The organism is Mesorhizobium sp. M0195, from assembly GCF_040322115.1.
Taxonomy (GTDB): domain Bacteria; phylum Pseudomonadota; class Alphaproteobacteria; order Rhizobiales; family Rhizobiaceae; genus Mesorhizobium.
This window is the reverse complement of the sequence record NZ_JAMYSV010000006.1, coordinates 1-57,671: the sequence shown is the minus strand read 5'-3', so window position 1 is coordinate 57,671 and position 57,671 is coordinate 1. Positions and strand designations below refer to the sequence as shown.

Genomic DNA, 57,671 nt, shown 5'->3' with positions numbered 1-57,671 from the left:
TCGCCAGCCATTTCAACGCGGTAATAATCGGGCCGGCTTCGATGTCGTAGGCAATGAACAGAAGAATGCCCGGTACCAGCAGGCCGCAGAGCACGAGCGTGATCCGGTTGATCTGCCATGACACTTTTGCCGCAAGCGCCTGATCGCCGGGCACGGCGACAAGTGCGGCCCGCATTGCCTTCGGCGCCACCAGCGCGGTCGAAAGACGCAGCGAGATAGGCAGGCCGATGCCGATGATCAGCAAGGCGCATGCCGCCAGGAGCAGCGAAAACTTGAGCGCATTGGTTTCGGCCGGTAGCGGGAACAGCAGCGCCGCCAGCGGCAGGAAGATACAGAATATCCCGAACGCGGCGATGGCGATGAAGATCGCCGCGTTGACCAGCGTGAACAATTGGTACGTGCCGCCGTCGACGGGTTTGGCGAGCGTGGCCATGCGCGCCCACTCCACTTCGGTGTAGGAAAAGCCCGGCCACTCCATATGGCCGTCGCGGGTCGCCGTCATGCCCTTGGCCCAGAACGCCAACCGCGCCAGCGCGCCGCTCGTCACGCCACTCATCGCCACCCCCTGCGAATGATACCCCCCGGGATCATACCATCCCCGGTGCAAAGCGACAGTCGCGTACGGCCTGTTTACTGGAACCCGACGGCATCGACCGCGCCCTTCGGGCAGCCGGCCTTGGCTGTAGGCGCCGAGGCAAGCAGCAGGGCACCGAGCGAAGCGTTGGAAGCGATCGGGCCGGTCAGGCCGAGCGTCAGCTCGCCGATCAGCCGCCTGCCGTTCGAGGGATCGACCACGCAGGAAACGCGGACCCGGTCGCCCGCGCCTTTGCCGAAGGTAACGTCGAAGGTGCTGCGGATCTGATCGGATGTCAGTTGCTTGCCGATGTTCTTGATGAAGAGATCGCGCACCGGCGAAGCGTTCACCGCGCGCATCAGGTTCAAGGCGTCGGAGAAATACTCCTGCTGGCTCTTGCCGTAGCAGGTGCCGTGCTTGATCCACTCGTGCCTTTCGAGTGCGGACGCGGTGCCGGGCATCACCTGGTCGAGTTCCGATCGCGTTTTCGGGTCGAGGGTGACCGGCGGCAAATCCCGCCAGTGTGCCGGATCGTCGTTCGCCTTGTCGCTTGCCGCGCCCTGGCAATAGAAATTTCCGTTCGGCTGCGGCCACAATCCATGCAAGGTGAAGTGGGTCGCATCGAAACCGGCGGCGGTCTGCGCCCGGCATTCGGTCTTGCTGGATTTGGTCTCGCAGAAAGCCGGCTGCCAGCTCAGCGCGAAGACATATTCCGGCTTTCCGGACGCCGATGGCTTGTTCGGCTCGGCAGGCGCCGGTGCAGCCGGCATCGTCGACGCGCTGTCGCCCGAAACATGACCGCAGCTGATCTTGACCCAGCGGCGCTCCGGATCGGCGCCCGGCACGCGAATGAGATAGTGCGTGGGCGCGTCCTTGTTGCCGGCCAGCAGATCATAACTCTGACCAGCCGCGGTCGAGACATTGCCGGGATTCTTGGCGCTCTTGATCGCCTGCGTTGCCGGACAGGCGGCATCGGCGACGAAAGAGCCGGTCATCTTCACATCGGCCCGCGCCGCGCTTGCGCCAGCAAACGCAAGAAACACCGTCCCCCATATCGCCCAAATCCGCATTCCGGCACTCCTCGTGATTCACGCCGCAAGCTAGAAACTTGCGACATGTCAGAATTACGATTTCTTTCGCCGGCCGTAAAAACAATCGCCAGCGCATTGAGAGGCTCCCGCGTGGTCGATCAGGATCCGCCCGCCTCCACCCGTTCCGTCAGGGTGCGCAGCAGATCAAGCGAGGCTTTCAGCGCGTCGGCGTCCATACCCTCCGAAATGCGGTTCGCCCAAACATGCTGGCGTGTGCCGATATTCTTGACCGCTGCCCGGCCGGCATCGGTTATCGACAACAGCTTGGCGCGGCGATGCGCCGGGTTGTCGGCGTAGACGGCAAGCCCCTCCGCAGCCAGTATGTCGGCCAGCCGCTGTACACTCTGACGGGCGAGACCCATGTCGCGGGCGATGTCGGCCACAGATTTCGGCTCCTTCAAAACTGCACCCAAAACCTGCCAGCGCGCTGCCGTCAGCCCGGTTGGAGCGGCCAGCCGGTCGGCCGCATCCAGAAAACTGCCGTTCATCCTGAACACGGCAAGCACCAGTTCGGTGAGCACATTTGCCGCTTCGGTCCTGGTCGTCATTTCTGGCCGGCCTCGATGGTCGCGACGAAATTATTAACGGCTTCGGCTACGGCCTCGGGCTTGTCAAGCATCACCCAATGGCCGCTGCCCGCCACGATCTGGCGCGGAATGTCCGTGCGCAGCCGGTGGAGCGCGGCTGGAGTGTCACTGGCCTCGGTAGCCAAAACGAACATAGGCCCGCGATACGCATCGAGTGCCGGCTCCGGGTTCCATTCGGCCAGCGCCTTGCCGACACCTGCCCTCGCCGCCGGATCGACCACTGCCGCATCGGCCAGAACACGCTGGCGAACAGCCGCGTTAGGGCCGGCAATCGACGTGTAATAGGCGTTCAGGACATCACGGCCTTGCGGACCGGCCAGATCGCGGACAAAGCCGTCACGAATCGCCTGCGGCAGCGCACGAGGATCGGTCGCCGGGTCGACGAGCAAGACACCGGCGACCCGGTCGGCATGGCTGGCGGCATAAGCGAGCGCCACGCCACCGCCGCCGCTGTGCGCGACAATGAGAAACCGCTTCAGGCCAAACGCGTCGGCCACGGCACCGACATCCATTGCACGACCGTCATAACCGTAGTCACCGTCCTGCGCCGGCGCGGAGGCGCCATGACCGCGAAAATCGAAGGCTACCGCCTCGCGGCCTTCGACGGAGAGCTGCATCACGCGGTCCCAGTGGGAAGCGCGGCTGCAATCTCCATGCAGGAACATGATCGGCAGGCCATTGCCGGCCTTGATCCTGTAAGTGGCAAGCTGGCCTTGCGGGCCTGGAACAGTGGACGTCATCATGGTCATCTCCCTGGTTTCCTGACTGAAAGCAGCAATCCCTGACAACAGGGTGGCCGTCGTGAAGGCGAAGCCCGCCAGCAAGATTGCACGCCGCGAAATGGCCCCGGTGGTTTTCACAGTCATACCGCCAATCTGCCGCTGACCATTTGACAGTATGCTGTCATGCAATCACATTGACAGCATGCTGTCAATTACGTCGAATGGGCACCTACGTCCCTTGACGTCGATCGCTGCGTCGCCCAACAGTCGCCGACGGGAGCGAGACATGCCATTTGACAAGCAGAGGATGCTGGCATCGCCGACGGGCGCCGAGCTCAACCTTTATGTGAAACACGCCAGCGGCCAACCGCACGCCATTGTCCAGATCAATCACGGGCTGGCCGAGCACGCGGCGCGCTATGCCCGCTTCGCCGATTTCCTCGGCGAGCGCGGCTACCAGGTCTACGCGCACGACCACCGTGGCCACGGCGCCACCAAGGCGCCCGATGCGCCACCGGGCAGGTTCGCCGATGCGGATGGCGGTGCCAAGGTCATCGCCGATGTCGCCGCCGTCCATGATCTCATCGCCAGGGAACAACCTGGCCTGCCGGTCATCGTCTTCGGTCACTCCTTGGGCGCGTCGGTCGCGCTGAACTTTGTCCTCCGCCACTCGCCACGCATCCATGCCGCCGCGATCTGGAACGGCAATTTCTCGGCCGGACTGCTCGGCCAAATCGCGCTGGGCGTGCTTGCCTGGGAAAGGTTCCGGCTTGGCTCAGACGTCCCGTCGCGCATGCTGCCCCGGCTGACGTTCCGGGCCTGGGGCAAGGCAGTGCCCGATCGCCGGACGCCATTCGACTGGCTGTCGCGCGATGCCGCCGAAGTCGAGAAATACATCGCCGACCCGCTCTGCGGCTGGGACGCATCGGTGTCGATGTGGCAGGACATCGTCAAGATGACGCTGCATTGCGGCAGCGACCGCAATTTTTCCGGCGTGCGGCGCGACCTGTTCGTCAATCTGGTCGGAGGCGAGCAAGATCGGGCCTCGGACAGCGGCAAGGCGGTCAGCCATCTTGCCGGCCGGATGCACATGATGGGTTTTTCGAATCTCGTTTCAAAGGTTTACGCCAAAACTCGCCATGAAAGCCTGAACGAGATCAACCGAGACGTCATCATGGAGGATTTTGCCGCCTGGGCCGACCGCGTGCTGAGGGCACAGTGATACTGGCCCATTGCAAGGGCCGTGACAGCGGCGCGCGGGATTGATAGAGGCTGCGCTTTCGACCAACCATGGTGATCCATGACTGAGCCGCCGCTCAAAGGCATCCGCGTCATCGAACTCGCACGCATCCTTGCCGGGCCATGGGCCGGGCAGCTGCTTGCCGACCTCGGCGCCGACGTGATCAAGGTCGAGAGCCCGGACGGCGGCGACGACACCCGCAAATGGGGACCGCCCTTCGTCATCGGCCATGACGGCGAGAACCTTTCAGCCGCTTATTACCATTCCTGCAACCGCGGCAAGCGCTCCATCGCTATTGACTTCTCGACGCCCGAGGGTGCCGAGACGGTGCGCCGGCTGGTCGCGACATCGGATGTGCTGATCGAAAACTTCAAGGTCGGCGGACTGAAGAAATACGGCCTCGATTATGACAGCCTGAGGAAAATCAACCCACGGCTGATCTATTGCTCGATCACCGGTTTTGGCCAGTCGGGGCCGTACGCGCCGCGCGCCGGCTATGATTTCATCATCCAGGGCATGGCCGGCATGATGTCGATCACCGGCGAAGCCGGGCGCGAACCGCAAAAGGCGGGCGTCGCTATATCGGATGTTTTCACCGGGCTTTATTCGGTCATCGCCATCCAGGCGGCGCTTCGCCATGCCGAGAAGACGGGCGAAGGCCAGCATATCGACATGGCGCTCTACGACACCCAGATCTCGACGCTCGGCAACCAGAACCTCAACTACCTCGTCTCCGGACAGTCGCCGGTGCAGATGGGCAATGCGCATATGAACATCGCGCCCTACGAAGTGGTGCCGGTGAAAAATGGCCACATCATCCTGGCGGTCGGCAATGACGGCCAGTTCGCAAAGTTCTGCGCTGCCGTCGGCCTCGACGAGCTGGCGTCGAATCCTGACTTCGCCACCAATCCCGCCCGCGTCGCCAACCGGGCAAAGCTGCGCGAGCACATGATAGAGGCGCTGAAGGCCTTCGATCGCGATCCGCTGCTGGCCAGGCTCGAAGCCGCTGGGGTTCCTGCCAGCCCGATCAATAACATCGGCCAGATGTTTGCCGACCCGCAGACCATAGCGCGCGGCATGCGGCTCGACCTCGATGACGGCCATGGCAATCTCTTGCCCTCGGTGCGGGCGCCGATGGTCATGTCCGGCACGCCGCTGGTCTATGAACGTCCGTCACCGCGTCTCGGCGAACACACCGAAGAAATCCTTGCCGAACTGGAGAGGTCAGGAAAATGAAGACCGGCGGACAACTCATCGTCGATGCGCTCGAAGCCAACGGAACGGACCGTATCTATTGCGTGCCCGGCGAATCCTATCTGGCGGTGCTCGACGCGCTGCACGACTCGCCGATCCGCACCATCGTCTGCCGCCAGGAGGGCGGTGCCGCGATGATGGCCGACTGCCACGGCCGCCTGACCGGCAAGCCCGGCATCTGCTTCGTCACCCGCGGCCCAGGCGCCACCAATGCCTCGGCCGGCATCCACATCGCGATGCAGGATTCGGTCCCCCTGATCCTGTTCATTGGCCAGGTCGCCAGCCACGCCAAGGGGCGCGAGGCTTTTCAGGAAGTCGACTACGTCAGGTTCTTCGGTGATATCGCCAAATGGGTGGTCGAGATCGACGACGCCGCACGCATCCCCGAATTTGTCACGCGGGCCTTTTCGGTGGCGACCTCCGGCCGGCCCGGCCCGGTCGTCATCTCGCTGCCCGAGGACATGCTGACCAGCCTCGCCGAGGCACCGCAAGCCCGGCATTACACCCCTGTCGAGACGCGGCCCGGCGAAGTCGAGCTCGACGCGCTGGAAGTGTTGCTCAACAAGGCAAAGCAGCCCTTCGTCATCCTTGGCGGTACGCGCTGGGATGCGCAGGCTGTTGCCCAGATGCGGACGATAGCCGAAGCCTGGTCGCTGCCGGTCGGCTGCTCCTTCCGCCGCCAGATGCTGTTCGACCATCTCCACCCGAATTATGCCGGCGATGTCGGCATCGGCATCAACCCCAAGGTAGCAACCGCCATCAAGCAGGCCGACCTCGTGCTGCTCATCGGCGGCCGTATGGGCGAGATGCCGTCATCCGACTACACGCTGCTGAAGAGCCCCTACCCCGACCAGACGCTGGTCCATGTCCATGCCGACGCGGGCGAGCTCGGCCGCGTCTACCGGCCGGCGCTGGCGATCAATGCCTCGCCTGCTGCTTTCGTCGAAGCCTTTGCCCGACGCAAGCCGGCTGCAACGCCGGTGTGGGCGGCTGAGGCAGCGAAGCTGCATTCCGCCTATCTCGACTGGTCGACGCCTCCGGAGAGCGGCCCCGGCGCCGTCCAGATGGGGCCGATCATGAATTATCTCGAAACGATACTGCCGGACGACGCCATCCTCACCAACGGCGCCGGCAACTACGCCACCTGGGTGCATCGTTACCATCGCTTCCGGCGTTTCGGCACGCAGGCAGCACCCACATCCGGCTCGATGGGCTACGGCACGCCGGCGGCGGTCGCCGCCAAGCAGCTCTATCCCGACCGCGACGTGATCGCCTTCGCCGGCGACGGTTGTTTCCTGATGAACGGCCAGGAATTCGCCACCGCCGTGCAATACGCACTGCCGATCATCGTCGTTGTCGTCAACAACGGCATCTACGGCACGATCCGCATGCACCAGGAGCGCGAATATCCCGGCCGTGTCGTCGCCACGGATTTGAAGAATCCCGACTTCGCGGCGCTCGCGCGTGCCTATGGTGGTCATGGCGAAACAGTCGAGAAGACCGCCGACTTCGCGCCGGCCTTCGAACGCGCCCGCGCCAGCGGCAAACCGTCGATCGTCGAGATCAGGCTCGATCCCGAGGCAATCACGCCGACGCGGACCATGACCCAGATACGGGACAGGGCCTGAGCGCCAACGGGAGGTCGAATCCCTTCCCAAGCTTCAACAGGTTGATCGCAGCGCTATGATCGCTGCGCTACATCGTCGACGGCGCCTTTTCTATCTGCCCGCGGATCTCGCCATCCGCGTGGGCCGCGGTGTGGATGTTGACGTAGTACTTGCCCGCCTCCAAATCGGTCGCCTGGGCATCGGTCAACGTCGCCGAGCCCTTGATCGGGCTCCTCAGCTTGCCTTCGAACGGTATCACCGGGTCGGCGTTTTCGCCCTTTGCCGCCGGGCCGTGAATGTGTGCGGCCTTCGCCGGCCCGCTGAGGCCGGAATATCTCACTGTCCAGCTGAGTTTCTTGGTTGTGGTGTTGAACCTGAGCGTGGCGGTGCCCTTGCCCTTCGTTGTGACGGGCGGGCTCTGCTGAGCACCATCGAGCGTCGCAGTCATCTTTATGGTTTCGGCCAGGGCCGGTGAAGCAGAGAAGATGGCTGCAGAAATGGCCAGCGCCGAAAGCATCGGCGTGAAGGACTGGATGCGCATGGAAACCTCCGTTGTGACACCCTTGAGGCGGATGCACCGGCACAACGATTTTGCAAGCGGATGTTTCCGCCGGTAACGTTCATTTTACATCCCACTAAAAAGGGGCGGTCGCCCGCCCCTTTTCCGCTACAAGCCAGTTTGACAGCCCTATTTGATGGCCTTGTCGGTGATCGCCGTCGTGTAGGCGCCGGTAGGCTCCTTGCTGATGATCTTCTGGTCGAGCAGCGCCTTGGCGGTGCGCTCGTAGGTCGCCGGATCGAGCTTGCCATCGGCATTGTCGATCAGCTTGGCGACTTCGCCCATCATGCGTTTCTGGTGATTCTCGTCCTGGCCGCCATTGTCCATGACGATGCCGGCCGCTTCGTCGGAATTGTCGACGGCGTATTTCCAACCCTTCATCGAAGCGCGCACGAAACGCACCATCTTGTCCTCGAAGGCCGGATCCTTGAGCTTGTCCTCCAGGGCATAGAGCCCGTCTTCGAGCAGATCGTTGCCCATGGCGGAATAGTTGAAGACGGTCAGCTCTTCCGGCTTGTAGCCGGCGTCGATGAGCTGCCAGTACTCGTTATAGGTCATCACCGAAATGCAATCCGCCTGCTTCTGGATCAGCGGCTGCACGTCAAAGCTCTGCTTGAGCACGGTGACGCCGTCCGGCCCGCCATCGGTCTTGAGGCCAAGCTTGTTCATCCAAGCATAGAATGGATACTCGTTGCCGAAGAACCAGACGCCGAGCGTGTGGCCCTTGAAGTCGGCTTCTGTCTTGACCGGCCCGTCCTTCGGGCAGACCAGCTCCATACCGGCTTTCTTGAACGGCTGGGCGATGTTGACCAGCGGCACGCCCTTTTCGCGGGCAGCCAGCGCGCCGCCCATCCAGTCGACGATGACGTCGGCGCCGCCGCCGGCGATGACCTGCTCCGGCGCAATATCAGGACCGCCGGGCTTGATCTCGACGTCGAGGCCTTCGGCCTCATAGAAGCCCTTGTCCTTGGCGACATAATAGCCGGCAAACTGGGCCTGCGTGACCCATTTCAGCTGCAGCGTCACCTTGTCCGCGGCCATCGCCTGGAACGCGGCAAGCGACATCGCGCCGGCCAGCATCGAAACAACTAGTCTTTTCATGTTTTTACCCTCTGAAGTTAGCGCCCTAAACCCACCGCCCCTATCCACCACGGACAGAGGGATGCCAAAACGTGATTGCTCTCTCGAAAAAAGCGACCACGCCATAAAAGACCGAACCCGCAAGTGCTGCAACTGCGATTTCGGCCCACACCATGTCGATGTTCATCCGGCCGACTTCCGTCGAAATGCGGAACCCCATGCCGACCACCGGGGTGCCGAAGAACTCGGCGACGATGGCGCCGATCAGCGCCAGCGTCGAATTGATCTTCAACGCATTGAAGATGAAGGGCGCGGCCGCCGGCAGCCGCAGCTTGAACAGCGTCTGCCAATAGCTCGAGGCATAGGTGCGCATCAGGTCGCGCTCCATATGGCCGGAGGCGGCAAGCCCGGCGACGGTGTTCACCAGCATCGGGAAGAAGGTCATGATGATGACCACCGCTGCCTTCGACTGCCAGTCGAAGCCGAACCACATGACCATGATCGGCGCGACGCCGATGATCGGCAGCGCCGATACCATATTGCCGATCGGCAAAAGCCCGCGCCGCAGGAACGGCACGCGGTCGGCGGCGATGGCAACGAGGAAGCCGGCGCTGCTCCCCACCACATAGCCGAAGATGACCGCCTTGAAGATGGTCTGCCTGACATCGGCCCCCAGCACCGGCAGCGAGCCGACGATGCGGGCACCGATGGCGCTTGGCGGCGGCAGCAGGATGAAGGGAATGCCGGCACCACGCGTCACCGCTTCCCAGATGATCAGGATCCAGGCGCCGAAGATGGCCGGAATGATCAAGCGCAGGGCGGTTGACGCCCAGCGCGATATCGGGCGAAACGACGACAAGACCGTGACGCAGCGCCAGGCCAAAAACCACGCGGCGGCGAGCAGCAGATAGAAGGATGCGCGAGCGCTGCCCTCATTGCCGGTTATGCCGGCGAGCAGCATCCACGCCGCGCCATGCGCGCCAAGGAACAGCAACACCACCCCGATCATCGGTGGAAAGTTGTCGGCCTCGATTGCCACGAGCAGCAGAATGAAAATCGAAACCGTAGTCGCCATGCCGTAACCGGGCGTAGCACTGACGAGCGGCAAAACAAGCAGCGCGCCGACAAACAGGACAAGCGCGGCATACCCCTGCCAGGATCGAGGCGTGATTGAGGAAAGGCTCAGGATGGAGCTCATGCCGGCCTCCCGCCCATGGCGCGGTCGACAAGGCGCCCGGCAATGCCGACCAGCATAACCAGCAGCGCCGCCACCACCGACCCGGCAACCAGCGCCGACCAGATGTCGATGGTCTGGCTGTAATAGGCGCCGGCGAGCAGTTTGGCGCCAATGCCGGCGACGGCGCCGGTCGGCAGCTCGCCGACGATGGCGCCGACCAGGCTGGCGGCCACCGCCACCTTCATCGAGGTGAACAGGAACGGCACCGAGGCCGGCACCCGCAATTTCCAGAAGGTCTGCGAAGGACTGGCATTATAGGTGTGCATCAAGTCGAGATGGGTAAGCTCGGGCGAGCGAAGCCCCTTCACCATGCCGACCGCCACCGGGAAGAACGACAGATAGGTCGAGATCAGCGCCTTCGGGATCAGCCCGGTGATGCCGACAGCGGCCAGCACAACGATGATCATCGGTGCCACCGCCAGGATCGGAATGGTCTGCGAGGCGATGATCCACGGCATCAGGCTGCGGTCGAGCGTCGCCACATGCACGATGCCGACGGCGATGACGATGCCGAGCGCCGTGCCGAAGGCAAAGCCGAGCAGCGTCGACGACAGCGTCACCCAGGCATTGTAGACAAGGCTGCGGTTCGAGGTGATGCTGCGCAGAAAGGTGTTTTCGAAAAAATTCACTGCCACCTGATGCGGCGCCGGCAGCGTCGGCTTCGGCTGCGCCAGCGTCTTGCCGATGAATTCCACAATACCCGGTGTCTGATTGGCGCGGCGGTCGAGATCGCGCTGGAACGGCGTGTTGAGGATGACAGCCATGACGTACCAGACGACGACAACGCCCAGAAGGATCGAGGTCACCGGAACGATCTTGTCGCGAAACGAGTCCATTCTAGCAGGCCTCGCCGGGTAAGCGCCCTCCTCTCCCCAACGGGGAGAGGGTGGCTGGAGCGAAGCGGAGGCCGGGTGAGGATGACCTCGCTTTCGTCATCCTAGGGCGCAGCAAGGAGCGAAGCGACGCGGCGCAGACCCTAGGATCCATGCCGTTACCTTCCCGCTCCGAAGCGGTGCTGAAAATAGCTCCCTCTCTGGAAGGAACGGCGCTTGCGGTGGCTTGCCCGGCGCTTATTCTCGACCGCTTGCGCGTTTCGGCCGACGTCACGGCATGGATCCTAGGGTCTGCGCACGCCGCTTCGCGGCGGCTCCGCCCTAGGATGACGAATGCACGGTTAGCGCCTCCCTCGCGAGGGCGATGCACCTCCTGTGTCGAACGCGCAAGCCCGTTCCGCGCCGCCTCAATCATCATAGCTGTGCCCCGCCCTCAGCCCGTCCCGCACCCGCGCGGCGATGGCCAGGAACTCCGGCGTCTCGCGGATATCGAGCGGCCGCTTTTTCGGCAGCGTCGATTCTATGACGTCGCTGACACGCCCCGGGCGCGGCGACATGACGACGATGCGCGTCGACAGATACACCGCCTCGGGGATCGAATGCGTTACGAAGCAGATGGTCTTGTTGGTTCGTTCCCAAAGCTCCAGCAACTGTTCGTTGAGGTGATCGCGCACGATCTCGTCGAGCGCGCCGAACGGCTCGTCCATCAACAAAAGGTCGGCATCGAAGGCGAGCGCCCGCGCGATCGAGGCGCGCTGCTGCATGCCGCCCGAGAGCTGCCAGGGGTATTTCTTCTCGAAGCCGCTGAGGTTGACGAGGTCGAGGGTTCGCTTGATACGCGCCGCCTGCTCCGCCCTAGACAGGCCCATGATCTCGAGCGGCAGCGCCACATTGCGCTCGATCGTGCGCCACGGATAAAGTGCGGCCGCCTGGAAGACATAGCCATAGGCGCGGCTCTGGCGCGCCTGCTCGGGCGTCATGCCGTTGACGGAGATGGCTCCCGATGTCGGCTTCTCCAGATCGGCGATCACGCGCAGCAAGGTCGTCTTGCCGCAACCGGACGGCCCGATGAAGGACACGAATTCGCCCTTGCCGATGGTCAGGTCGACATTCGACAGCGCCTGCACCGGACCATCGTTGGTCTGGAAGGTCAGGCCAAGCTTGCTTGCCGAAACAACGGCTGGCGATACTCCCGTCATCGGCCGTAGCCTGTCGCTTCCGGCCACTGCGGCGCCGGCCGGAATCCCATTGATTTTATCCCGATGTTGCTTTCCACTCGCCCAGTCCTACTCGCCCCAGTTTTACTCGCCTCAGTTCGACGCGCCCTTGTCCCATCACATAGACGCCCGGAGTTGCCCCGATGTCGCCCAAACCGACGTGCCATCTTATCCGCCCTGAAAGCTCTTATGAAGGCAAACAGGGCCTGAGTTATTTCGCCGGCATCGCCGCCGAAACAGTCGGCTCGTCCGGCATCTGCATGCATCTGCTGACCATGCCGCCGGGTGCCCGCGCCAAGGCGCATTTGCACGAAAACCATGAAACCGCGATCTATGTGCTCTCCGGCGAAGTCCATACCTGGTATGGCGACCGGCTTGAACAGCATATCGTGGTCAAGGCCGGCGATCTTTTCTACATTCCGGCCGGCGTGCCGCATCTGCCGGCCAATCTGAGCGACAGCCCCGCCTCGGCGGTCATTGCCCGCACCGATCCCAACGAACAGGAAAGCGTCGTCCTGCTGCCGGAACTGGACGGGTTGGTCGCCTGAAGCCGGCATCGAGGCGGCGGCCGTCATCGGCACCGTCACGAACATGATTTCAGCGGCCCTATCTCCTCAAGGCCGGGAATGGTCACGAAGAAACCGTCCCCTCCTTTGTTGACGACCTTGACGACATCCGTGGTCGTCCCGTCCTCGCCCTCGGCGAAACAGGTGGAGTTCAACAACTGGGTGCCAGGCATCGCCGTCAATCGCTGTGCGAACTCGCAGCCGCTGCCATAGGTTTCGACGCCGTCGGCGGTCAGCACGACATAATCGTCGCTGTCGTGATAACCGAGCCGTACGCCAGTGCAACCGACCTCATTGCCATAGGAACCGGCAAGGACGTCAGCCGCCGCCGGCCCGGCGGCAAGGATCACCGCGGCCAGTGAGATAATCGCACCGTGGCTCGCCAAGCTCAAACGCCCGTCGCCGGGATGCCTGTACGTTCCACCTTGCGCGGCGCGGAAATCTCCTTCCAGGTCGACAGTGCCCGGTTGACCGCCGCGTTGGGCTCGCGAGCGACGAACTCGCCATGGCCGGGCTTTGCCTTGACTTCGTTTTCCTCGATCGACAGTTCGCCGCGCGAAAAGACGAAGCGCGGCAGGCCGGTCACCTCGAAACCTTCGAAGACGTTGTAGTCGATCACCGACTGCTGCTTCTTGGCCGTGATCTTCTTCTTGCGCTTCGGGTCCCAGACGAGGATGTCGGCGTCCGCGCCTTCGACGATGGCGCCCTTCTTCGGGTACATGTTGAGTATCTTGGCGATGTTGGTCGAGGTCACCGCGACGAACTCGTTCATCGTCAGCCGGCCGGTGTTGACGCCGGTCGTCCACAGCACCGGCAAACGATCCTCGAGCCCGCCGGTGCCATTCGGAATCTTGGTGAAGTCGCCGACGCCGTTGCGCTTCTGTTTGGTGGTGAAGGCACAATGGTCGGTCGCCACCACTTGCAGCGACCCGGCCTGCAGGCCGGCCCACAGCGAATCCTGGTGCCATTTGTTGCGGAAGGGCGGGCTCATGACGCGGCGTGCCGCATGGTCCCAGTCCTTGTTGAAATACTCGCTCTCGTCCAGCGTAAGATGCTGGATCAGCGGCTCGCCGAACACTCGCATGCCTTTCTGCCGCGCGCGGCGGATGGCCTCGTGCGCTTGCTCGCAGGAGACATGCACGACATACAGCGGCACGCCAGCCATGTCGGCTATCATGATGGCGCGGTTGGTCGCCTCGCCTTCCACTTCCGGCGGGCGCGAATAGGCGTGCCCCTCCGGGCCGTTGTTGCCCGCCGCCAGCAGCTTCTGCGACAGGGCGGCCACCACGTCGCCATTCTCAGCATGGACCAGCGGCAGCGCGCCAAGATCGGCGCAGCGCTGGAACGACGAATAGAGCTCGTCGTCGTCGACCATCAGCGCGCCCTTGTAGGCCATGAAATGCTTGAACGAGGTAATGCCCCTGTCGACGACGGTGGCCATTTCGTCGAACACCTGCTTGCCCCACCAGGTGATCGCCATGTGGAAGGAATAATCGCAGGACGCCTTCGAGGTCTTGTTGTCCCACATCTGCAGGGCCTCGAGCAGCGATTGCTGCGGCGATGGCAGGCAGAAATCGACGACCATCGTCGTGCCGCCGGCAAGGGCCGCGCGGGTGCCGGATTCGAAGTCATCGGCCGAATAGGTGCCCATGAACGGCATTTCGAGATGGGTATGCGGGTCGATGCCGCCTGGCATCACATAGCAGCCGCTGGCGTCGAACTCATGGTCGCCATGCAGATCCGGTCCGATGCCGATGATCTTGCCGTGCTTGAACAGCACATCGGCCTTCCACGTCCGGTCGGCGGTGACGATGGTGCCATTCTTGATGACTTTGGTCATTTTCTTGTTCCCTTGTTCTCTCGCGCTTCTTGTGAGCGTCTTGTCGGTGTTACAGGTTGGGTCAGGACCAACGGGGCTGTAAATGGCCTCTACATGACTCCAACTTCCCGCAGTATCTCTTCGATACACCCGTCGAAAGATTCCGCCAGATCTCCGGTCGAAAACCGCAGCACACGATAGCCCTGCCGGCCAAACCATGCATCGCGTACTCGATCCTTGTCCATTTGCTCCGGCGTGAAGTGATGCTCTCCGTCTACTTCGATGACGAGGTTCTTCTCATGCAAAACGAAGTCCGCGACGTAAGGTCCGATCGGCGCCTGCTTTCTCGCATGCAGCCCATAGAGGCGACGGAACTCCTTCAACTCAGACCAGAGCTTGCGCTCGCCTTCCGTCATGTTCCGGCGCAGCATCCTTGCACGCTTGATGGCGGCTGGATCGATGGCGCTCGGTGCCAAGACGAGTACCCCCACCCTCAATCTCTTCCCGCAAAGGCAGAGAAATCGCATAAGAATTTTTTGCGAAGAGGGACCCCCACCCTAACCCTCCCCACAAGGGGGAGGGAATGCTGCCGCGCAATCCGACTTACGACCTTGGCGTTGGAAACGTTGGTAATTTGCCGCAGATCAACGCCGACAGGAGTTCCCTCCCCCTTGTGGGGAGGGTTAGGGTGGGGGTCCCTCTTCGCAAGAATCCATCTGGTCCAGCCCAAACCTCTCACGCCACAATCACCGCCGTCTCGACCACCGCATGAAACAGCACGTCGGCGCCGGCCGCTGCCCATTCCTTGGTGATTTCCTCGGCCTCGTTGTGGCTGAGACCGTCGACGCAAGGGCACATCACCATTGCGGTGGGCGCAACGCGGTTGATCCAGCAAGCGTCATGGCCGGCGCCCGAGACGATATTGCGATGCGTATATCCCAAGCGCTCCGCCGCATCCCGCACAGCCTTGACGCAGCCCGCGTCGAAGGTGACCGGGTCGAAATGGCCGACCTGCTCGATTTGATATTTGATGTCGAGCGCATCGCAGATCGTGTCGATGCCTTCGCGGATGCGCCCGTCCATGGCGTCCAGCACCTCCTTTTCCGGCGAGCGGATGTCGATGGTGAAGACGGTGCGCCCAGCAATGATGTTGCGCGAGTTCGGATAGACCTCCATATGGCCCACTGCGCCGACGGCGTCGGGTTGGTAGTCCATGGCGATCTCGTGCACCAATTCGATCACCCGCGCCATGCCGAGCCCGGCATTGCGCCGCTTCGGCATCGGCGTCGAGCCGGTGTGCGCCTCCTTGCCGGTCAGCGTCACCTGCAGCCATTTCAACCCTTGCCCATGGGTGACGACACCGATGTCGATGCCTTCATCCTCGAGGATCGGGCCCTGCTCGATATGCAATTCAAAGAAGGCGTGGATCTTTCGGTCACCGACTTTCTCGGTGCCCTTCCAGCCGATCCGTTCGAGTTCCTCGCCGAATTTCTTGCCGTCCTTGTCGACATGTGAATAGACGTCGGCCTGGTCGAGCACGCCGGCGAATACCCCGGACGCCATCATCGCCGGCGCAAAGCGGGCGCCTTCCTCGTTGGTCCAGTTGGTGACGACGATCGGGTGCTTGGTCTTGATGCCGAGATCGTTGAGCGAGCGCACGACCTCCAGGCCGCCGAGCACGCCGAGCACGCCGTCATACTTGCCGCCGGTCGGTTGGGTGTCGAGATGGCTTCCGACATAGACCGGCGGCAGGCTGGGGTCGGTGCCTTCCCGACGGGCAAACATCGTGCCCATCTCGTCGACGCCCATTTCGAGCCCCGCCTCATCGCACCAGCGCTTGAATAGGTGCCGCCCTTCGCCGTCCTCGTCGGTAACGGTCTGGCGATTATTGCCGCCGGCAATGCCGGGGCCGATCTTCGCCATCTCCATTATCGAATCCCACAAACGGTCTGAATTGATTCGCAGATTCTCGCCGGGGGCGGCCATATTCTAAAACCTCATCGGTTGCGGCACGCCAGCCTCCCCCTCCCCCTCGAGGGGAGGGTGGCCGCGAAGCGGTCGGGTGGGGTCGGCTGACATGCGCGCGACCTTCTCCTTGACCACCTGTGCGACATGCCAAGCGCTGTTTATGACATCGGGCTCATCGACGCGAAAGATATTGAACCCAAGCGATCGCAGATAGGCATCACGGACGGCGTCGTGCCGTTTGCCCTTCTCCTGTTCGTGCAAGTCGCCATCCACTTCCACCACCAGCTTTACAGCGAGGCAAGCGAAGTCGACGATATACGGTCCGATGGGGCACTGGCGCCGGAACTTGATGCCGGCCGATTTCAGCTCGCGCAGTTCATACCAAAGCAGGGATTCGCCCTTGGTCGCGTGAACTCGCAGCGCCCGTGCCTTTTGGCGCATTTCGAAGCTCACACGGGTACGGGGCATCAAAAACGACCTCGCAGCAAAGGATCAGGTCGGCGCACTGCCGCACCGACCCCACCCGGCCGCTTCGCGGCCACCCTCCCCTCAAGGGGGAGGGATATCCGCGCCCGGTTCTTCAATCCACCGCCCTCAGCACTTCGCGCACATGGTCGATCAATTCGTTGATCTGGCCTTTGGTGATGATCAGCGGCGGTGACAGCGCGATGATGTCGCCGGTGGTTCGGATCAATGCACCGCGCTCGAACGCCTTCACAAAAGCCGAGAAGGCGCGTTTCGTCGGCTGGCCGGCGATCGGCGCCAGTTCGACCGCACCGATCAGGCCGATATTGCGGATGTCGATGACGTTCGGCTCGCCCTTCAGCGAATGCAGCGCGTCCTCCCAGTACGACGCCAGTTCCTCGCCGCGCGTCAGCAGCCCCTCTTCCTTGTAGGTGTCGAGCGTGCCCAGCGCCGCGGCGCAGGCGATCGGATTGCCCGAATAGGTGTAGCCGTGGAAGAACTCGATCATGTGCTCGGGCCCGGTCATGAAGGCGTCGTGGATTTCCTTCTTCACGAACACCGCGCCCATCGGGATGACGCCGTTGGAGACGCCTTTGGCGGTGGTCATGATATCGGGCGTGACGCCGAAATAGTCGGCGGCAAACGGCGTGCCGAGACGGCCGAAACCGGTGATGACCTCATCGAAAATCAGCAAGATGCCGTGCTTGGTGCAGATCTCGCGAAGCTTCTGCAAATAGCCCTTCGGCGGCAGGATGACGCCGGTGGAACCGGCAACCGGCTCGACGATGACAGCGGCGATTGTCGAGGCGTCATGCAGGGCAACGATACGCTCTAATTCGTTCGCCAGTTCGGCGCCATGCTCGGGCACGCCCTTGGTGAAGGAGTTCTTTTCCGGCAGATGGGTGTGTGGCATGTGATCGACGCCGCCGAGCAGCGTGCCGAACATCTTGCGGTTTGTAACGATGCCGCCAACCGAAATGCCGCCGAAATTGACGCCGTGATAGCCGCGTTCGCGGCCGATCAGGCGGGTGCGCGAGCCCTCGCCTTTTGCGCGGTGATAGGCGATGGCCATCTTCAGCGCGGTCTCGACCGATTCCGATCCGGAATTGGTGAAGAACACATGGTCCATGCCCTTCGGCGCGATATCGACCAGCCGGTTTGCAAGCTCGAACACGATCGGGTGACCCATCTGGAACGCCGGCGCATAATCGAGCTCTGCCGCCTGGCTCTGGATCGCCTCGGTGATTTTCGGACGGCAATGGCCGGCATTGACGCACCACAGGCCGGCGGTGCCGTCGAGAACCTTGCGCCCGTCGCTGGTCGTGTAATGCATGTCCTTGGCGGACACGAACATGCGCGGCGCCTGCTTGAACTGCCGGTTTGCCGTGAACGGCATCCAGAATGCGCTGAGATCGTTCGGCGTGACTTTCAGCCGGTTGGACATGACCAAGACTTCCCCTTGTAACCCGTTTCGATGCGGCTAACGCCTGGTCTTTCCAACACTTGGTCTTTGCTGCGTTTTCGTGCTACGCAAATTTTTGACCGGTTGGACAAACGTTAGCACCGCCTTATCAGCGGTCAAGGGATTACTAGCGGAAATGCGGCTTTCGAAGTGCGCTCCACAGGGCGGAGAAAAACTGGTCCAGAGAATTGGTCCAGACACCCCTCGCGGCGAAGGTTTTTCGAGGTGACGGGGGCGGTCGAAAGCTCCGCTCCTCGCCGCACCCGCATTCAGCTGGAAAAGCGCGAGCTCATCCTAGAGGCGGCGCTCGAAGTCTTCTCCACCAACGGTTTTCGCGGCTCGACCATCGACCAGATAGCCGAAGCCGCCGGCATGTCGAAGCCGAACCTGCTCTATTATTTCCGCCGCAAGGAGGACATCCACGAGACGCTGATGCAGCGGCTTCTCGACACCTGGCTGGCGCCGCTGCGCGAACTCGACGACATTGGCGATCCCTTGACCGAACTGCGCAGCTATATCAGGCGCAAGCTCGAAATGGCGCGCGATTTCCCGCGCGAGAGCCGGCTGTTCGCCAACGAGATCCTGCAGGGCGCGCCGCGCATCATGCCGATGCTGGAGGGCGAATTGAAGACACTGGTCGACGAGAAGGCCAACGTCATCAAGGGCTGGATGCGCGCCGGCAAGATTGCCCGCACCGACCCCTGGCACCTGATCTTCTCGATCTGGGCGACGACGCAGCACTATGCCGATTTCGACGTCCAGGTCCGCGCCGTGCTCGGCCCCGATCGCGGCGGCGACGGCCGCTTCGAGGATGCCGCAAGGTTTCTCGAGCAACTGTTCATTGACGGGCTGAAGCCGAAGGGCTGAGGCTTCAGCGAAGCGATGGGCATCACGCGCTGCGCCGCTCGGCCGGAAGCGTCTCCAGCAGTTGTTCGAGCTTGGCGATCGAGTTTTGCTCGGCGAGCGGCGTGTAGACGATCAGCTTCATGTCCGAGCCGTCGTCGATCGACAGGCTCATATGCTCGAAAGCCATAGCGCCCGCTATCGGGTGCCGGACATGCTTCACACCCGATAGGTTGCGGGCCACGTCGCGTAGCGGCCACCAGGCGCGAAACTCCGGGCTCGAGCGCGTCATCAGCGCGATCAGCCGCTCGAAATCCGGATCGCCGACATATCTGGCGCTTTCTGCCCGGAATGACGCCAGCACGGCACGCGCCAGTTCCTCCCAGTCGACGAGCAGGCGCCGGTGCTGCGGGCTGGTGAACACCATATGGACAATGTTGCGGGCATCGCCCTCCAGCAGACCATAGTCGCCGAACACGGCTGCCGCGGCAGAGTTCCAGGCCAGCACGTCCCAGCGCCGCCCAAGGACATAGGCCGGCTGCAGGATCAGGCTCTGCAGCATGTGCAGTAACGGGCTATCGACTTTTTCCGGCGCGTCGAAGCGACGCTCCGGCTGCGGTCGGCCGGCAAGGATGAACAGATGCCGTTGCTCGGCCGCGTCCAGGCGCAGCGCCCGGCTGAGCGCCGTCAGCACCTCTGCCGACGGCCGAACGTCGCGGCCCTGCTCCAGCCAGGTATACCAGGTTGTGCCGACGCCGGCGATCATCGCCACTTCCTCACGCCGCAGCCCGGGCGTGCGCCGGCGCAATCCCGTCGATATGCCGGTGGCCGAAGGCGTCAGCCTTTCGCGCCGCGAGCGCAGGAAGGCGCCAAGCTCGCGGCGGCGGCTGTCTTCGGCGGAGTGCGTGGTGGAATCCATCGGCGCTATTATAGCAGTACCGATACCAGGATAAAGTTTGAACTGTTTGGCAAGTGGCTGGTGCCCCATCTTTCCGCTCAGAGCTATGAGATGGAGGCTCCGAACATGGAACTGAAAGACAAGACAATCCTCATCACAGGGTCTACCGACGGTGTCGGCCGCGTCGTCGCGCAAAGGCTCGGCGCCGGCGGCGCGCGCATCCTGGTGCATGGCCGCGACGCGACAAGGGGCAAGGCGATCGTGGCCGAAATCGAAGCCGCCGGCGGCAAGGCCGAGCTGCTGGTCGCCGACCTCTCCTCCCTGGCGGAAGTTCGCCGCCTCGCCGAGGCCGTGCGCGCAAGGACCAAGCGGCTCGATGTCCTCATCAACAATGCCGGCGTCGGCACCGCCGGCCCAAACGCGAAACGGCAGGTCAGCGCCGACGGTTACGAGTTGCGCTTTGCCGTCAACTATCTCGCCGGTTTCCTGCTCACCACGGAGCTGCTGCCGCTGCTCAAGTCCAGCGCGCCGGCGCGCATCGTCAACGTCGCCTCGGCCGGCCAGCAGGCGATCGACTTCGACGACGTCATGCTGACCCGCTCCTATGACGGCGTCCGTGCCTACTGCCAGAGCAAGCTGGCGCAGATCATGTTCACCATCGATCTGGCGGAGCAGCTGAACGGCACCGGCGTCACGGTCAACAGCCTGCATCCGGCAAGCTACATGAACACTACGATGGTGCGGCAGGCGGGCATCACACCCTGGAGCTCCGTCGAAACAGGCGCCGAGGCCATCATCAACCTCGCCACATTGCCGGCGCTAGAGGGGCGAAGCGGCCTCTATTTCGACGGCCAAAGAGAATCCCGTGCTGATGCACAAGCCTATGACGCGAAGGCGAGGCAGCAGTTGCGCGAATTGAGTCTCGGCCTTGTCGGGCTCGCACGCTCCTCCGCAACATCGAAGAAAGAAAATTCATGATCGAGGAAACCAATCACACCGTGGTGGTCGGCGGCTCCTCCGGCATCGGCCTGGCCACCGCGAAAAAGCTGCTCGGCACGGGCATGAAGGTGACGATCACCGGGCGCAACCAGGAAAGGCTCGACAACGCATGGCAAAGCCTTGGCGGCGCGGTCGAAAAAGCTGCCTTCGACGCCGCGAAGCCGGACGAGGTTCGCCAGTTCTTCAGCGATCTCGGCCCTTTCGATCACCTGGTGCTGGCCGCTAGCGGCGGCAAGGGGCTCGGCCCGTTCGAAACACTTGACCTGACCGACATCGGCGGTGGCGTCGACGAGAAGGTCCGGCCACAGCTCTCCTGCCTGCAGGCCGCCTTGCCGACGCTGAACAAGAGCGGCTCGGTGACTTTCATCTCGGCGGTGTCGGCGCAATTGTCGGCGCCCGGCGTCGCCGGCATCGCCGCCGTCAACGGCATGCTGCTGACCGTGGTGCCGATCCTGGCGATGGAGCTGAAGCCGTTACGCGTCAATGTCGTGGCACCGGGTGTCATCGACACGCCATGGTGGGATTTTTTGCCCGACGATCAGCGGCAGGCGGTGTTTGCCGAGTATGCCGGCAAGACGCCGGTCGGCCGCATCGGCCGGGCCGAGGACGTCGCCGAGGCAATTGCGTTCCTGGTTTCGAACAGCTTCATCACCGGCCAGGTCCTGACCTGCGACGGAGGTTTGCGGTATGCGGCGTAAAGCGGCTGCCCCAGGCGACGGTCGTTGTCAAAGCGGTTGCGCGATCAGCGCCAGAAATCCTCCGGTCAACGCCACGTTGCCGACAAAGCCATTGATGCGGGACGCGCGCTCCGGGCCCTGATGATCCCAGAAGTTATGGAACATCGGCGTAGCGACAATCAGGAACAGGATCAGGCATGCCGCCGCCAGAGCGGTCCAGATGCCTGCGATCACCAGCGCTCCGGCGATGATCTGCAGGACGATCCCCAGCCACAGCACCAGCCGCGCCTGCGGCACGCCGCGCGTCGTCATCAATTGGCTCACCAACGCCGCGTTCTGAATGTTGCGTAGGCCGGCAAAGACAAAGGCGCCGCCAAGCAGCAGGCGGGCGGCGAATAGGATCTCATTATTAAAGCTTGAAAACATGCTGTCGGTCCTTGGAAAAGAGGCGCGCGGCGCAAGGCCGCGCGCCTGTTCTCAAGCGGCCATGACCGCCGGCATCGGATGGATTGCATGGAACGGAACGCAAAGCCGGTTCCAGGTGTTGATCATGCCGAGCGCAACCGACAGCTTGACCAGCTCCTCTTCCGAGAAATGCTCGAGCGTCCTTGCATAGAGTTCGTCCGAAATATCGTTATCGGCGATCCTGGTCAGCGCGTCGGTCCAGGCGAATGCTGCGCGTTCACGCTCGGAAAACAGCGGCGATTCCTTCCAGGCGGAGACCAGATAGAGCCGCTGCTCGCTTTCGCCGTCGCGGCGCGCTTCGCGGCTATGCATCTCAACGCAATACGAGCAGCCATTGATCTGCGACGCCCTGAGCTTGATCAGATGCAACAGGCTTTTTTCGAGCCCGCATTCGTCGACTGCCTTGTTGAGCGCCGACACCGCCTTCATGATCTCCGGCGCCGCGCCGAAAAATTGCAGCCTCTGTTTCATCGTATGTAGCCTTTCATGCTTGCTTGGTTGAACTTGATTTCTGCGGCCGCTGATGGCGTTCGACGAACGCGCAGTTCGCGGCGATCGAACGGGGATCGGCGTCCGCCGTGTATTCTGCAACGATGTCGGACAGCCGGGCGTCGGCGAGCGCGGCGCGATAGGCACGCTCGGCCTTCAGCATGGCTACGTTGATGCCGCAAGGTTTGACATAGACCGAGGCATCGAGCTTCGCTGGGCCGCGCTGGCGGATTTCGGCGCAGCGGAAGGCCGGTTCGCGCCCCTCGACGGCCAGCACGATATCGAGCAGCGTTATGCGTTCCGCCGGCCGCGCCAGCCGGTAGCCGCCGTACGGCCCCGGCACCGATTCCAGAATGCCCGACGTTGTCAGCATGTTGAGATGCTTAAGCAGATAGCTCGGCGACAGGCCGAACGCTTCGGCCATGGCAGCACCCGGCATAGTCGCCGCGCCTTCCATGCCGGCTAGCATGGCGGCGCAGTGGATGGCCGCTTCGACGCCCTCGCCCAGCTTCATTTCGCTCTCCTATTCATGGATACATGTTATCCTGGATAAGAAGCATCCGCAATATCTATTTGAAAAAAGCGGCGCCCGCAGGTGCCGCTTTCCCACAACGCGCTGTTCGCTACTCCGCCGCCACTTTGGCCATCGGATTGTTCGGATGCGTCGTCCAGTTGGCATAGATCGGCGATACCGGCCTGCCGGTGCGCTGGTCGATCACGCCGGCCGCCAGCGGCTCCATGGTGATGCAATTCTCGACCGGACAGACATTGACACACAGATTGCAGCCGACGCATTCGGCCTCGATCACCTCGAAATGCCTGACGCCGTCGACCATGCTGGTGATCGCCTGGTGCGAGGTGTCCTCGCAGGCGATGTGGCAGCGGCCGCATTTGATGCAGGCGTCCTGGTCGATATGCGCCTTGGCGACGTAATTGAGGTTGAGATACTGCCAGTCGGTGACGTTGGGCGTGGCGCGGCCGATGATGTCGTCCAGCGAGGCATGGCCCTTCTCGTCCATCCAGTTTTCCAGGCCGGCGATCATCTCCTGCACGATCTTGAAGCCATAGGTCATCGCCGCCGTGCACACCTGCACATTGCCGGCGCCGAGCGCCATGAATTCGGCGGCGTCACGCCAGGTGGTGATGCCGCCGATGCCGGAGATCGGCAGGCCCTTCGTTTCCGGATCGCGCGCGATCTCGGCCACCATGTTCATGGCGATCGGCTTCACCGCCGGGCCGCAATAGCCGCCATGCGAACCCTTGCCGTCGATCGTCGGCTCCGGCGCGAAACTATCGAGATTGACGCCGGTGATCGAGTTGATGGTGTTGATCAGCGACACCGCGTCGGTGCCGCCGGCAAGGGCAGCGCGTGCCGGCTTGCGTATGTCGGTGATGTTGGGCGTCAGCTTGGTGATGACAGGCATGCGGGTGTTGGCCTTGCACCAGCGCACCACCATTTCGATGTATTCCGGCACCTGGCCGACCGCCGCACCCATGCCGCGTTCCGACATGCCATGCGGGCAGCCGAAATTGAGTTCGATGCCGTCGGCGCCGGTCTCCTCGACCACCGGCAGGATCGCCTTCCAGGCATGCTCCTCGCACGGCACCATCAGCGAGACGACGATTGCCCTGTCGGGCCAGTCCATCTTGACCTGCTTGATCTCGCGGAGATTGACCTGCAGGTCGCGGTCGGTGATCAGCTCGATGTTGTTGAGGCCGAGCAGACGACGGTCGGCGCCCCAGATCGCGCCATAGCGTGGCCCGTTGACGTTGACCACCGGTGGGCCCTCTTCCCCGAGCGTCTTCCACACCACGCCTCCCCAGCCCGCCTTGAAGGCGCGGATGACGTTGTAAGCCTTGTCGGTCGGCGGCGCCGAGGCCAGCCAGAACGGGTTCGGCGACTTGATGCCGACGAAATTGTTGCGGATGTCTGCCATGCTCATGCCCTCCCGTTCGAGGTCAGTGCCCGATGAATGCTCTCCGCCGCATCGCGGCCTTGCGCGACGGCCGAGACAGTCAGGTCGTCGCCGCCGAAAATGCAGTCGCCGCCAGCCCAGACATTGGCCAGCGAGGTGCGCCCTTCCGCGTCGACCTTGATGCGGCCGGCTTCCAGGGCAAGCAAGGCTCCGCTGCCGTTGAGCGCAGCCGGGACAAAGCTCTGGCCGATCGCCTTGAACACCTGGTCGGCGGTCAACGTCAGCCGCTCGCCGGTGCCGACGAGCCGGTCGCCGTCCATCGCGGTGTATTCGAGCTCGATCGCCGACACCTTGCCGGCGTCGGCAATGACCCGCTTCGGCTGCAACCAGTGCCGGATGATGACGCCGTTGGCGGCAGCCAGATCCTGCTCGAATTCGGAGGCATTCATGTGCTCCGGGCCGCGCCGATAGCAGATCGTCACCTCTTCGGCTCCGAGCAGCTTCGACTGCACCGCCGCGTCGATCGCCGTCATGCCGCCGCCGATGACGACAACACGCCGGCCGACCGGCAGGCTGGCCAGATCACTGGCCTGACGAAGCTCGGCAATGAACTCGACGGCGTTGGTGACGCCTTGCGCCTCCTCGCCGTCCGCTCGCAAGGCATTGACGCCTGCAAGCCCCATGCCGAGGAACACCGCATCGTAATTCCTGGTCAGGTCCGACAGCTGGTAATCACGGCCGAGCGCCTTGCCGTTCTGGATGTCGATGCCGCCGATCGACGTGACATAGTCGACTTCGTCCTGGGCAAAATTGTCGACGCTTTTATAGGCGGCGATACCGTACTCATTGAGGCCGCCGGGCTTCGGGCGGGCTTCCAGGATGGTCACGTCGTGGCCGCGGCGGGCAAGCCGATGCGCGGCCGCAAGCCCGGCCGGTCCGGCGCCGACCACGGCGACCGTCTTGCCGGTCGGTTCGGCGCGCTCGTAGAACTGCTTGTTTTCGGCCATGGCGACATCGGTGGCGTAGCGCTGAAGGCGACCGATCTGCACCGGCTTGCCTTCTGCCACCTCGCGCACGCAGACCTCTTCGCACAGCGTCTCGGTCGGGCAGACGCGGGCGCACATGCCGCCCAAAATGTTCTGGTCGAAGATCGTCTTGGCTGAGCCGATCGGATTGCCGGTCGCGATCTGGCGGATGAACAGCGGGATGTCGATCGAGGTCGGGCACGCATTCATGCACGGCGCGTCGTAGCAGAAATAGCAGCGGTCGGATTCGACCAGCGCCTCGTGATGATCGAGCGGCGGATGCAGATCGGAAAAATTGTCGGCATATTGTTCCGGCGAAAGTCGCCCGCCGGCAATGCCTTGCTTGAACTGGCCTTCTGGCATCGTCAGTTCCCCATGTTCTTGTTTTGGGGAAGGCTAGCACGTTTTATTTTTTTATCAATTGGTCAATTTTCGGCGCAAGCCGCTGGAACGGTTCAACAAACATGATAATCAAACTCATATTTTGACCTGCCTGATGGCTCTGTCGAAAGGCCGAAATGCCGCTTCGTCGGCGCTAGGCGCTTGCATAAGCTTGAGCACTTGATGCCATCCCCCGCGAACGAGGAAGAAACGCATAACAACCATGCGGATGCACGTCTCGCCGGCTAAGCCGCCACGAGCGATATAGGCCGCCGGCGTTCCAGCCGGGTGGTATAGACCGAAGATCCTCCGCTGTAGGAAAATCCAAACACAAAGCGCGCAGGCCACGGGCTGTGCGCCATAACTTTTTTGGCCGCTGTCTGATTTTCGTCGCGAAGATCGTCCTAGAATGGATCGCGCATGATCGATGTACAAACCGCAAGGAGCACGACAATGCCACAGTCCCCGATGCCCTTCTTCTGGTACGAGTTGATGACCACCGATCTCGACGCCGCCGAGGCGTTTTACACCTCGGTGGTGGGCTGGAGGGGGCAGCCTTTCGAAGGCGCCCCGGGCATGCCGCGCTATATCGTCATGAATGTCGGCGAGCGCGGCGTCGGCGGGCTGATGACGCTGCCCGAGGACGCGCGCAAGATGGGCATGCCGCCGGCCTGGATCGGTTATATCCTCACCAGGGACGTCGATGCCGCAACGGCGTCCCTCAAGAAGGCTGGTGGCGCGGTTCACCGCGAGCCCGACGACATTCCTGGCGTCGGCCGCTTCGCCGTCGTTGCCGACCCGCAAGGCGCGATATTCAACTTCCTGCAGCCCAGCGGCCCCGACCAGCCGCCGCTACCGTTGACGACACCCGGCAACATCGGCTGGCATGAGCTCTACACGTCAGACTGGAAGGCGGCGTTCGATTTCTATTCCAGCCAGTTCGGCTGGGAGAAGGGCGACGCCATGGATATGGGTCCGATGGGCGTCTACCAGCTTTTCGTCTTCGGCGGCGAGCCCGTTGGCGGCATAATGAACAAGCCCGAGCAGATCCCGGCGTCGGTCTGGCAGTTCTATTTCAACGTGCCCGGCATCGACGCGGCAGCCAAGCGTGTCACCGACAATGGCGGCAAGATCCTCATGGGTCCGATGGAGGTTCCCGGCGGCAGTTGGATCGTGCAGTGCACGGACCCGCAAGGCGCCCATTTCGCGCTAATGGCACCGACGCGGTAACAGGCCGCGCCAATTGCGGGGCCGCCTTCGTGCGGCCCCAAGACTGCAGCACTTCTCACGACTCACTCACCGACAGTTGATGGCAGGCCGGATCATGTGAATGGTCCGGCCTTTGGCGATGACCTATGGCCGGGCGAGGTGAAAATGGAGTCGTAGATGAAGCTTTTCGAAGGCCTGGCCGGATATCAACCGTTCGCTCTTGCCGCGTTGCGCATCATGACGGCGCTGCAGTTCATCGAGCACGGCACTCAGAAACTTTTCAATTTCCCTGTCGGCGACCATGCCGGCACCCTGAGCGGGCTGTCGCTGACTGCGGCCATCCTGGAATTCGCCGGCGGCATCCTGCTGGTATTGGGGCTTTTCACCAGGCCGGTGGCATTCCTTCTCAGCGGCGAGATGGCGATCGCCTATTTCATGGCGCACATGCCGCGCGACTTCTTCCCGGTCAACAACGGCGGCGATGCGGCAATATCGTTCTGCTTCATCTTCCTCTATCTGGTGTTCGCCGGCGCCGGCGCCCTGGCGCTGGATAACCGCCGGGTTTCGTAATTGACCGTCTCCCGGCCGTGGGCCCGCTGCCTCCGGCAGCTCCCCGGCGTTCGGAACCTTTCGCCGTGCCACCGGCACGGCGAATTCGCTGTGCGAACCGGTTCCTCACCCTCTCATCCGTTCGAAATTCGCGTCGAACAGCGGGGTCGGCTGCATGCGCGCGGCGTGGCGTTTGCCCAGAAGCTCAATCTCGAAACCGTAGGCCTCGTCGGCGATCTCTTTCGGCACATAACCGATGGCGACAGATTTTTTGGAATGATGTGCGTAGCCGCCGGACGTGACCCAGCCGCGCACGGCGCCGCCATACCAGATTGGCTCGTCGCCGATGACGTCGGCATCGGCAGCATCGACGACAAAGGCCCGCAGCCGCAGTCTGCCGCCTTGCTTGCGCTCGGCCAGCGCCGCCTGCTTGCCGATGAAATCGGCCTGCTTGCCGTAGGCGACGAAGCGGTCGAGGCCGGCCTCCAGCGGCCCATAGATCGGCCGGTATTCGCGCGCCCATGAGCCGTAATTCTTCTCGAGCCGCAGCGCATTGAGCGCGCGCGAGCCGAACAGGCCGATGCCGAATTCCTCGCCCGCCGCCATCAGCGCCTGATAGGCGGCACGCTGATATTCCGGCGCCACCCAGATTTCGTAGCCGAGGTCGCCGGTGTAGCTGACGCGCCCGACCAGGCACGGCGCCATGCCGATATCCATCCTGCTGATGGCCATGAATGGAAAGGCCGTATTCGACACGTCAGATCGTGTGACCTTTTCAAGAAGCTTCCGCGCGCTCGGCCCGGCGATCGATAAGCCGGTGAGTTTTGCTCCCAGCGCCTCGATGCTGACAGAGCCGTCCTCCGGCAGATGCGCTTCGAACCAGCGCATATGGTACTGCTCGGCGACGCCGGAGCCTGCCAGGAACCAATCGTCACTTTTAGAATTGCCGAGATTGGCCAGCGTGAAATCGCCGATCAGCCTGCCGTCTTCCTTCAGCATCGGCGCCAGCGTCATGCGGCCGGATTTCGGCAGCTTGCAGGCAAGCAAGCGGTCGAGCCAGGCCGCAGCGCCCTCGCCGGTTACCCTGTATTTGGCGAATGACGAGATTTCCGACAGACCAACGCCTTGCCGAACCGTCTCCACTTCTTTCGCGACATGCTCGAAATCACTCGAGCGGCGCCAGGAGAATTCGTCCTTGACCCCTTCGGGCGCGTACCACAGCGGCACCTCCAGCCCATAGGCGACCCCCCATTGCGAGCCCTTCGCCGACAACAGATCGTAGACCGGTGTCGTCTTGAGCGGCCGGCCGGCCGGTAATTCCTCGTTTGGGAAGCGGATCGAAAACCGCCGCGAATAGTTTTCGCGCACCTTGGCGTTGGTGTAGGCCATTGTGGCCCAGTCGCCGTAGCGCGAAACGTCCATCGCCCAGATATCCGCGCCGGGATCGCCTTCGATCATCCAGTTCGACAGCGCCAGCCCGACGCCGCCGCCCTGCGAGAACCCCGCCATGACACCACAGGCCACCCAGAACCCCGGCAGGCCGCGCACCGGCCCGACCAGCGGATTGCCGTCCGGCGCAAAGGTGAAGGGTCCGTTGATGATCTGCTTGATGCCGGTGTTCTGGAACGCCGGGAAATGCCGGAACCCGACCTCCAGCGACGGTGCGATGCGGTCGATGTCGGGTTCGAGCAGTTCGTGGCCGAAACTCCATGGCGTCTGGAACTCGGACCATGGCTTGTTGGCCTTTTCGTAAGTGCCCATCAGCATGCCGCCGCGCTCCTGGCGCAGATACAGCTCGCCGTCGAAATCGACTGCATGGATGATCTCCGTACCAGTCTTCTGGTTCCAGGCGGCGACTTCCGGCATGTCCTCGGTGATCAGGTACATGTGCTCCATCGCCAGCACCGGCAGCTCCAGCCCGACCATGCGGCCGACCTCACGCGCCCACAGGCCGCCGGCGTTGACGACATGCTCGGCCACCACCTCACCCTTGTTGGTGATGACACGCCACAACCCGTCGGCGCGCCGCACGATGTCCTCGACCTTGGTGAAACGCTCGACCTCGGCACCAAGCTTCCTCGCGGCCTTGGCGTAGGCGTGGGTGACGCCGGAGGGGTCGAGATGACCGTCCTCCTTGTTGCGAACGGCGCCGACGAACTGCTTGGGGTCGAGCAACGGCATCAGCTCGGCCGCCTCATCAGGCGATATCTCCTCGAGCTCGATGCCGAGATAGCGGCCCTTGGCGACGACGCCGCGCAGCCAGTCGAGGCGCGCCTCGGTCGCCGCCAGCAAGACGCCGCCAGTCAGATGCACGCCGGTCGCCTGGCCGGACAGTTCCTCGATCTCCTTGTAGAGCGAGATTGTGTATTTCTGCAGCTTGGCGACATTGGGATCGCCATTGATGGTGTGCATGCCGCCGGCGGCGTGCCAGGTCGAGCCGGAGGTCAATTCATTGCGCTCCAGGAGCACGATGTCGGTCCAGCCGTGACGGGCCAGATGGAACAGCACGGAGCACCCGACAACGCCACCGCCGATAACCACGACCTTTGCATGCGATTTCATGGGATTCTCTCTGACGTCAACGAGTTGGATGGGAACGATCAATTCGGGGAGGAGCCCCACGAGCGCGAGCCTTCGATCATCACGGCTCGCTTTGCCCGATCGCTTCCTTGCGCTTGGCCACGTATGCCTCCAGCGCTTCGCGCCTGGAGATTTCCATCACCGGCTCGACATAGTCCTCCAGCGCCTTCTTCCACAGCCGCGTCGCCCGCGCCGTGGCATCGAGCCCGCCAGCCTCCTGCCAGGCCTCGAAATTTTGCCAGTTGGACAGCATCGGCTGGTAGAAGGCTGTGGCGTAGCGCTCCAGCGTGTGCGGCTCGCCGAAGAAGTGGCCGCCGGTCGGAACCGCACCCAGAGCCTCGACAGCAAGCTCGGCCTCGTTGACCTCGATCGGGCGCAAAAACTCCATCATGTGCTGGATCATCTCGACATCGATGATGAACTTTTCGAACGACGCTGTCAGTCCGCCCTCTTGCCAGCCGGCGGCATGGTAGACGAGGTTGCCATGGCCGAGCACCGCGCCCCACAGCGCCATCAGCGTCTCATAGGCGCCTTGCGCGTCGGCGGCATTGGAAGCCGAGCCCGGCGTTGTGCGATAAGGCAGGTTGTAACGCCGCGCCAACTGTCCGGACGCGATATTCGCCTTGGTGTTTTCAGGCGTGCCGAACGCCGGCGCTCCCGATTTCATATCGACATTGGAGGTGAAGGCGCCATACATCACCGGCGCGCCGGGGCGGACGAGCTGCGTCAGCACCACGCCGAACAGCGCCTCGGCATTCTGCTGGGCGAGCGCGCCGGCAAGCGTCACCGGGCTCATCGCCCCCATCAGTGTGAACGGTGTTACCGCGACCGACTGGCCGAACTCGGCCATGGTCATCAGCCCCTCGGCCATCATCTCGTCGAAGCGGCGCGGCGAATTGACCGAGATGATGGTGGTGACGCCGGGATCGTCGCGCATCTCGTCAAGCGTCAGTCCGCGCGCGATTGCCATCATCTCGATGCCGTCGAGCGCCCTGCCGCGGCCGATGGCCGAGACGTGAAAGCTTTTGTCGGTCAGTGTCAGATTGGCGAAATAGGTGTCGAGATGACGGGAATTCGCCGGCAGTTCTACCGGCGCGCAGACCTGGTTGCCTAGCATGTGGATGCAGTTGAAATGCTGCGCCAGCCGGACGAGGTCGGAATAATCGCGCAAATTGCCGGCACGGCGGCCGCGCTCCATGTCGTGCACATTCGGCGGCCCGGCGACGAGGGTGAAGTTGATGGTGTTGCCGCCGAGGTGGACGGCATGGGCGGGATTGCGCGGCGTAAGCATATAGCTGGACTGTGTCGTCTTCAGCGCTTCCTCGACCATGCCGCGATCGATGCGGACGTTCATCGTGGCATGATCGACCTTGGCCCCGGCCTTCTCGAACAGCGACAGCGCCCGCGGGCTCATCACCTCGATGCCGAAATTCTCCAAGATATGCATCGACGCCTGGTGGATCGCCTCGATCTGGTCGGCCGAGAGCATCGCCATCGGCGGATAAGGGTTTGTCACCCGCCTGAGCGGCAGTTGCGGGATGGCGGTCGGTCCCCTGTTGCTGGTTCGCTCGGCGCCGCGCTTGCGTCTTGGTTCGATCATGCGGCGCATCAAAGCGCCGGCACGAGGATCGAGCTGTCAGAAATCCGCCATTTGCGGGCGTGATTTTAGCCAAGGCGGCATTCTTGGCAGTCATCCACTATGAAAGCGACGAAACAGGTCGAAATATCGACAATTGATCCGCTGGCCGGCAGAGATGGCGAGCGTTAAGAAACGCCGCAAGATTCCTTTTATGTTTTCGGCCTAATGCTCTTCCGATGCGTAGGTCGAGTTTTAGTAAAATTGTAGCGATTGCCGTGCCGCTGACGCTTTCGGCCTGCGCGACGCCGCCGAACCACATCAACGATGTCTGCGCCGTTTTCGACCAGAATGACGGCTGGTTCGACAATTGGCAGGCGGCGGCACAACGCGCCGAGCAGAAATACGGTGTGCCGGTTCCCGTGCTGATGGCGACGGTGCGCAAGGAGTCCGGCTTCAAGAGCAACGCCAGGCCGCCGCGCACCAAGCTGCTGGGCTTCATTCCCTGGAAACATATCTCCAGCGCCACCGGCTTCTCGCAGGCGCTCGACGGCACCTGGGCGCAATACCAGAACGAGACCGGCAGCTGGGCGGCGCGCCGCACCCGCTTTGCCGATGCCGTCGATTTCGTCGGCTGGTACCATTCCAAGACCGCCGAGACCCTCGGCGTCGCCCGCAACGACACCTACAATCTGTATCTCGCCTACTATCTCGGCTGGAATGCCTACAAGCGCGGCAGTCGCGGCGACGCCGACGTGCAGCGCTATGCGCACGCCACGGAGCAGATGGCGCAGGACTACGCCGCTCAGCTACGGCAATGCGCGCCCTAGCCTACTAACGGCTCTCAGCCGCCCTTGGGTTTGCGTGGCTTGCGCGTGGCGTCGTCCGCCTGGCGGCCGTCGCCGACTGTCGGCGGCATGATTGGTGCCGACGCGCTATCGGCAGAGCTTGAGGTGCCGCCGGTCTCTGAAACCTCGTCGCGAACCTCATGACGGCGGGCTTTGGCGACCGCTTCTCCATTCTCCGCTGCCTCGCCCTCGGCATCGGCTTCCGCGCTGCCGGTCTTGCCGTGTGGACGCTTGGGCGGATCACCGGCAAAGCCCGGACCAGTACCGTGCGGCGCATCGTCCGGCACGCCCTCATTCGCGGCGTGCTCCTTGTCGAATTTGATCACCGGCTCCATTTTCGCCAGCACGTCGTCGGCCAGCCAGCACAGGCTCATATGGCCGTCGCCGAGATGCTTGACCGGCGGCACCTTGGTTTCGCAAAGATTGTCCGGCACCAGCTTCTTATAGCCGCAGCGCGTCTGGAACGGACAGCCCGAGGGCGGGTTCATTGCCGACGGAATGTCGCCTTCAAGCACGATGTGCCTTTTCACCACGCTGGTGTCGGCGATCGGGATCGCCGACAGCAGCGCCTCGGTGTAGGGGTGATAGGGCGGCGAAAAGATCTGGTCGGTCGTGCCTTGCTCGACGATATAGCCGAGATACATGACGACGACGCGGTCGGCGATGTAGCGCACCACCGACAGATCGTGGCTGATGAACAGCATCGTCGTCTTGTTCTTGCGCTGGATATCCATCAGCAGCTCGGTCACCGCCGCTTGCACTGACACATCCAATGCCGAGACCGGCTCGTCGGCCACCACCACCTTGGCGTCGCCTGCAAAAGCCCGCGCCACGCCGATGCGCTGTTTCTGGCCACCTGAAAGCTGGCGCGGCTTGCGCGACTCGAACGCCCTCGGCAGCTTCACCAGGTCGAGCAACTCCAGCATCCGCTTGCGGCGGTCGGCCACCGTGTTGCCGACATTGAACTTTTCCAGCGTACGGATGATCTGCGAACCGACCGAATGGCTCGGATTGAGCGTGTCGAACGGATTTTGGAACACCATCTGGATCGATGACACCGTGTCGACGCTGCGCTTCTCGATCCCGGTCGACTGGATCTCCTTGTTGCCGAGCTTAACGCGGCCGGAGCTCGCCGTTTCGAGGCCGAGCAGCACCTTGGCCAGGGTCGATTTTCCGCAGCCGGATTCGCCGACGATAGCGACGGTCTCGGATTCGCGGGCCATGAACGAGATCGTCTCATTGGCCTTGACGACGCGGCCCTCGCTCGAGCCGAACACTTCGCTGCCGCCGACCTTGTAATACTTCCTGAGGTCTTCGATCTGGAGCACCGGCGCACCGGGCACCACCCGCTCGTTGACCTTCTTGGCGCCGGGCGGCAGCGCCTCCCAGTCGATCTCGTTGAAGCGCACGCAGCGCGAGAAATGCCCGTCATGGCCTTCGACCGCGATCATCGGAATTTCGGCGGCGTTGCAGACGCCCTCGACGAAATGGTGGCAGCGCGGGCCGAAATTGCAGCCCTTCGGCCGCTCGTGCGGCAGCGGCAACTGCCCCGGGATCGAGATCAGCGGCCGCGAATTCTTGTCGGCGCCGGGCAGCGGGATCGAGCGGAACAGGCCTTGCGTGTAGGGATGGCGCATCCGGTCGAAGACGTCCTTGATCTTGCCGGTCTCCACCGCTTCGCCCGAATACATCACCGTAATGCGGTCGCAGGTCTCCAGGATCAGCCCGAGATTGTGCGACACGAAGATCATCGAGGTGCCGAACTTCTCGCCCAGCCCCTTGACCAGGTCGACGATGCCGGCTTCCACCGTCACGTCGAGCGCTGTCGTCGGCTCGTCGAGCAGGAGCAGCGCCGGCTTCGACAGCAGCGCCATGGCAATGACGATGCGCTGCTGCTGGCCGCCCGAAAGCTGGTGCGGATAGGAACGCATCATGCGTTCGGGATCCGGCAGCTTCACCGCGCGCACCATTTCCAAGGCGCGTTTATAAGCTTCGTCCTTCGACACCTTGTCGTGGATAAGTGGCACTTCCATCAGCTGCTGGCCGACCTTCATTGCCGGGTTCAGACTGGCCATCGGCTCCTGGTAGATCATCGCGATCTTGTTGCCGCGGATGGCGCGCAGTTCCTCGTCGGACAGTTCTCCCATGTCCTTGCCCTGGAACTTGATCTTTCCGCCGACGATCTTTCCGATGTTGGAGAGATCGCGCATGATGCCGAGCGACACGGTCGACTTGCCGCAACCGGATTCGCCGACGATGCCCATTGCCTCGCCGGGCATGACGGTGCAGGAAAAATCCATGACCGCCGGGATCTCGCCCTTACGGGTGAAGAAGGAGATCGACAGGTTCTCGATCTCGATGATCGGCCCGTTGGTCGGCCCATTGGTCGGCTTGGCGGGATTTCGAACTGCCTCATTCATGGGTCGCTCCAATCCTTGTTCTTCAGGCACGTCGGGCCGAACCCTGCATCGGTCTTCCCGGCATCAATCTTTCCCGGCATCAATCTTTCATAGACTGTTCGCGCAGCGAATCCGCCAGGAGGTTGAGGCCGAGCACGAACGACATCAACGCGATCGTCGGCGGCAGCGCCGGGTGGATGAAGGAGCGCAGCAGCCGGCTTGCATCCTTGATCGCCGTGCCCCAGTCCGGGCTTTCCGGCGCCAGTCCCAGCCCGAAATAGCCGAGCGTGCCGAGCAGGATCGTAGTGTAGCCGATGCGCAGGCAGGCGTCGACGATCAGCGGCCCGCGCGCATTGGGCAATATCTCCCACAGCATGATGTACCAGGGCGATTCACCGCGCGTCTGCGCCGCCGCAACATAGTCACGCGTTTTGATGTCCATGACCAGGCCGCGCACGATGCGGAACACGCCCGGGCTGGAGGCGAACACCACCGCCACGAAGATGTTGAGCTGGTTGGGATCGATATGGATGATCTTGAACGGATCGGCATCGAAGACCAGGCCGGCATAGATCCAGCCGCCAACGACCAACGTCAGGCCAAGCAGGATATAGAGGCGGTCGGGACGGTTCTTGTAGCGCGTCCAGAACAGCACACTGAAGAAGATGATCGGAAACAGGAAGAACAGCCCTGCCATCGCGTAGGGGATCGGCGTGTCCATGATGCCCGGCGTCACCAGCAGGTAGAACAGCAAGATCACCGGGAAGGCCAGCACAAGGTTTGCGAGGAAGGACAGCACCGTATCGATCCTGCCGCCATAATAGCCGGCCGGCAGGCCGAGCGTAATACCGACCATCAGCGCAAAACCGGTCGCCGCCGGCGCGATGATCAGCACGATCTGGCTGCCATAGACCATGCGGGAGAACACGTCGCGGGCGAGCTTGTCGCCGCCGAAATAGTATATAAGTTTCGACGCCGGCTCGATCGCGCCCGGCAGCGCGTCCTTCATGATCGGCACCTGGGCAAGCGGATCGAAGGGCGAGATGGTCGACGCGAAGATCGCCGTAAACAGCCAGAACAGGCAGATGCCGACGCCGACGATCCCGACGCCGCTGTCGAAAAGCTGGCCGTAAAGGCCTAGTTTCTTCTTGTAGCCGAAGCTCGCTCCCATCACCAGGGCAAGAGCGATCCAGACCGGCCAGAAGCGGGCAAGCACGCCGAGTACGACGTTAAGGGCGCTGAGATATTCGACCTGCATCCGCCCGGTCTCCTATTGAACTCTGATGCGCGGATTGAGAAACGCGTAGCCGACATCGGAGATGAGCTGTGTGATCAGGACGATAAACACCGAGACCAGCGAGCAGCCGAGCAGAAGATCGATGTCGTTGTTGCCGGCAGCCTCGACCAGCGTGTAGCCGAAACCCTGGTAGCGGAACATCACCTCGACGATAACGACACCGGTGAGCAGCCAGGGAAACTGCAGCATGATGACCGTGAACGGTGCGATCAGCGCGTTGCGCAGAGCGTGCTTTATCACCACGCTGCCGAAGGAGAGGCCCTTCAGCCGGGCGGTTCGGATATATTGCTGTGTCATCACCTCCACCATCGAGGCGCGGGTCATACGGGCGATGTAGCCGATGCCGTAGATCGCCAGCGTCATTACCGGCAAGGTGAAATTGTAGAAGGTGATGCCCTGACTGGCCGAGGCCGCCGAACCGTTCAGCACGCCGAGCCAGGAGGCGAAGATCACGGTGAAGATGACGCCCGAAACGTATTCGGGCGTCGCCGTCGAGGCGATCGAAGCCACCGACAATGTACGGTCGGTGCGTGAGCCCTCGCGCATGCCGGCGAGAATGCCGATCAAAAGCGAGACCGGCACCATCACGGCCAGCACGCAGAGCATCAGGATGCCGGTGGCGCTGAGCGCCGGGAAGAGTTTCGAAGCGACCGTCGTCTTGAACTTCGTCGAGCATCCGAAATCGCCTTGCAGGATGCCGGAGAATGTCGGCACGACCGGATCGTTGCAGAAGGAGAAACGCTGTGCGGGCTTGCCGGTCGCCGGGTCGGTCACCGGCTGCTTTGGCATGATGCCCAGCCATTGGCCGTAGCGGACAAAGAAATTCTGCCGATAGCCATGGTTGACCAGCCAGGCCTCAAGCTGCTCGGCGGATGTGTGCATTTCGGTCTGGCTGATCGCCAGCTTCTTCAGATTGGGCCCGAGATTGACCAGGAAGAAGACGATCATCGTCAGGCACAGCATCGTCAATGCCATGGTGCCGAGACGCCTGATAACGAAAGAAAGCATGGCGGTCCCCTGCCGGTCGGGTTGGGGGTTGGAACCGGTTTGCAAGCCGCCCTGCCGCCAGCGGCAGAACAAGCCTTCAGACCAGTCCCAGATGCAATACCCTTTTATTGCAGACCCCGGCCGAAGAGTCCGCAACTTTTTGCTGCGCCGACTTCCGGTCCATGGATCATGCAAAGAGCGACGGAAAGGGGCGAGACGCCCCTTTCCGGATCGTCCGGTCAGGCCTGCTCGAGCCAGACCTTGCCATAGTCGCGCTCGAAGGTCGGGTGCATCTTGTAGTTCTGCACCGCCTTGACCGAATGGCTGTAGAGCTTGCGCCAATAAGGCTGGATGATAATGCCGGAATCCTGCAGGATCTGCTCGATATCCTTCATCATTTCCTTGCGCTTGGCGGCGTCGGCGACTGCGAGCGCAGCGTTGAGCTTGGCATCCCACTCCGGATTCGACCAGGCCGTCTCGTTCCAGGCTTCACCTGTGCGGTAGCCGATCGCCAGAACCTGGACGCCGAGCGGCCGCATGTTCCAGTTGGTCATCGACAGCGGATACTTCGTCCAGTCGTTCCAGAAGGTCGAACCCGGCAGCACCGTACGCTTCACCTTGATGCCGGCGTCCCGCATCTGCGCGGCGATCGCATCGCCTGTATTCTTGTGCCAGTCCTCGTCGACCGTGATCAGCTCGTGCTCGAAATCGGCCTGGCCGGCTTCCGCCATCAGCGCCTTCGCCTTGGCCGGGTCGCGAGCAATCTTCGGCAGTTCGTAGTATTCCGGATGGATCGGGGCGACATGGTGGTTTTCGGCAACCGTGCCGGCATTGCCGTAGCCGAGCTGGAGGACGACATTGTTGTCGACCGCGAGCTGCAGGGCGTTGCGAACCTTCTGGTCGCCATAAGGCTTGTTGGTCACATTGGTGCGGCAGACGATCGTCGAGGCGGTGACGATCTCCGACTTCACCAGGTCCATGCCGTCGAGGATCGACACATAGTCGGCCGACGTCTCGAAATTGGTGTGTACCTCGCCTGCTTCGAAGGCGCTGACCATGGCCGCCGGATCGGTGCCGTAGTCGACGAACTCGATGCCGTCGAGGAAGACCTCACCATCCCACCATTTGTTATCTTCGCGGCGCTTGTAGACCACTTTCTGGCCGACATCGTAGGAGACCAGCTCGAACGGCCCAGTGCCGATCGGGCAGGACTTGAAGTCGCCGCCTTTTTCATCGAACGTCTTGTGGACGATGAGGCCGGGATAGTCGCACACGTTGGGAATGAGGGCGATATCCGGCTTGCTGAGCGTCAGCTTGATCGTGTGGTCGTCGACCTTGGTCACCGCGCTCTCATCCAGTTTGTCGTCCTTGACCAGCGAACCGAGGCGACCCGGCATGGAATTGCCTTCGGCCTTCTTGTCGGCCCAACGCTTGAGGTTGAAGATGACGTCGTCTGCGGTGAACGGATCGCCGTTGTTCCAGGTGACGCCTTTGCGCACATGCAGCGTGTATTCGGTAGCGTCGTCATTCACGTCCCAGCTCTCCAGCAGATAGGGGCGGAATGTGTATTCGGTGGTATATTTGACCAGCGGCTCGAGCGCCTGGCGCTCGGCATTGGCGATTTCCGACCAGTCGGCCTTGCGCGGATCCTTCGGATCCTTGATCCATTGCGCGACCTTCAACACGCCGCCTTTCTTGCCCTGGACCTCTTCCGCTTTGGCCGGCGTCGGGTCTGCAAGGCCAAGCATGCCATAGGCCATCGCCGTCGAGGCTCCGAAGACGCTGGCGAGAGCCAGAAATTCGCGACGATCCATCTTGCCTGCCTTGGCGTCTTCGGCCATGGCCAGGATGTGATCGGGAACGCGGTCGCCGTTACTCTTGTAGATCGTCATGACTAACTCCCATTGTTGGCTTTCTGCCTTTTAACATTCCGCATCCGCGCCATGATGTCAAAGACGGCACGGATTGGGAACATGCCAAGGAATGTGCAACTTTGGAAGCAGGCCGGTTCGCGCGTTAACGACAGTCTTGGCGCAAATTTGCTAGTGCGCCAGGGATTTCGCCCGAAATCTCCACGGGCAATTAAACCGGGACATTTGCTGCTGCGCCGCTCGTTCATCGGGCAACCAGCTGTTCTGCGCGAACGGCCGGTTTCAATATTCCCGTTCGTAGAAAACACCGCCTTTGGCTTCGCCGGCGTCGGTTGCCTCACCACGCAGCTTGACGCCGCGCCCAACGTCGAGATCGACGGTTGCCTTGCCCGAGCCCGGCCTGTCGCCCTTCTGGATCGTCACGTAGGTGCGGTCGTTGAGATACTTGCCCGCCGAGACGGCGGTGCCGCCCTCTTCGTCGGTGATCACGTCGAGGTCGTCGACGCCGATCGCGCTGCGCAGGTTCTGCAGCAGGGAGGTCGAGCCGCCGATGCCGGCCAGTTGTCCGGCAGCCTCGGCAAGCTGAGCGATCTGCAGCGGCGACAGGTTCGACATCGAACGGCCGAAGATCAGCTGCGCCAGCACCTCGTCCTCCGGCAGCGCCGGTACCGAGGAGAAGGTGAATTTCGGGTTGGTCGCCTCGCCCGACACCACGATGGTCACGGTGGCGCTGGTCGTCTTCGATTGCGCCGTGAGATTGAGGTAGGGCACCAGAGAGCCGGAAAAGCCGACCGTGCCTTCGGTGAAGGTCAGCCGCTTGGCAAGGATCGTCAGCCGACCGCGCCGCAAGGTGAAGGTGCCGACCGCCTGGGGTGACGATGCCGGGCCGGTCAGCCGCAACGACCCGCCGAGTTCGGCGTCGACGCCCCTGCCCTGGATGAAGATCTGGCTCGGCGCATTGACCGTGACGTCGAGAATGAGGCCGCTGCCGCCGCCACCGCTGCTTGCAGCGGCCGGGTGCAACGCCTTGTCCTGCGCACGCACGGCGGCCGGCGCATTCTTGTGCTTGACGTTGAGCTCGGCCAGCGAGCCGGGCAGTTTTTCGGGTACGGTGATGACGGTCTTGGCCAGGTTGACGGTACCGGAAATCATCGGCGCGGAGGTGAGCGGCCCCTTAACGGTCAGGTCGCCGCCAAGATTGGCGGTGACTACCTTGCCGTCGGTATAGCGGCCGTCGACAAGCTTGATCGACAGATCGGCCGGAAAACCCTTAGCCGGATCGATGCCGACGGTGCCGCTGGCCGAAAGGCTGCCGCGCGTCGACAGCGTGCCGGTCAGTCGATTGATCCTTGCCACGCCGCCACCGACGGCGACATCGGCAGTGATGTCGTTGATCGCAAGCCCCGAACGCGCGTCGAGCAGGCGGGCGCCTGACGTGCGGACCGTGCCTGAGATCACCGGCGACGTCGCCGGGCCGCGTACCTGTATATCGACGTCGGCCGTGCCGCTCAGGGACAAGCCTTGCGCGGCGAGTGTCCTGGTGAGGAATGCGAACGGCACCTTGCCGGAAAAGTTGAGATCAAGGGTGGGCGCGCCTGATGTCGTCATCGTGCCGCCGCCCTTGAGACCGAGGCCGGCGGCATCGCTCATGTTGGCGTCGAAGGTCAGTCTGTTGCCCGAATACGTACCTGAGGATAAAACGCCCATGGCGCCGAAGCCTGCACCACGGGTCTGCGACGTCTGAACGCCTGCTGCATCGATCTTGAAAGCAACGGCCGGATTGGCCGGCGCACCCGTCACCTTCACCGTGCCCGAGATGGAACCGGCGGCATCGAGGCCCGGCGAAAAACTGTTGGCTATCGAGATCGGGACGCGGGCCAGCGTCGCGTTGAGGTCGAGCGCCTGCCCAGCTTTGCCCGTGACCGTCGCCGTGCCGCCGCCGAGGTTGAGCACCAGCCTGTCGAGGCTGGGCACTCCATTGGCGATGTTGATGGTCGAGGCCTGGGCGATAGCCGCCTTGATGCCGCGGATGGTCGCCTCGCCGGAGGCAAGTTCGACCGTCGTCGTGCCGTTGACCGCCTTGACCCGCCCACCGGCTTTCAGCGGAATATCCTTGACGGTGGCGCCACCGGAAAAACCGGTCCATTCGCCGTCGCGCTTGAGATCGACGTCGACGCCACGGATAACCGTGCCGCCGGAGGTCACGCTGTCGGCACGGATTTTGCCCGAGATCACCGGTGCCGCCAGATAGTTGGCGATCAGCGCATCGATGCTCACGGCCTTGGCCGAGACATCGCCGCGCGAGATCGAGCCCGTCATCGCCTTGACGGCGACCTGCGGCACGGCGCCCGCCTTGGAGAAGGCGATCGTGCCGCGCACATCGCCGTCGGCCTTTTCCAGTGCCAGGGCAGCAAGCGGACCGATATCGGGCAGGTCGAGCGCTACCGTGCCGACCGGGACGAAGGCATCGTCGAGCGCCAGGTCGCCGGAAATACGGTTCTTGCCCAGCGACAGCAAAAGCCCATTGATGGCGCGTTTGCCGTCCGATGTCGCCAGCACGGCGCTGCCCTGCAGCGGTTGACCCGCGACGTTTCCGGTGAGTTGCACATTCGCAGCCGGGTTGGCGGCATCAGCCTTGCCGGTGGCAGTGAGCTTCAGGCCAGTGATCTCGCGCGCCGCGACCGAAAGCCTGTCGCTGTTGACAGTCAGGGACAGATCCGGCGCAGTGCTGGCGCCTTGCGCATTCAGCGCGAAAGAGATGGCGCCTTTGGCGTCCTTGGATACCAGCGAGACGTCGCCCAGCGCGCCTTTGACGTCGGCGCTGAGCTTGTTGGCGGCAAGGCTCGCCTGCCCGTCTGCCGTTAGCGAACCGGACGACAGCCTGACGGCGTTGGCGGTGACATTGCCGTTGGCGTCTCGCTTCAGCGCGGCACTGAGTTGTGTTCGCGCGGCGAGCACGCCACGTACCGCCGCCGGCAGCGCCGCCGACGCGGCATCCGCCTTGAGATTTAGATCGATGGCGCCGTCGGCCAGCGAGACCCGCCCGTTGAAGCCGCTGTTCAACGCGTCGCTGGTCACTGTGCCGCTATCGATGATGACAGCGTCGGCGGCAAGGCTGCCGGCGAGTTTGGCAGTGACCTTGCCGGCGATCAGCGGTGCGACTGTCGGATTGTCGATGCCGATTTTTTCAGCGGTCACGGTGCCGGAGATCGGCCCGCTCCGGGCTTTCACGTCGAAGCGATCGGAGTGCAGCGCCAGCGTGATGCCCTCGACCTTAGCCAGATTGGTGGCGGCCGATGGCAGCGTCGCGGAGATGTCGAGCTTCGGCTGCGTGCCCTGCCCGGCCGCCTTTAGCGATATCGCCTGCAGCTCGAGCTTGATCGGACTTGCCTTGCTGCCGAACGACAGCGGCAGGCTCGGACCGGTCGAGGCGAGGTCGAGCGAGAAATCGCTGGCGCCGTTCGGATTGATGGTGCCGGCTGCCTTGCCGGAGATTTTCTCGCCGGCAAGCGTCGCCTGCTCGATGGCCAGGCCGCTGACCGAGGAGAAGCGGCCTGCCGCATCGAGATCGAGCGGCCCGAGCCCGGCCCGCCGGGTCTGGTTGGTTTCGGCGCCGCTGAGCCGGGCGTTGAAACGGACGTCGGGGGCAGCCGACGATCCCGTGACCTGCGCGGTGCCGCTGAGCGCGCCCACGGCATCGAGACCCGGTGAAAAATCATTGGCAAGCGCTGCCGGCACCGCCGACAAGGTGGCAGCGAGATCGAGCGTCTGGCCAGCCGTACCCGACACGGCAACCGAACCGCCGCCGACACCGAGCGCCAGGTTCTCAATGCTCACCATGCCATTGGCGATTGTCAGCGCCGACGGCTGTGCGATCGCTGCCTTGATGCCGCGGATGATTGCCTCGCCCGAGGCAAGCTCGATGCTGGTGATGCCGTTCGCGATCCTGACCCGCCCGGCCGCGCTGGCCGGAATGCCGGCGACCGTGGCGCCGCCGCTAAAGCCGGTCCAGTCGCCGTTGCGCTTCAGGTCGACATCGATGCCGCTGATCACCGTGGTTCCGGAAGTGATCATGTCGGCCTTGACTTTGCCGGCGATCGCCGGGGCTTTGAGATAATTGGCGACCAGCGCGTTGACGGCGATTGTCTTGGCCGCCAGTTCGCCGCGCGAAATCGCGGTGCTCGTCGCATCGATCGCGACCGTCGGTGCTCCATTGTCGTTGGCGAAGCGGATCGTGCCACGCACGTCGCCGGCTAGCGTTTGGCCGGCAAGTCTGGCCAGCGGGGCAATATCGGCGGCATCGAGGGCCAACGTGCCGAGCGGCAGCAGGTTGTCGTCGAGCCCGAGGTCGCCGGAGACCTTGTTGTCGGCCAGCGAGACGGCAAGTCCATTGATGGAGCGCTTTCCGTCGGTCGTGACCAGCGATGCCTTGAGGTCGAGCGGCTGGTCGTCGACCGAGCCGGTCAGCGAGACATCGGCGGCGGGACTGGCGATATCGGCCTTGCCGCGCGCGCTCAGCTTGATCTGCTTCACCGCATGGCCGGACGCCGTCAGGCTGTCGCTGCTGGCCGAAACCGAGAAGTCCGGCGCGGTGCGCGCACCGCTTGCGGTCAGCGCGAAATCGACTGCGCCGCCGACCTTCGCGCCAACCAGCGGCGACAGCACCGACACGTCGCCGAGCGTTCCTTTGATATCGGCTCGGATATCGGTGCCCTGCGCGCTGGCGGTGCCGCTGGCGTTGAGCGTGCCGGAGGTGAGCTGCAGTGCATTGGCGGCAAACGCACCGTCCGGGTCGCGGGTCGCGGTTGCGGAAAACTGCACGCGCTGGCCGAGAACCGAACTGATCTGCGGCGGCAGCGCCGTCGAAGCCGCGTCGGCATTCATCTTGAGCGTCATCGACAGATCGGCCAGCACCACGGTGGCCGTTACGGACGCATTGAGCGCGTCGCTGCGCAGCGTGCCTTGGTCGACGACGACCTGGTCCTTGCTGACGGAGCCGGCGAGACCGGCGCTGACCCTGCCCGTTATCAGCGGCGCCAACGTCGCAACGTCGGTGTTCAGGCCGGCCGCCGTCAGCTTGATGGTGACAGGCCCGCTACGGTTCTGGATGTCGAAACCATCCGAATGCACTTGCCCGATCAGGTCGTCCACCCGCGTGCCGCCCGCCACCACCGAGACCAGCGACGCGCCGATATCGACCATCGGCGCCTTGCCATCGCCGAAAGCGCGGGCCGTGGCGTCCTTGATCGCCACGGTTATCGGCTGCGCCTCGCTGCCGAGACTAAGCACGATCGGCGGCCCCTTTGCGGCGAGCTTAACGGAAAGATCGCTGGCACCGTTCGGATCGACAGTGCCGGCGGCCGTCGCGTGCACGGCATCGCTGTCGATATTGGCGCGCTCCACGTCGACGCCGCCGGCCGCGGTCGCTGTGCCGGCGAGGTCGAAGCTGGTCTTGCCGGCAAACAGCGGCTTCAGATTTTCGGGCAGGAAGCGCTCGAACTCGCCGTCACCCTTGGCCTCGACATAATGACCCTTGTTCGTGAGCTGATGACGACCGGTAAGCTGGGTGACGATCCGGCGATCGACGACAAAGGTCCCGATGCCATTCCAGTTGGCGAGCGGTCCGGTGCCGGAAACGACAATCTCGACCGGCGGCGCGCCCGGCAGCTTGAGCAGGTTGGCGATGATGCCGCCGGCCGGCTCGGATGCCCTCAAGTCGAGGTCGAGCTTGTTGTCGGCCGGCGCGAATTGGGCTTTGGCGTCGACCGTGCCTTGCTTGCCGTCATGGCGAACGATGTTGAGATTGGTCTCGATAGCCAACGGCGAGGCATCCGCCTTGAGCGCTCCCTTGGCTGCGAGCTCGGCAACACCGCTGCCGGCCAGAGCCTGCCCGAGTGCGATTTCGGGAAGGTCGAGCTGCTTGACATCGATGGAAACCGGCAGCGTGGTCGCCCCGCTTTGGCGCGGCTGTGTATTGGCCATCGGCAGCCTTGCCAACTCGATACGCTCGGCCCCAATGCGATCGGCGCTGAAGCTCTTCGACAGGAGTGCCAGCGGCGACCAGTCGACGGCCACCTTGCGCGCCACCATCCAGGCGCCTTCGCGATCCTCCAGAACGACATGATCGACCCTCAGCGCGCCCGACCAGATACCGTCGATGCCGACGACAGTGACCTTGCGATCACTGGTCGAGGCCATGGTCGAGATGATGCCGGCAAGGTTTTCGCGGCCGCGCTCGGTCTTGGTCAGCACGACGAGCGCCCCCACCGCCGCTGCCACGACGATGAGCAGCGTGTAGAAAAGGATACGAAGGATGCGCCTGAATATTGCCATCAGAATGCCTGGCCGATGCCGGCATAAATGCCGAAATGAGGATCGTCGGGGCCGCGGTTGAGCGGCACTGCCGCGTCGATGCGGAGCGGCCCGAACGCCGTCAGATAGCGCAAGCCTACACCCGCGCCGACCTTCATGTCCGAAAAATCGGGAACCTGCCTCGTCGACACCGTGCCGGCATCGACGAACGGCACAACGCCGATCTTGTCGGTGACGGCGATGCGCATCTCGACCGAGGTCTCGAAGAAGGAAAGCCCTCCGATCGGCTCTCCATTGCTGTCCTTCGGGCCGATGCCTTGATAAGCATAGCCGCGCACCGAACCGCCGCCGCCTGAGTAGAAGCGGCGATCTGCCGGAACATCTTGAAGACTGGCGCCGATGATAGAGCCGATGGCGACACGTTCGGCGAAAACGAATTTCGAGGCCGAATCGAGCGACTGGTAGGCCGACCCCTCGCCCTTCAGCTTGACGAAGGCAGCCCCGCTCAAAATGTCGTAGCTCGGCTCGGCATAGGCCAGCACCCTGAAGCCCCGGGTCGGATTGAGCTTGCTGTCGCGATTGTCGTAGACATATTGCAGTGGAATGCTGGCGATCAGATAGGTGTGCTTGCCGAAAGCGTCGTGGATCCTCGAATAATCCAGCGCGACTTGCGCGGAAACCGTCTGCTTCTTGTCGAGTTCGTAGGATAGGCCGGTACTGCCCTTGACCGAGAAATGGTCATAGGCGTCGGGGTGCTCCAGCACAGCATTGACGCTGGCAATGAATTTCGACGCCGGCCCGACCACGCCCGGCTTTTCGAACATGACGCCGGCATTGTAATTGAGCTGGGTCAAGTCGTTGCTGCCGATGCCGCTGATCTTGCCGTCGATGCGCAGCTTTTCGGCGCGGCCAAACAGATTGCGATGCCCCCAATAGCCTTCGAGGCCCAGCCCTTCGGTGTTTGAGAAGCTGCCGCCAATGCCGAAATAGCGCGGCTTGCGTTCGCTGACCTGGACACCGATCGGGACATTGCCCTCGGCGTCGAGGGCGTCGGCTTCCTTCACCGTCACGCTGTTGAAGACCTCGAGGCCGAGCAGCCGGTCGCGTGCATCGTCGATCTCATCGGGCGAATACTGGCGGCCACGCTTCAGACCGGTCATATATTCGGTGAAGTCGCGGTCGACCTTTTCGGTACCCTCGACAGTGGTGTCGCCATAGCCGGCGACCGGGCCGGCCGCGACGGTGAGCGTCACGTCGAGCGTCGAACCGGTGTGCTCGGCGACGATCTCGCGGCCCGTCACCTTGGCCAGCGGCCTGCCTTCTTGCTTGAGTGCCCGCACGATCGCCGCCTCGGCCTTGAGCACGGCGCCCGAACTGGCGTCACCGCCGGCGATCAGACCGAAATCGGCACTTGCCAGCCCCGCTGCATCGCCTTTCAGTCTGATGTTGCCAAGCGTGAATTTCGGCCCGGCCGCTATGCTTATCACCACCGGAATCGGCTGCGGGCCGGAAAACTCGGCATCGGGCGGCAGATCGTCGAGCGGCTTGCCCTGAATAGTGATGGTGACGACCCCCTCGTAGCGGGCGTCCGCGTAGAGCGCGGCGACAAGTTGCTCACGGTCGCTGCGCGCCTTGGCCAAAAGACCCAGCGAACCTGATACCGGGTGTTCCTCGTCGGCTTTCAGCGCCGAGGCGTTTTCGAGCTTCTCGGCGAGATCCTTGTCGGCGTCGGGCGTCTCGATCGTCACGGCATAACGCAGCGGGTCAACGATGTCGGCATCTTCGTCCTTCGACGATCCCCATAGCTTGATGCCGAAAATCTCGAAGGCTGCCGCATTTCCGGTCTCGACAATAAGTACCGCCGAGCACAGCAAGGCGAAAAGCAGGGCGCGCGAAAGCGCGCGCCGTTGCGCGGTTCCTCCCGACATCTGCCTTTCATACGCCGGCATTACGCTCCTAGCCTAGCTCGCAAACCTAAAATTGGAATGAAGTTCTGAAGCACTCGTAAAGGGGCCACAATCCAATTGCTGAAATAGACAGGGCTTGGAACTCACACCTTCTGCGTCGCCGCAAGAAAGCGTGATCCCCTGTCCTATGGAGCTACTACCGGTCATCGGCCGGAAAGCAAACCGTTGGCAGGCGGATCCTGCCGCGTCCTGATGTTGACAAGCGCCACTGAAGCTTGAAGATTTCTGGACGTCAGCACTTGTCTGGAGGGGTTTATGGCAATGCGCGCGGCTCGTGGTCTATCGATTCTTTTCCTTCTCTTTTTTGCCTGGAGCGGTGTCGCGCAAGCGGCCGAAGCCCGGCGGGTGGTGACATCGGACAATTCCGACTATTTCGGTTTCGATCTCAGATCCGACCAGAATGTCAGCCTCGACCAGTGCAAGACCACCTGCCTCGGCGACCCGGCCTGCCGCGCCTTCACCTACAACCTCAAGGCCAAATGGTGCTTTCTTAAATCCGATTACAACTCGTTGAAACCCTTCAGCGGCGCCGTCGCCGGCAAGGTCGTCAACATCGATGGCGATCCCGACATCGGCGCGCCACCCGAACTCGCCTTCTTCCCGAACTGGATGGCAGACCAGGCCCAGCAATACCGCAACAAGCTCACTGGCCCGACCTACACCAAGCCGACCGAGGGGCTGACGGCGCTGAGGGCCGCCGCCGAACAGTCGGCGCTGACGGGCGATCATCGCGCGGCCATGCACAAATACGAGGCGGCGGTTTCGGCGTTGCCTGATGACGGCCAGCTCTGGCTCGAGCTGGCGCGCGAAACGCTTGCCGTCCATCCGACCGCCAACAGTTCGGAGCCGTCGACGCTGCCGGCGAACGCCACTTCCGCCGCCTTCAATGCCTACAAATTGCTGCGCACCACCAGGACGCGCGCCGACGTGCTGGCGCTGCTCGGGGACGGCCTTGATCGCCGCGATCTCTACAGGCCGGCCCTGCAGGCCTACGAGGCGAGCCTCGCTCTCGTCAATTCGCCGGCAGTCAGGGCCGCCTACCAGGATCTCAAGGCCCGCAAGGGCTTCCGCGTCATCGATCATACCGTCGATGCCGACACCAGCGCGCCACGCATCTGCGCGCAGTTCTCCGAGGAGCTGGTCAAGACCGGCGTCGACTACTCGCAGTTCGTTACTGTCGACAACGCCGCTCCCAAGGGCGTCGAAGCCAAGGACAAGCAGATCTGCGTCGAAGGGCTCGAGCACGGCCAACATTATGACGTGACCTTCCGCGCCGGCCTGCCGGCCGCCATTGGCGAGGTCACCGCGGCACCGGTGGTTCTATCGATATATGTGCAGGACCGCGCGCCTTCGGCCCGCTTCACCGGCGACAGCTTCGTGCTGCCCGCCGGCGCACGCCGCGGCATACCGGTCGTCACCGTCAACATGAATGCCGCCGAAATGAAGCTCTTCCGCATCGGCGACCGCTCGCTGGCCCAACTTCTGTCGGGATATCAGTTCCTGCGCCAGCTTGACGGCTACGACATTTCGAACATCTCCGAACAGATGGGCGAGCCGGTCTGGCAGGGCCAGCTCGACATCGCCAACGACCTCAACAAGGAAGTCACCACCTCCTTCCCAATCGACCAGGCGCTGCCGAAGCGCAAGCCCGGCGTCTATGTGCTGACCGCACAAGCCGTCGACGATCGCAGCGACGACTATGATTCGCACGCCACGCAATGGTTCGTCGTCTCCGATATCGGCCTGTCGACCTATACCGGACAGGATGGACTGAACGTCTTTGCGCGTTCGCTCGCAACCGCCAAGCCGATTGCCGGCGCCGAGCTGACGCTGCTTGCCAGGAACAATGAAATCCTCGGCATCGCGACCACCGACGCGGAAGGGCGGGCGGTGTTCAATCCCGGCCTGACGCGCGGCGACAGCGGCATGGCACCGGCCGTGCTGATGGCCAAACAGGGCGACGACGATTTCGTCTTCCTCGATATGGGCCGCGCCGGCTTCGACCTGTCCGACCGTGGCGTCGCCGGACGGCCGGCACCTGGCGCGCTCGACGTCTATGCCTGGACCGAGCGCGGCATCTACCGCGCCGGCGAAGATGTCCATGTCGCGGCTCTTGCCCGCGACAGTGCCGCCAAGGCGGTCGAGAACCTGCCGCTGACCTTCATCTTCTCGCGGCCCGACGGCGTCGAGGACCGCCGCATCGTCAGCGACGGCGCGTCGGCCGGCGGTCACGCAGTCGACCTGCCGCTGGAACCCAACGCCATGCGCGGCACCTGGACGGTGGCGATCCATACCGATCCCAAGCAGGCGGCGGTCGCCAGCCAGATGTTCCTGGTCGAGGACTTCGTACCGGACCGCATCGAGTTCGACCTGTCCTCCGACAAGCAGGAGATCGCCCAGGGCGAGACCGCCAACATTACCGTCGACGGCCGCTTTCTCTACGGCGCGCCGGCCGCGGGCCTCGCGCTCGAAGGCGAATTGACGCTGTCGACCGCCCGCGATTGGGACCGCTTCAAAGGCTATTCCTTCGGTCTGGCCGACGAACAGTCGGCTGAACCGACAGTGACGCCCTTCACCGGCCTGCCGGTGGTCGGCGAGGACGGCAAGGCGACCTTCCCGGTCTCCGTCGATCAATTGCCATCGACCACCAAGCTGGTCGATGCCAAGATCACTGTCAGGATGCGTGAAACCGGCGGCCGCGCCGTCGAGCGCTCGCTGAATATCGGCATCCGCCCGCAGGGCCACATGATCGGCATCCGTCCGGATTTCGACGGAGACGAGGTGCCGCAAGGCGGCACGGCCAAGTTCAGCGTGATCGCCGTCGACCCAGACGGCAAGCGTGAGGCGCTGAAGGGCGCACAGTGGTCGCTGGTCAAGGTCGAGCGCAGCTACCAGTGGTACCGCTCGAGCAACTCCTGGAACTATGAGCCGGTCACCTTCACCAAGGCGATGGCCAACGGCCAGGTCGACCTGAGCGCCGATGGTGAGGCTACGGTGTCGCTGCCGGTCGACTGGGGCCGCTACCGGCTCGAGATCGAGACAGCGGATCCGGAAGGTCCGGCCACCAGCTACGAGTTCGACGCCGGCTGGTATGTCAGTTCCACCACCACCGAAACGCCCGACGGCCTCGAGATCGCCCTCGACAAGGATACCTATGCGGCGGGTGAAGTGGCCAAGCTCAAAGTGTCGCCGCACTTTGCCGGCGAGCTGCTCGTCACCATCGGCGCCGACAAGCTCCTGAAGACCGTCACCGCCAGCGTGCCGGCCGGCGGCAGCACTGTCGACATCCCGGTCGGCGACGACTGGGGTGCCGGCGCCTACGTCACGGCAACGCTGTTCAGGCCGGGCGATGCGCAAGAGACACGCATGCCGGCGCGCGCCATCGGCGTCAAATGGCTGAAGCTCGATCCCGGCTCGCGGAAGCTTGCTGTCAGCTTGGCGACGCCGGACAAGACCATGCCGCGCCAGCAGCTGTCGATCCCGGTTGCCGTTGCCGGCGTGCAGCCCGGCACCAACGCCTATGTCATGGTCGCGGCCGTCGACGTCGGCATCCTCAACCTGACCAACTACAAGGTACCGGATCCGGAGAACTGGTTCTTCGGGCAGCGCATGCTCGGTCTCGAGGTTCGCGACATCTATGGCCGGCTGATCGACGGCTCGCTGGGCACAACCGGTAAGCTGCGCACCGGCGGCGACGGCGCCAACATGCAATCGCAAGGCAGTCCGCCGACCGAAAAGCTGGTCGCCTTCTTCTCCGGCCCGGTCCAGCTCGACGCCGACGGCAAGGCGCGGATCGACTTCGACATTCCGCAGTTCAACGGCACCGTGCGCGTCATGGCCGTCGCCTGGACCAAGGAGGCGGTCGGCCATGCCCAGTCCGACGTCATCGTGCGTGATCCGGTGGTAATCACCGCCGGCCTGCCGCGCTTCCTGGCGCCCGGCGATTCCGCCGTCATGCGGCTCGACGTCGCCGACACCGACGGCCCCGCAGGGGACTACAAGCTGACCGTCAACACGACAGGCGACCTGTCAACCGGCAATGCCGCCTTGCCTGAAAAGCTGACGCTCGCCAAAGGCAAGCGGCAGACACTGACCGTGCCGTTGATTGCGCAGACCGCAGGCAACGCCTCGATCACCATCAGGCTTGCGCATGCCGACGGCACCGCCGTCGAGCAGACGCTCTATGTGCCGGTGCGCCCGGCGCAACTGCCGGTGACCACCCGCATGGTCGTTGACCTCAAGGGCAATGGCGGCGCGCTGCGCGTCGACAAGGAACTGCTGGCGGCAAGCCTGCTCGATGGCGCTTCGGTCAGCGTCGGCGTTTCGCAGGCGGCTGCCTTCGACGTGCCGTCGCTGCTGATGACGCTCGACCGCTATCCCTATGGTTGCGCTGAACAGACCACCAGCCGCGCCATGCCGCTTCTCTACGTCAACGACATGGCTTCCGGCATCGGCATGGCCAGCGACCCCGATCTGCATGGCCGCGTCCAGGACGCCATCTACAAGGTGCTGAGCTACCAGGCATCGGCCGGCAGCTTCGGCCTGTGGGGTCCGGGTTCCGGCGATCTGTGGCTCGACGCCTATGTCACCGATTTCCTGACCCGGGCGCGCGAGCAGAAATACGACGTGCCGGCCTTGGCGATGAACCAGGCGCTGAGCAATCTGCAGAACGCGATCGGCTACGATCAGGATGTCCAGGATCGCGGCAGCGAGATCGCCTACGCGCTCTATGTGCTTGCCCGCAACAAGAAGGCCTCGGTCGGCGATCTGCGTTATTATGCCGACACCCAGCTCGAAGCCTTTACCAGCCCGATGGCCGTCGCCCAGCTGGCGGCGTCTCTCGCGCTCTACGGTGACACGCAGCGCTCGGAGGCAACCTTCCAGGCCGCGCTGCAACTGGCCAAGTCGACACCCGAATATGACTATTACCGATCCGACTATGGCTCGCCGCTGCGTGACGGCGCGGCAATCCTGGCGCTTGCCGCGGAAAGCAAGCCGGTGCCGACCATCGTGCCGGCGCTGATCCAGTTGGTGACCAGGGAACGCGCCGAGGCCAGGTGGACCAGCACACAGGACGAGTCCTGGATGCTGCTGGCGGCCCGGGCGCTGAAGGCCGGCAATGATTCGATCGCGCTGACCGTCAACGGCGCACCGCATGCCGGCGGCTATTCGGACCAGATCGCCGGTGGTGACCTGGCCGACAGTCCGCTGACCATCGTTAATACCGGCAGAAATCCGCTGCAGGCGGTCGTCACCACTGTGGCCTCGCCGATCCAGCCTCTGCCGGCCGGCGGCAACGGCTTTACCATCAGCCGTACCTACTACAAGCTCGACGGCACAGAGGCCAACGTGACGGAGGTCAAGCAGAACGAACGCTATGTCGTCGTGCTCAAGGTTTACGAGCAGAACACCTGGCCTTCGCGGCTGCTGATCACCGACCTGCAGCCGGCCGGCTTCGAGATCGACAATCCGGGCCTGGTCTCCAGCGCTCAGTTGACGAACTTCTCCTGGCTGGCTCAGACCGATGCCGCCCATCTGGAATTCCGCGACGACCGTTTCGTCGCGGCGTTCAATCCCAACGACGGCGACGGCGACCGCAACATCACGCTCGCCTACGTCGTGCGCGCGGTGACGCCGGGCACCTATGCCCACCCGGCGGCAACGATCGAGGACATGTACCGGCCGCAATATTCGGCCCGCACCGCCACCGGCATGATGGAGGTCAAGGCGCCGTAAGGCAAAAAAAGGCGGATCGGAATATGGCGATGGCGCTGCCCCTCATTGCCCTGCCGGGCATTTCTCCCCGTATAGAGACGGGGAGAAAGAGCCATGCGCCGAAGTTTTCGCCGAACCTTAACGCCGCAGAGAAGGCGCCAAGGGTCGCGACAGCCCCCTTCTCCCCGTCACTAAACGGGGAGAAAGTGCCGGCAGGCGGATGAGGGGCGGCGCCATGCTCTCCAGAAAATTCCTGCGCCGAGCGGCCATCACGGGCACTTCCTTTGCCGGTCTCGCTGCAATCACCGCCGTCGCCCTCTGGCAGCTCGACCGCGCATTTCCGCCGCCGCTGCCGGCTGCTTTGACGGTCTCGACCGAGGTGCAGGACCGAGACGGCCAACTGCTGCGCGCCTTCGCCACGCCGGACGGCTACTGGCGGCTCGCTACCAGCCTGGACCAGGTCGACAAGCAGTTCGTCGACATGCTGGTCACCTATGAGGACAAGCGTTTCTGGGGTCATCAAGGCATCGACGTGCTGGCACTGGCGCGTGCCGCCGGCCAGTTCGCGACCAGCGGCCATATCGTCTCCGGCGGTTCGACGCTCTCGATGCAGCTCGCCCGCCTGATCGAACCACGCGACAGCCGCAGCCTCGGCTCGAAGATCAAGCAGATGCTGCGCGCCCTGCAAATCGAACGGCGGCTTTCCAAGCGCGAGATCCTCGAACGCTATCTGACGCTGGCGCCCTATGGCGGCAATCTCGAAGGTGTGCGCGCCGCTTCGCTCGCCTATTTCGGCAAGGAGCCGAAACGGCTGACGGTTTCGGAGGCCGCCCTGCTCGTCGCCTTGCCGCAATTGCCGGAAAAGCGACGCCCTGATCGCAATCTCGAGATTGCCCACGCTGCCCGCGACCGGGTGCTGACCCGCATGGTCTCGGCAGGCCTGCTCGGCGAACGTGAGGCCGCGCGTGCCGCGCTCGACGATGTGTCGGGGCTGCGGCGCACCTTGCCGGCGCTCGCTGCCCATGCGGCCTATGCAATGCTGCCCAAGGCCATCCCCGGCCAGAAGCTGCAACTGACGACCCGCAAGAGTGTCCAGGAAGGGCTGGAGCAGGTGGCGAAAGATGCAGCCGCCAGGCTCGGCCCTCGCCTCTCGGTGGCCATGGTGCTGGCCGATGCCCGCACCGGCGATATCCTTGGCGAGGTCGGCTCTGCCGATTTCTTCGATGCCACCCGTTCGGGCTGGATCGACATGACCAAAGTCGTCCGCTCGCCTGGCTCGACGCTGAAGCCGTTCATCTACGGCCTCGCCTTCGAACAAGGCCTGGTGGCGCAGGAGATGCTGATCGAGGACAGCCCAGCCGATTTCTCCGGCTACCGGCCGAAGAACTTCGACATGGGCTATCAGGGCGATGTCAGCATCAGGCAGGCGCTGCAATTGTCGCTCAACGTTCCGGCGATCCGCGTGCTCGACGCGGTCGGCCCGGCCCGGCTGATGGCGCGCTTTCGCCAGGCCGATGTGACCCCTGTACTGCCCGTCAACGAGGCGCCTGGCCTGGCAATCGGCCTCGGTGGCGTCGGGATGACACTGCGCGACCTGGTTCAGCTCTATGCCGGCCTTGCCAATGGCGGCAAGGCACACACGCTGCGTGACGGCACCGAGCCGGAGAATACCGAACGCTCGACCACCACCATCCTCGACGGACAGGCGACCTGGCAGATCACCGACATCCTGTCAGGCGTCAAGCCGCCTCAGGGTGCCGCCCAACGCGGCATCGCTTACAAGACCGGCACCTCCTACGGCTATCGCGACGCCTGGTCGGTCGGCTTTGACGGCCGCTATGTGCTCGGCGTATGGGTCGGGCGCCCCGACGCCGGCGCGGTGCCCGGCCTGTCCGGCTACATCTCGGCGGCGCCCATCCTGTTCGAAGGCTTTGTCCGTTCCGGCCTGGCCGCCGTACCACTGCCAAGCCAGCCGTCCGGCGTCCGGCGTCCCAAACGCGAGGAGCTGCCGGTGACGCTGACGCGCTTCGGCGCCGGCACCGATGGGCTGGTGCAGGCGACGCCGACCGAACCTGCGCCAACCATCATCTTTCCGCCCGACGGCGCCCGCGTCGATCTCGGCACTTCCTCGGCCGACGCCTCGCCGCTGGTTCTCAAGCTGCAGGGCGGCCGCGCACCATTCCGCTGGCTGGCCAACGGCAAGCCGCTGGTCGGCATCGACCGGCGGCGCACCGCGACCTGGCAGCCGGACGGCGCCGGCTATTCGACCCTGACCGTGATCGACGCGGCGGGACGCGCGGCCAGCGTGAAGGTTTTTGTCGAGTGAAAATTTCCCTTGAATAGATTCCGGCAGGTGATTCAGGGGAGTGGGGTTTACGCCTTGCTTTCGGCCGCCGGTATTTCCTCGGCCTTTGCTGACACCCTCCCCGCCGGCTTTGTTCGGCTGGCCGACATCGATCCCAGTATCCGGCAGGATATCCGCTATGCCGGCCTCGAAAATTTCCTGCATCGCAAGGTAAGCGGCTACGATGCGCCGGTATGCGTCCTCACCAGGCAAGCGGCGCAAGCGCTTTCGGCAGTGCAGAAAGCGATTGCTGCCGAAGGGCTGACGCTGGTCGTGTTCGACTGCTACCGCCCTGCGCGGGCTGTCTCCGACATGAGTGAATGGACAAAAACGGGCGGGCCACCGGACCCGCAATGGTATCCAAAGGTCAAGCGCAAGGATCTCATCGCCAAGGGTTATATCGGCGAACTGTCCACCCATTCGCGCGGATCGACGGTCGATGTCGCGATCGCCCGGGTCAACCATAAAAAACAGGCCGGCCGCACGAGCGCTCCGAAACCGGCCTGCGGCGCGACCGATGCCGACACGCTCGATTTCGGCACCGGTTTCGACTGTTTCGATCCGGCGAGCGAAACGGCTCACCGAGCGATAGACGATGAAGCCGCGGCTAACCGCAAAAGACTTGTCGAGGCGATGCGCGCCGGCGGCTTCAAGAATTACCCACGCGAATGGTGGCACTTCACGCTGGAAAACGAGCCGTTTCCAAGAGAGCGCTTCAACTTTCCCGTTACCGGCGAATAAGCTGCCGAAACCTCGTTCGGACGAGACGCAGCCATTGCCGAAGAGCTGGCCGTCTCTAGTTAATCGCGTCGGGAGCGCGATCATGGTCCATGCGGGAAAATAGTTCTTCGCATCGCCGAAACTAGGCGAAAAATTGCTTCAATGAGCCAAAAAAGGCAACATTGATTGCATCTAAATTCTATCAATTCGGTAGATTTGGCGCGAGTTCAACGGAGGCGGAAATGACCAAACCTCATTTCAGGAAACTGCTCGGCGCACTGGTCGCCACATCCGTCCAGTTCGGCACGCTCGGTTTCGCGTTTGCCGACACCACCATTCTCAACGTGTCCTATGATCCGACGCGTGAGCTCTATAAGCAATTCGATGAGGCCTTCATTGCCCACTGGAAGGCAGAGACAGGTGAGACGGTCACCGTCCAGCAGTCACATGGCGGATCCGGCGCGCAGGCTCGCGCCGTGATCGACGGCCTCGACGCCGACGTGGTGACGCTGGCGCTCGAAGGCGATATCAACGCCATCGTTTCGAAAGCGAAGAAGATCAATCCAGACTGGCGGACGAAATTCGAAAACAATTCGGCGCCCTACACCTCGACCATCATCTTTCTCGTCCGCAAGGGAAACCCCAAGGGCATCCATGACTGGGGCGATCTGGTCAAGGACGACGTCCAAGTGATCACGCCGAATCCCAAGACCTCCGGTGGCGCGCGCTGGAACTACCTCGCCGCCTGGGCCTATGCCAGCTCCAAGGATGGCGGCGACGAGGCCAAGACCAAGGAATTCGTCGGCAATCTCTATGCGCATGTCCCGGTTCTCGACACCGGTGCGCGCGGCGCCACCGTGACCTTCGCGCAAAAAGGGCTGGGCGACGTGCTGCTCGCCTGGGAAAACGAGGCCTATCTGGCGCTCGATGAGTTCGGCGCCGACAATTTCGATATCGTCTACCCGCCGACCTCGATCCTGGCCGAGCCGCCGGTCGCCGTGGTCGACGCCAATGTCGACGCCAAAGGCACACGCAAAGTTGCCGAAGCCTATCTGAGCTATCTCTATTCCAAGGAAGGCCAGACGCTCATCGCCAAGAACCATTATCGCCCTTCGAAGCCCGACCTGGTGCCGGCGGAGGACTTGGCCAAGCTGCCTGAGATCAAGCTGATCACCATCGACGACCCGCTTTTTGGCGGCTGGAAGAAGGCACAGCCTTATCATTTCGGCGATGGTGGTATATTCGACCAGATCTACAAGCCGGCCCAGTAGCATTTAGATCAGGACGACATGACCACAGCACCCGCCAAGGCGGGGTGGCGAT

The 57,671-nt window shown here is 63.3% G+C and carries 43 protein-coding genes (1 of these 43 running past the window's edge); 14 read left to right on the top strand and 29 right to left on the bottom strand.

Going from position 1 to position 57,671, the window contains the following annotated elements; translation table 11 throughout:
• The 4 genes from NKJ12_RS14705 to NKJ12_RS14690 form a co-directional block, all read right to left on the bottom strand.
• Positions 1 to 556, bottom strand: partial view of a hypothetical protein gene (locus tag NKJ12_RS14705; protein ID WP_352505572.1) — the 5' portion only. 59 nt of this gene lie to the left of the window's left edge; the window shows 556 of its 615 coding nt (coding positions 1-556); its start codon is at positions 554 to 556; its stop codon lies beyond the left edge, outside the window.
• 74 nt (positions 557 to 630) lie between these two features.
• Positions 631 to 1,644, bottom strand: coding sequence for a ribonuclease T2 (locus tag NKJ12_RS14700; RefSeq protein ID WP_352703447.1), 1,014 nt, complete (start codon positions 1,642 to 1,644; stop codon positions 631 to 633).
• A gap of 119 nt (positions 1,645 to 1,763) precedes the next feature.
• Positions 1,764 to 2,213, bottom strand: a complete 450-nt coding sequence (locus tag NKJ12_RS14695) for a MarR family winged helix-turn-helix transcriptional regulator (RefSeq protein WP_352703444.1) — start codon at positions 2,211 to 2,213, stop codon at positions 1,764 to 1,766.
• On the bottom strand, positions 2,210 to 2,995 hold the full coding sequence (locus NKJ12_RS14690; RefSeq protein WP_352703442.1) for an alpha/beta fold hydrolase: 786 nt from the start codon (positions 2,993 to 2,995) through the stop codon (positions 2,210 to 2,212). The genes NKJ12_RS14695 and NKJ12_RS14690 overlap by 4 nt, the downstream gene beginning before the upstream one ends.
• Before the next feature lie 265 nt (positions 2,996 to 3,260).
• Here NKJ12_RS14690 and NKJ12_RS14685 point away from each other — a divergent pair, with 265 nt between their 5' ends.
• The 3 genes from NKJ12_RS14685 (at position 3,261) to NKJ12_RS14675 (ending at position 7,096) form a co-directional block, all read left to right on the top strand.
• Complete coding sequence (locus tag NKJ12_RS14685; RefSeq protein ID WP_352505568.1) at positions 3,261 to 4,196, top strand: alpha/beta fold hydrolase; 936 nt, start codon at positions 3,261 to 3,263, stop codon at positions 4,194 to 4,196.
• 78 nt (positions 4,197 to 4,274) lie between these two features.
• Positions 4,275 to 5,450, top strand: a complete 1,176-nt coding sequence (locus NKJ12_RS14680; RefSeq protein ID WP_352505567.1) for a CaiB/BaiF CoA transferase family protein — start codon at positions 4,275 to 4,277, stop codon at positions 5,448 to 5,450.
• Positions 5,447 to 7,096 carry a thiamine pyrophosphate-binding protein gene (locus NKJ12_RS14675; RefSeq protein ID WP_352505566.1) on the top strand — a complete coding sequence of 550 codons (1,650 nt, stop codon included), beginning with the start codon at positions 5,447 to 5,449 and terminating at the stop codon, positions 7,094 to 7,096. Before NKJ12_RS14680 ends, NKJ12_RS14675 begins: the two co-directional genes overlap by 4 nt.
• A gap of 67 nt (positions 7,097 to 7,163) precedes the next feature.
• On the opposite strand, the gene NKJ12_RS14670 is transcribed toward NKJ12_RS14675, so the two are convergent.
• From NKJ12_RS14670 to NKJ12_RS14650, 5 genes are all read right to left on the bottom strand, one after another.
• Positions 7,164 to 7,616, bottom strand: coding sequence for a CHRD domain-containing protein (locus NKJ12_RS14670; RefSeq protein WP_254819028.1), 453 nt, complete (start codon positions 7,614 to 7,616; stop codon positions 7,164 to 7,166).
• A 147-nt stretch (positions 7,617 to 7,763) separates the two neighbouring features.
• Complete coding sequence (locus tag NKJ12_RS14665) at positions 7,764 to 8,735, bottom strand: ABC transporter substrate-binding protein (RefSeq protein WP_254819029.1); 972 nt, start codon at positions 8,733 to 8,735, stop codon at positions 7,764 to 7,766.
• Positions 8,736 to 8,775: 40 nt separating this feature from the next.
• The gene (locus NKJ12_RS14660; RefSeq protein ID WP_352505564.1) at positions 8,776 to 9,912 is read right to left on the bottom strand and encodes an ABC transporter permease; all 1,137 of its coding nucleotides are present in this window, start codon (positions 9,910 to 9,912) and stop codon (positions 8,776 to 8,778) included.
• Positions 9,909 to 10,787, bottom strand: a complete 879-nt coding sequence (locus NKJ12_RS14655) for an ABC transporter permease (protein WP_254819031.1) — start codon at positions 10,785 to 10,787, stop codon at positions 9,909 to 9,911. The genes NKJ12_RS14660 and NKJ12_RS14655 overlap by 4 nt, the downstream gene beginning before the upstream one ends.
• A gap of 404 nt (positions 10,788 to 11,191) precedes the next feature.
• Entirely contained in the window at positions 11,192 to 11,983 is a 792-nt protein-coding gene (locus tag NKJ12_RS14650) for an ABC transporter ATP-binding protein (RefSeq protein ID WP_352453396.1), read from the bottom strand.
• Between the two features lie 161 nt (positions 11,984 to 12,144).
• On the opposite strand from NKJ12_RS14650, the gene NKJ12_RS14645 reads away from it, so the two are divergent.
• A complete protein-coding gene (locus tag NKJ12_RS14645) occupies positions 12,145 to 12,549 on the top strand; it encodes a cupin domain-containing protein (RefSeq protein ID WP_352505563.1) in 405 nt (134 codons plus the stop codon).
• A gap of 35 nt (positions 12,550 to 12,584) precedes the next feature.
• On the opposite strand, the gene NKJ12_RS14640 is transcribed toward NKJ12_RS14645, so the two are convergent.
• The 6 genes from NKJ12_RS14640 to aptA form a co-directional block, all read right to left on the bottom strand.
• The gene (locus NKJ12_RS14640; protein ID WP_352703439.1) at positions 12,585 to 12,953 is read right to left on the bottom strand and encodes a hypothetical protein; all 369 of its coding nucleotides are present in this window, start codon (positions 12,951 to 12,953) and stop codon (positions 12,585 to 12,587) included.
• 2 nt (positions 12,954 to 12,955) lie between these two features.
• Positions 12,956 to 14,407, bottom strand: coding sequence for a dihydropyrimidinase (hydA, locus tag NKJ12_RS14635; RefSeq protein ID WP_352475407.1), 1,452 nt, complete (start codon positions 14,405 to 14,407; stop codon positions 12,956 to 12,958).
• An 89-nt stretch (positions 14,408 to 14,496) separates the two neighbouring features.
• Positions 14,497 to 14,877: an endonuclease domain-containing protein gene (locus NKJ12_RS14630; protein ID WP_352703437.1), complete on the bottom strand. Its 381-nt coding sequence runs from the start codon at positions 14,875 to 14,877 to the stop codon at positions 14,497 to 14,499.
• 244 nt (positions 14,878 to 15,121) lie between these two features.
• Positions 15,122 to 16,372 (bottom strand): Zn-dependent hydrolase, encoded by a 1,251-nt coding sequence (locus tag NKJ12_RS14625; RefSeq protein WP_352703435.1) that lies wholly within the window; start codon positions 16,370 to 16,372, stop codon positions 15,122 to 15,124.
• A gap of 3 nt (positions 16,373 to 16,375) precedes the next feature.
• Positions 16,376 to 16,795, bottom strand: coding sequence for an endonuclease domain-containing protein (locus NKJ12_RS14620; RefSeq protein ID WP_352703432.1), 420 nt, complete (start codon positions 16,793 to 16,795; stop codon positions 16,376 to 16,378).
• A 139-nt stretch (positions 16,796 to 16,934) separates the two neighbouring features.
• Positions 16,935 to 18,263: an omega-aminotransferase AptA gene (aptA, locus tag NKJ12_RS14615; RefSeq protein WP_352703430.1), complete on the bottom strand. Its 1,329-nt coding sequence runs from the start codon at positions 18,261 to 18,263 to the stop codon at positions 16,935 to 16,937.
• Between the two features lie 243 nt (positions 18,264 to 18,506).
• On the opposite strand from aptA, the gene NKJ12_RS14610 reads away from it, so the two are divergent.
• On the top strand, positions 18,507 to 19,148 hold the full coding sequence (locus tag NKJ12_RS14610) for a TetR family transcriptional regulator C-terminal domain-containing protein (protein WP_254819042.1): 642 nt from the start codon (positions 18,507 to 18,509) through the stop codon (positions 19,146 to 19,148).
• 22 nt (positions 19,149 to 19,170) lie between these two features.
• On the opposite strand, the gene NKJ12_RS14605 is transcribed toward NKJ12_RS14610, so the two are convergent.
• The gene (locus NKJ12_RS14605; RefSeq protein ID WP_352703428.1) at positions 19,171 to 20,043 is read right to left on the bottom strand and encodes a helix-turn-helix transcriptional regulator; all 873 of its coding nucleotides are present in this window, start codon (positions 20,041 to 20,043) and stop codon (positions 19,171 to 19,173) included.
• A 105-nt stretch (positions 20,044 to 20,148) separates the two neighbouring features.
• Between NKJ12_RS14605 and NKJ12_RS14600 the strand changes: the two genes are divergently transcribed.
• Entirely contained in the window at positions 20,149 to 21,000 is an 852-nt protein-coding gene (locus NKJ12_RS14600; protein ID WP_352703426.1) for an SDR family NAD(P)-dependent oxidoreductase, read from the top strand.
• Positions 20,997 to 21,719: an SDR family oxidoreductase gene (locus NKJ12_RS14595; protein WP_352703424.1), complete on the top strand. Its 723-nt coding sequence runs from the start codon at positions 20,997 to 20,999 to the stop codon at positions 21,717 to 21,719. The genes NKJ12_RS14600 and NKJ12_RS14595 overlap by 4 nt, the downstream gene beginning before the upstream one ends.
• 27 nt (positions 21,720 to 21,746) lie before the next feature.
• Here NKJ12_RS14595 and NKJ12_RS14590 read toward each other — a convergent pair whose 3' ends face one another.
• From NKJ12_RS14590 to NKJ12_RS14570, 5 genes are all read right to left on the bottom strand, one after another.
• Complete coding sequence (locus NKJ12_RS14590; protein ID WP_352475415.1) at positions 21,747 to 22,124, bottom strand: DoxX family protein; 378 nt, start codon at positions 22,122 to 22,124, stop codon at positions 21,747 to 21,749.
• 51 nt (positions 22,125 to 22,175) lie between these two features.
• Positions 22,176 to 22,634, bottom strand: a complete 459-nt coding sequence (locus NKJ12_RS14585; RefSeq protein ID WP_352475416.1) for a carboxymuconolactone decarboxylase family protein — start codon at positions 22,632 to 22,634, stop codon at positions 22,176 to 22,178.
• Positions 22,635 to 22,647: 13 nt separating this feature from the next.
• Complete coding sequence (locus tag NKJ12_RS14580) at positions 22,648 to 23,166, bottom strand: RrF2 family transcriptional regulator (protein ID WP_352644794.1); 519 nt, start codon at positions 23,164 to 23,166, stop codon at positions 22,648 to 22,650.
• Positions 23,167 to 23,275: 109 nt separating this feature from the next.
• Positions 23,276 to 24,589: an NAD-dependent dihydropyrimidine dehydrogenase subunit PreA gene (gene preA, locus NKJ12_RS14575; RefSeq protein ID WP_352475418.1), complete on the bottom strand. Its 1,314-nt coding sequence runs from the start codon at positions 24,587 to 24,589 to the stop codon at positions 23,276 to 23,278.
• Positions 24,590 to 24,591: 2 nt separating this feature from the next.
• Positions 24,592 to 25,956, bottom strand: coding sequence for an NAD(P)-dependent oxidoreductase (locus NKJ12_RS14570; RefSeq protein ID WP_352703421.1), 1,365 nt, complete (start codon positions 25,954 to 25,956; stop codon positions 24,592 to 24,594).
• A 471-nt stretch (positions 25,957 to 26,427) separates the two neighbouring features.
• Between NKJ12_RS14570 and NKJ12_RS14565 the strand changes: the two genes are divergently transcribed.
• Entirely contained in the window at positions 26,428 to 27,204 is a 777-nt protein-coding gene (locus tag NKJ12_RS14565; protein WP_352703418.1) for a VOC family protein, read from the top strand.
• Positions 27,205 to 27,360: 156 nt separating this feature from the next.
• Positions 27,361 to 27,753: a DoxX family protein gene (locus tag NKJ12_RS14560; protein WP_352703416.1), complete on the top strand. Its 393-nt coding sequence runs from the start codon at positions 27,361 to 27,363 to the stop codon at positions 27,751 to 27,753.
• Between the two features lie 105 nt (positions 27,754 to 27,858).
• Here NKJ12_RS14560 and NKJ12_RS14555 read toward each other — a convergent pair whose 3' ends face one another.
• Positions 27,859 to 30,294, bottom strand: coding sequence for a GcvT family protein (locus tag NKJ12_RS14555; RefSeq protein ID WP_352703413.1), 2,436 nt, complete (start codon positions 30,292 to 30,294; stop codon positions 27,859 to 27,861).
• 79 nt (positions 30,295 to 30,373) lie between these two features.
• Positions 30,374 to 31,912: a trimethylamine methyltransferase family protein gene (locus tag NKJ12_RS14550; RefSeq protein ID WP_352703411.1), complete on the bottom strand. Its 1,539-nt coding sequence runs from the start codon at positions 31,910 to 31,912 to the stop codon at positions 30,374 to 30,376.
• A gap of 215 nt (positions 31,913 to 32,127) precedes the next feature.
• On the opposite strand from NKJ12_RS14550, the gene NKJ12_RS14545 reads away from it, so the two are divergent.
• On the top strand, positions 32,128 to 32,718 hold the full coding sequence (locus NKJ12_RS14545; RefSeq protein WP_352703409.1) for a transglycosylase SLT domain-containing protein: 591 nt from the start codon (positions 32,128 to 32,130) through the stop codon (positions 32,716 to 32,718).
• A 14-nt stretch (positions 32,719 to 32,732) separates the two neighbouring features.
• On the opposite strand, the gene NKJ12_RS14540 is transcribed toward NKJ12_RS14545, so the two are convergent.
• From NKJ12_RS14540 to NKJ12_RS14515, 6 genes are all read right to left on the bottom strand, one after another.
• A complete protein-coding gene (locus NKJ12_RS14540; protein ID WP_352703407.1) occupies positions 32,733 to 35,156 on the bottom strand; it encodes a dipeptide ABC transporter ATP-binding protein in 2,424 nt (807 codons plus the stop codon).
• Between the two features lie 79 nt (positions 35,157 to 35,235).
• Positions 35,236 to 36,393 carry an ABC transporter permease gene (locus NKJ12_RS14535; protein ID WP_352703406.1) on the bottom strand — a complete coding sequence of 386 codons (1,158 nt, stop codon included), beginning with the start codon at positions 36,391 to 36,393 and terminating at the stop codon, positions 35,236 to 35,238.
• 12 nt (positions 36,394 to 36,405) lie between these two features.
• On the bottom strand, positions 36,406 to 37,440 hold the full coding sequence (locus NKJ12_RS14530; protein ID WP_352475426.1) for an ABC transporter permease: 1,035 nt from the start codon (positions 37,438 to 37,440) through the stop codon (positions 36,406 to 36,408).
• Positions 37,441 to 37,658: 218 nt separating this feature from the next.
• Positions 37,659 to 39,311, bottom strand: coding sequence for an ABC transporter substrate-binding protein (locus NKJ12_RS14525; RefSeq protein WP_352505544.1), 1,653 nt, complete (start codon positions 39,309 to 39,311; stop codon positions 37,659 to 37,661).
• A gap of 261 nt (positions 39,312 to 39,572) precedes the next feature.
• On the bottom strand, positions 39,573 to 45,623 hold the full coding sequence (locus NKJ12_RS14520; protein ID WP_352703402.1) for a translocation/assembly module TamB domain-containing protein: 6,051 nt from the start codon (positions 45,621 to 45,623) through the stop codon (positions 39,573 to 39,575).
• Complete coding sequence (locus tag NKJ12_RS14515) at positions 45,623 to 47,551, bottom strand: autotransporter assembly complex protein TamA (protein WP_352505542.1); 1,929 nt, start codon at positions 47,549 to 47,551, stop codon at positions 45,623 to 45,625. Before NKJ12_RS14515 ends, NKJ12_RS14520 begins: the two co-directional genes overlap by 1 nt.
• Before the next feature lie 273 nt (positions 47,552 to 47,824).
• Between NKJ12_RS14515 and NKJ12_RS14510 the strand changes: the two genes are divergently transcribed.
• The 4 genes from NKJ12_RS14510 (at position 47,825) to NKJ12_RS14495 (ending at position 57,619) form a co-directional block, all read left to right on the top strand.
• Entirely contained in the window at positions 47,825 to 53,305 is a 5,481-nt protein-coding gene (locus NKJ12_RS14510) for an alpha-2-macroglobulin family protein (protein ID WP_352703400.1), read from the top strand.
• A gap of 214 nt (positions 53,306 to 53,519) precedes the next feature.
• Positions 53,520 to 55,610: a penicillin-binding protein 1C gene (gene pbpC / locus NKJ12_RS14505; protein ID WP_352703398.1), complete on the top strand. Its 2,091-nt coding sequence runs from the start codon at positions 53,520 to 53,522 to the stop codon at positions 55,608 to 55,610.
• A gap of 54 nt (positions 55,611 to 55,664) precedes the next feature.
• The gene (locus NKJ12_RS14500; RefSeq protein ID WP_352505539.1) at positions 55,665 to 56,369 is read left to right on the top strand and encodes a M15 family metallopeptidase; all 705 of its coding nucleotides are present in this window, start codon (positions 55,665 to 55,667) and stop codon (positions 56,367 to 56,369) included.
• Between the two features lie 221 nt (positions 56,370 to 56,590).
• Positions 56,591 to 57,619, top strand: coding sequence for a sulfate ABC transporter substrate-binding protein (locus tag NKJ12_RS14495; protein WP_352505538.1), 1,029 nt, complete (start codon positions 56,591 to 56,593; stop codon positions 57,617 to 57,619).
• Positions 57,620 to 57,671 lie beyond the last annotated feature (52 nt).

Coding starts and splice junctions, on each gene's coding strand:
- NKJ12_RS14545 (WP_352703409.1), top strand. CDS start 32,128: ATGCGTAGGTCGAGTTTTAGTAAAATTGTAGCGATTGCCGTGCCGCTG.
- NKJ12_RS14525 (WP_352505544.1), bottom strand. CDS start 39,311: ATGACGATCTACAAGAGTAACGGCGACCGCGTTCCCGATCACATCCTG.
- NKJ12_RS14595 (WP_352703424.1), top strand. CDS start 20,997: ATGATCGAGGAAACCAATCACACCGTGGTGGTCGGCGGCTCCTCCGGC.
- NKJ12_RS14600 (WP_352703426.1), top strand. CDS start 20,149: ATGGAACTGAAAGACAAGACAATCCTCATCACAGGGTCTACCGACGGT.
- aptA (WP_352703430.1), bottom strand. CDS start 18,263: ATGTCCAACCGGCTGAAAGTCACGCCGAACGATCTCAGCGCATTCTGG.
- NKJ12_RS14645 (WP_352505563.1), top strand. CDS start 12,145: ATGTCGCCCAAACCGACGTGCCATCTTATCCGCCCTGAAAGCTCTTAT.
- NKJ12_RS14560 (WP_352703416.1), top strand. CDS start 27,361: ATGAAGCTTTTCGAAGGCCTGGCCGGATATCAACCGTTCGCTCTTGCC.
- hydA (WP_352475407.1), bottom strand. CDS start 14,407: ATGACCAAAGTCATCAAGAATGGCACCATCGTCACCGCCGACCGGACG.
- NKJ12_RS14550 (WP_352703411.1), bottom strand. CDS start 31,912: ATGATCGAACCAAGACGCAAGCGCGGCGCCGAGCGAACCAGCAACAGG.
- NKJ12_RS14530 (WP_352475426.1), bottom strand. CDS start 37,440: ATGCTTTCTTTCGTTATCAGGCGTCTCGGCACCATGGCATTGACGATG.
- NKJ12_RS14655 (WP_254819031.1), bottom strand. CDS start 10,787: ATGGACTCGTTTCGCGACAAGATCGTTCCGGTGACCTCGATCCTTCTG.
- NKJ12_RS14625 (WP_352703435.1), bottom strand. CDS start 16,372: ATGGCCGCCCCCGGCGAGAATCTGCGAATCAATTCAGACCGTTTGTGG.
- NKJ12_RS14540 (WP_352703407.1), bottom strand. CDS start 35,156: ATGAATGAGGCAGTTCGAAATCCCGCCAAGCCGACCAATGGGCCGACC.
- NKJ12_RS14660 (WP_352505564.1), bottom strand. CDS start 9,912: ATGAGCTCCATCCTGAGCCTTTCCTCAATCACGCCTCGATCCTGGCAG.
- NKJ12_RS14510 (WP_352703400.1), top strand. CDS start 47,825: ATGGCAATGCGCGCGGCTCGTGGTCTATCGATTCTTTTCCTTCTCTTT.
- NKJ12_RS14680 (WP_352505567.1), top strand. CDS start 4,275: ATGACTGAGCCGCCGCTCAAAGGCATCCGCGTCATCGAACTCGCACGC.
- NKJ12_RS14580 (WP_352644794.1), bottom strand. CDS start 23,166: ATGAAGCTGGGCGAGGGCGTCGAAGCGGCCATCCACTGCGCCGCCATG.
- NKJ12_RS14585 (WP_352475416.1), bottom strand. CDS start 22,634: ATGAAACAGAGGCTGCAATTTTTCGGCGCGGCGCCGGAGATCATGAAG.
- NKJ12_RS14605 (WP_352703428.1), bottom strand. CDS start 20,043: ATGGATTCCACCACGCACTCCGCCGAAGACAGCCGCCGCCGCGAGCTT.
- NKJ12_RS14620 (WP_352703432.1), bottom strand. CDS start 16,795: ATGCGCCAAAAGGCACGGGCGCTGCGAGTTCACGCGACCAAGGGCGAA.
- NKJ12_RS14555 (WP_352703413.1), bottom strand. CDS start 30,294: ATGAAATCGCATGCAAAGGTCGTGGTTATCGGCGGTGGCGTTGTCGGG.
- NKJ12_RS14690 (WP_352703442.1), bottom strand. CDS start 2,995: ATGATGACGTCCACTGTTCCAGGCCCGCAAGGCCAGCTTGCCACTTAC.
- NKJ12_RS14650 (WP_352453396.1), bottom strand. CDS start 11,983: ATGACGGGAGTATCGCCAGCCGTTGTTTCGGCAAGCAAGCTTGGCCTG.
- NKJ12_RS14590 (WP_352475415.1), bottom strand. CDS start 22,124: ATGTTTTCAAGCTTTAATAATGAGATCCTATTCGCCGCCCGCCTGCTG.
- pbpC (WP_352703398.1), top strand. CDS start 53,520: ATGCTCTCCAGAAAATTCCTGCGCCGAGCGGCCATCACGGGCACTTCC.
- NKJ12_RS14515 (WP_352505542.1), bottom strand. CDS start 47,551: ATGCCGGCGTATGAAAGGCAGATGTCGGGAGGAACCGCGCAACGGCGC.
- NKJ12_RS14675 (WP_352505566.1), top strand. CDS start 5,447: ATGAAGACCGGCGGACAACTCATCGTCGATGCGCTCGAAGCCAACGGA.
- NKJ12_RS14695 (WP_352703444.1), bottom strand. CDS start 2,213: ATGACGACCAGGACCGAAGCGGCAAATGTGCTCACCGAACTGGTGCTT.
- NKJ12_RS14700 (WP_352703447.1), bottom strand. CDS start 1,644: ATGCGGATTTGGGCGATATGGGGGACGGTGTTTCTTGCGTTTGCTGGC.
- NKJ12_RS14520 (WP_352703402.1), bottom strand. CDS start 45,623: ATGGCAATATTCAGGCGCATCCTTCGTATCCTTTTCTACACGCTGCTC.
- NKJ12_RS14685 (WP_352505568.1), top strand. CDS start 3,261: ATGCCATTTGACAAGCAGAGGATGCTGGCATCGCCGACGGGCGCCGAG.
- NKJ12_RS14535 (WP_352703406.1), bottom strand. CDS start 36,393: ATGCAGGTCGAATATCTCAGCGCCCTTAACGTCGTACTCGGCGTGCTT.
- NKJ12_RS14670 (WP_254819028.1), bottom strand. CDS start 7,616: ATGCGCATCCAGTCCTTCACGCCGATGCTTTCGGCGCTGGCCATTTCT.
- NKJ12_RS14570 (WP_352703421.1), bottom strand. CDS start 25,956: ATGCCAGAAGGCCAGTTCAAGCAAGGCATTGCCGGCGGGCGACTTTCG.
- NKJ12_RS14565 (WP_352703418.1), top strand. CDS start 26,428: ATGCCACAGTCCCCGATGCCCTTCTTCTGGTACGAGTTGATGACCACC.
- NKJ12_RS14495 (WP_352505538.1), top strand. CDS start 56,591: ATGACCAAACCTCATTTCAGGAAACTGCTCGGCGCACTGGTCGCCACA.
- NKJ12_RS14665 (WP_254819029.1), bottom strand. CDS start 8,735: ATGAAAAGACTAGTTGTTTCGATGCTGGCCGGCGCGATGTCGCTTGCC.
- preA (WP_352475418.1), bottom strand. CDS start 24,589: ATGGCAGACATCCGCAACAATTTCGTCGGCATCAAGTCGCCGAACCCG.